This window comes from Mesobacillus sp. ABV4_180 (genome assembly GCF_056158485.1).
Genome location: NZ_JBSWTJ010000001.1, coordinates 174,005 through 231,675, shown reverse-complemented (window position 1 = coordinate 231,675; position 57,671 = coordinate 174,005). Strand labels below are relative to the sequence as shown.

Genomic DNA, 57,671 nt, shown 5'->3' with positions numbered 1-57,671 from the left:
GTATTCACAAATGCTCAAGGAAGCAATTGAAGAGCGGAAGCCTGAAAAAGATCAAGTCCGCAGGCCTTCAATTGAAATCGACCTCGAGCTTGATGCTTATATTCCTGACAGCTATATTTCCGATGGCCATCAGAAGATTGAAATGTATAAGCGATTCCGCGGCATTGATTCAATAAAAGATATCGAGGAATTGAAAGAGGAGATTACCGACAGATTCGGAGATTACCCTGCTGAGGTGGAAACACTTTTCAAAGTAGCGGAATTGAAGGTTTATGCAATTACGGCAGGTGTTGAATCAGTCAAACAGATGAAACAGGATGTCACGATTCTTTTATCTGAAGATGGAAGCAGCAGGATTGACGGGCAAAAGGTATTTAAACTAAGCAGTCAATACCGGAATGCAGTGGGCCTCGGAATGGATGGCAAAAAGCTGAAAATGGTCATTCATACAAGAGGCATGAAGAATGAGCGTTGGTTTGAAATCACATTTGAGATGATTAAGGGGCTTCACGACTCCCAAAAAGAACAGGAAAATACAGTATCGTAACCATTTGGAAATATATTGTAATCTAAATGTAAAGATGGTAAGTGTTTCAAAAAAGATAGACAAGGGTAATTTTTGTGTGTACGCAATTATTAGCTGGAAGGTTTATCCGTTTTTGGCACCTTTATCACTTCTAAGAAAATAATTTTAAGAAGTGTATAGAACTTTCCATATGAAAGATACTAAGTTCAAATCTTGGTAAGGATGATTAATTAAGGAATTATCGTTACCAAAAAAATAATCATCAGATGAAAGTGAGGCAACGTTGGATGAAAGCAACTGGTATTGTTCGTCGAATCGATGATTTGGGTCGTGTTGTCATTCCTAAAGAAATTAGAAGAACGCTGCGTATTCGTGAAGGGGATCCACTTGAAATATTCGTGGACCGCGACGGTGAAGTTATCTTGAAGAAGTACTCTCCTATCAGCGAATTGAGCGATTTTGCAAAGGAATATGCAGAAGCGCTTTATGACAGCCTGGGCAACCCGGTGTTAATCTGTGACAGAGATACCTTTATCGCAGTGGCCGGAGGGTCAAAGAAGGACTACTTGAACAAAAACATCAGTGAACTAGTGGAAAAGACAATGGAAGACCGTAACTCCACTCTAGTGAATCAGCAGAATAATATTTCGCTGGTTGATGGAAATGAGGAGCCTGCTTCATCCTATACAATCGGGCCGATCATTGCAAACGGTGACCCGATTGGGGCTGTAATCATTTTCTCTAAAGAAGGCTCTTTGGGAGATGTTGAACAAAAAGCTGTTGAGACAGCAGCTGGATTCCTTGCAAGGCAAATGGAGCAATAATCTAGATTCTAGTTTAAGCCGTAATTTTTTTCATACCTGAGAGGGCAGCTGTCGAAGCTGCCCCTTTTCATGTTCATACCTGCTAATTATTACGGTTATCTAACAAATTTATGATCGCCTGTCACCTTGCAGCTGCTGCTTCACCCTTGTGATATAATACGTGTGAAAACGAAATTGGAAGGAGATGGGCGATGAAGCCCGTTGCAGATTCGAAGGAATTGATGAAGGGAGCCATGATTCTGACTCTGGCAGCCCTCGTTACAAAAATTTTAAGCGCAGTTTATCGTGTCCCATTTCAAAATATTGTCGGGGACATCGGATTTTATATTTATCAGCAGGTCTATCCCTTTTTCGGGATTGTCATGGTTTTATCTACATATGGATTTCCAGTGGTGATTTCCAAGCTATATACAGAGCAGCAGGCAGCCGGGAATAGCGGGAAGGCGGACAGGCTCCTGGCCATCTCCCTTGTTTTTCTGGGAATTGTAGGTGTGCTGCTGTTTTCGTTTTTTTACTTTGCTTCCGAATGGATTGCAGAAAGAATCGGTGACCCGGAGCTCGGCCTCTTGTTCAAGGTCGTATCCGTTCCATTCCTGATCTTCCCGTTTGTCTCTGTATTCAGAGGTTACTTTCAAGGGAAAGGGAATATGGTGCCAACCGCAGTTTCGCAGGTTTCCGAACAAGCCATCCGTGTAGCGACGATCCTGGCCATGTCTGCGGCACTTGTGCAGCAGGGTTATTCCCTTTACTATGCAGGGGCGGGGGCAGTGTTTGGTTCCATTACCGGTGGGGTGGTCTCGGTTGCGGTCCTGGGTTATTTTTATCTGAAAAATAAAGATGTTCAGCCGTTCAAGCACTATCAGGCCAAGGCTTTGTTCGCGGATGCGGCCTGGGTGGTAAAAGCTCTGGTTATCCAGGGTTTTGCGATTAGCATTAGTGGCATGCTGTTAATATTGCTTCAGCTTGCAGATTCTTTGAATATGTATTCTTCGCTCCTGTCCATGGGGCTGTCAGCAGATGAAGCGAAGTCGGCAAAAGGGATCTTTGACCGGGGTCAGCCATTGATCCAGTTAGGAACTGTGGTTGCTACCTCAATGTCTTTAAGTCTTGTACCGGCCATTTCTAGTGATATATCACGGAATCGTACAGACGGAATCCTGCCAAAAATCCGGCTTGCGCTGCAGTCGAGCTTGATATTTGGAGCCGCAGCAGCGGTGGGGCTTTATAGCATCATCGTTCCGGTGAATATCATGCTGTTTGAAAATGCCGAGGGATCGAATGTACTTGGAGTGCTAAGTTTGATGATCTTGTTCGGCTCGGTGATTTTAACAATCACCAGCATCTTGCAAGGTCTTAATAAAACGCTTTTCCCTGCGGCTGTCATTTTGGCTGGTTTCGGGCTTAAATACATTTTGAACCTGATCTTAATTCCTGAAGCGGGGACAATGGGGGCTGCCAATGCCACTTTACTGGCCATGCTGGTCACAATGGTCATCCTGATTATTAAATTGAGACAAGTACTGGGCAAACCGGTACTGTCCTTCGCATTCATCGCAAAAATCCTTTTTTCTTCGGCAGTGATGGCAGTCTTTTTGCGTCTATTCTTATATGCAACAGATTTCACTTATAGTTATATTGAACCTGACAGGCTTGCTGCTGTTTTGCAGGCGCTTATTGCTGTTGGATTGGGAGCTATTGTTTATTTTTTCGTATTGATAAAATTAAAAGCCTTAACTGAAGCCGAATTAATGACACTGCCATTTGGCAGCAGGCTTGTACAGTTGTTTTTTAAATAAAGAGCTTAAATAAGACAGGAGGCAGCGGGAAATGACGAAGAAAATATTGATCATCGGCCTTGGTGCTGGAGACCTTGAACAGCTTCCGCTTGGCATTTATAGACGATTAAAGCAGGAGAAAAATCTATTTCTGCGGACAAAAGAGCATCCAGTAGTCAATGAACTTGAAAAGGAAGGCCTGCAGTTCCAATCATTCGATTCTGTATATGAAAAACATGACCAGTTTTCCGCTGTATATGAAGAGATTACAGAAACATTGCTTGCACATGCAGAACAAGGCCAGGTTACATATGCAGTACCAGGCCATCCGCTGATTGCTGAACAGGCAGTACAGCTGTTGCTGGAAAGAGGGCCGAAGCGGGATATTGAAATTGAAATCGGTGGCGGCCAAAGTTTCCTTGATGCCATGTTCCAGGCTTTAGCGATTGACCCGATCGACGGCTTTCAGCTGCTCGATGGCACGGCACTTTCCAAGGAAGACCTGCTGCTGAAAAGCCATACGATCATTGGGCAGGTGTATGATTCATTCGTCGCCTCTGACGTGAAGCTGACACTGATGGAAAAATTGCCGGATGATTATGAGGTATTCATCGTGACAGCGGCAGGCAGCAGCGAAGAGGTCATTAAGAAGGTTCCATTATTTGAACTCGACAGGGAGATGGAACTAAGCAATTTAACATCTGTTTATGTGCCGCCAGTTGAAAATGAACAAATTTTATACAAGGATTTTCTGAAGTTGCGTGGAATTATATCAGAACTGCGCGGCCCGAATGGCTGTCCCTGGGATAAGAAGCAGACCCATCAATCACTTAAGAAATATTTGATTGAAGAATCGTATGAATTGCTTGAAGCAATCGACCATGATGATATTGATCATATGATTGAAGAATTAGGCGATGTGCTTCTGCAGGTCATGCTCCATGCGCAGATTGGCGAGGATGAGGGTTATTTTACAATCGATGACGTGATTGAAGGGTTATCTTCGAAAATGATCCGCAGACATCCACATGTTTTCGGTGACAAAACTGCGGAAAACGAAGAGGAAGTCATGAAAAACTGGCAGGAAATCAAGGAGCAGGAAAAGGGCGGCACTGTAAAGTCATTGCTTGAGGGAGCTGGCAAAGGTCTGCCTAATCTGCTGAGGGCTTATGAACTGCAAAAGGAAGCAGCAAAAGTCGGCTTTGACTGGAAGACAGCAGGACCAATCCTCGATAAGATCAAGGAAGAAATCGAGGAACTTTCAGCTGAAATAAAAGAGAATGGACAGTTTGATGAAATCCAGCTCGAATATGGCGACTTGTTATTCGCACTAGTGAATTTTGCAAGGCATTACAACATTAATCCGGAAGAGGCTTTAAACAAAACAAACCAGAAATTCATGCGCCGCTTTGCTTTTATCGAACAAAAAGCCGCTGAAAAAGGGCGGAATGTCGAGGATTTCAGTCTTGAAGAATTAGATGCCTTCTGGGATGAAGCCAAGACACAGGGGTTATAAGGTAAATCGAACCAATAAAGAAAAAGGGGTTTAGATACAATGAGACTGGATAAATTTTTAAAGGTGTCAAGATTGATCAAAAGAAGAACATTGGCGAAGGAAGTATCCGATCAGGGACGAATTTCAATCAACGGTGTTCCTGCAAAAGCAAGTACGAATGTAAAAGCTGGCGATGAATTGGCGATCCGCTTCGGACAAAAGGTCGTATCAGTGAAGATTGACCGCATCCAGGAAACATCACGGAAGGATGAAGCAGCCGAGATGTATACAATTCTCGGGGAAGAAAGAATCCCAGGAGATGACGAAGAGTAAATTATGCTTCGAAGGAAGGCTTGTTCTATTCTCCCTCCCTCAATCATAAACATGTACAAAAGTGCATTATGCGATTGTGAGGGGTTATGATGAGCCAATATTATGAAACGAACCAGACAAAAAGCAATTTGCCAGACCATGATTTAGTGATGAGAGGCAGACGGACACTGGAGATTACGGGCGTAAAGCAGGTTGAAAGCTTCGATAATGAAGAGTTCTTATTAGAAACTGTCATGGGATTCCTTGCAATCAAGGGCCAGAATCTTCAGATGAAGAACCTGGATGTCGACAAAGGTATTGTATCAATTAAAGGGAAAATCTTTGATCTGGTCTATCTCGATGACCAGCATGGGGAGAAAGCTAAAGGGTTCTTTAGCAAGTTATTCCGATGACACTGTCGACCCAATTTTTGACGATGCTCGCCATGATTGGGATGGGCAGCTTATTCGGAGCTTCACTTGATACGCATAACCGTTTCTTAAAAAGGTCAAAGCGGAAATCATGGATCGTCTTCATCAATGATATCCTGTTCTGGGTGTTTCAGGGCCTGTCGATTTTCTATGTATTATTTTCAGTGAATATGGGAGAATTGCGTCTTTATATCTTCCTGGCTTTATTATGCGGTTTCGCGGCCTATCAGAGCCTGTTTAAGAAGATGTATATGAAGCTGCTGGAGCGGGTCATAGCCATCACCATCAGTATCTATATCTTCCTGGTGAAGGCTGTCAGAATGCTGGTGATCCGGCCAATGCAGTTTTTGGCCGCCACCGTTCTATCATTGCTGCTCATGACGGGGAGAGGCCTTTATGCACTTGTGAAATGGCTTCTTGCCGTTTTACTATGGTTATTGAAAAATCTATTATGGAAGCCAGTTAAGATAATTTTCCTGCTTTTTTGGAAACTTTTGCCGAAAAAGGTTAAAAAAAGCGTCGAGAAGTTATATAATAAATTGGCAGGATTTCTAATTATAGTAAAGAATTACTCTAGTAAGCCGATAAAATGGATAAAGAACTTAAAAAAATAAATGTAAGGAGGACTGCGGGGAATGAGTGTCATCAGGAAACGGAACATATCCAAGATTGAAAATCAATATGTACAGCAGCGTGAAAAAGCAGGAGTTGCGGAAACCAGGAAGCGAAAGCTGCTTTTCAGGCGCCTCGCAGTCTTTGCCCTTTTCGCATCGATCATTTCGTACTTTATGATCTCCACGTTCATTTCCCAGACTTCCGCTCTTGAAAAGAAGCAGGCGGAAAAGGAAAGGCTTGAGCAAAAAATGGCAAGTCTTGAGAAACAGCAGGAAATTCTCGATGAGGAAATCATTAAACTGAACGATGACGAATACATAGCCAAGCTTGCCCGCAAAGAATACTTCCTGTCCGAAAAGAATGAAATCATTTTCAACCTTCCTAAAGAGAAAAAGGACTCCCAAGATTCGCCTTATTGACACTCTTTTTTTATATTCTGTATAATATAATGTAAGTTTGATTTTTTATATCTTTAAGGAGGCAAAACTTTTTTATGTCAATCGAAGTAGGCAGCAAGCTACAGGGAAAGGTAACAGGCATCACAAATTTCGGGGCGTTCGTAGAACTGCCGGGCGGTTCAACTGGACTCGTTCATATCAGTGAGGTTGCAGACAACTATGTCAAGGATATCAACGACCACCTCAAAGTAGGCGACCAGGTTGAAGTAAAGGTTATCAATGTTGAGAAAGACGGCAAGATCGGTTTATCAATCAAGAAGGCTGTTGACAGGCCGGAAAGACCAGAAAGACCAGCTAGACCAGAAAGATCTGACTCAAGACCTTACTCTCAACGTCCACGCGGCGGCGGCAGAGGAAACGACAACCGCAACGCACGTCCAGAGAATTTCGAAACGAAAATGGCGAAATTCCTGAAGGACAGTGAAGACCGCCTGTCCTCTCTGAAACGCGCTACCGAATCCAAGCGCGGTGGAAGAGGAGCTAGAAGAGGCTAACTTGCTGCTAAGTGAATATATATAATAGCAGGTATCATGCTATATCAAGACAAGTCTCTCGGGGCTTGTCTTTTTTATATTCGAGTAAAAGTGTTGACTAAACTTAACGAAGAAAAGACGGACAATAATTGAATGAAACCTGGCAAAACTGTCCGTTATAGAGATGATGACGGACGAAAATGTGATGAAACCTGTTCAATATTGTTCCGTCCTAAGGGTGATGACGGACAAAAATAGGATGAAATATGGCAAAACTGTCCGTCATAGAGGTGATGACGGACGAAAATGAGATGAAACCCGGCAATATTGTCCGTCATAGGAGTGATGACGGACGAAAATGAGATGAAACCCGGCAAAACTGTCCGTCATAGAGGTGATGACGGACGAAAATGAGATGAAGCCTGGCAAAACTGTCCGTCATAGGCGTGATGACGGACGAAAATGAGATGAAACCCGGCAAAATTGTCCGTCATAGGGGTGATGACGGACGAAAATGGGAAGAACCTCGCCAAAACTGTCCGTCATAAATGTTGAAGTAAGCAATTAAATATAATAGAGTAGACACAAAAAAAACACCGTTCCATATAGGAACGGTGTTTTTTCATAGATGACCCCTACGGGATTCGAACCCGTGTTACCGCCGTGAAAGGGCGGTGTCTTAACCGCTTGACCAAGGGGCCGTATAAGTTTTTCAGATAAAATAATTTGGTAGCGGCGGAGGGGATCGAACCCCCGACCTTACGGGTATGAACCGTACGCTCTAGCCAGCTGAGCTACACCGCCATGATATTGTTTTGAGGCACAAGAAATATAATACATAGATATTGAAATAGTGTCAATGAAATTTTAAAAGAAAACTAAAATTATTGATAGGTAAATTTTAGCGCCATTTGTTCCGTTTTCGGGGATTATGGATAACTGACAGAAATTATCCGTGTTATTTCGAGTTATTGCATTATTTACAGGGAAATGCGTCGAACGAAACTTTGATGCTTGTCCTTGTTTTTGACAAACTTCTGGACAGCTCCCTTTTATAATAATCTGCAACGATAAAAAAACGGGGAGTGTATTGAATGCAAAAGGTAGAAAGGAACATGATGGAACCGATCGGTGAAGTTCATCTCGAGGAATCACGATTCAGGTTTGCAAAAGGCATGTCGAAGCTGCAATCCAAAATCGAAAACCTTTTCTTAAAAAAAGGCTATATTTTTCTGATCATTGGATTTTTGCTTGGCCGGGCCTTGATACTAGCAAAGTTGACGCCTTTTAGCCTTCCGTTTTTTGCGGCCGTATATCTCATCCGGAAAGATCGTGCGCCAATCGCGCTGTTTGGGCTGGTAGCCGGTGCTGCTACTCTATCGTTTGGCGATGCGGTTTTTACGTTCAGCTCGGTATTCTTGTTTTTGCTGCTGTACAGGTTCACAAAAAAATGGATCAAAAATGATCTGAAGGTTCTGCCATTTTATATATTTTCTACTATATTAATAGGCAAAATGTTAAAAGCTCTTATTTTGTCAGGAACTATCACTCTCTATGAAGGCATGATGGCTGGCGTGGAAGCAGGCCTAAGCCTGGTGCTGACCTTTATTTTTCTTCAGAGCATTCCGCTGCTGACGGTCAGCAAACGTAAGCAATCATTAAAGACAGAGGAAATTGTCTGTTTAATCATTATGCTTGCCTCGGTCATGACGGGAACGATTGGCTGGACAGTTTATGATTTGTCCGTGGAGCACGTAATGTCTCGTTATTTAGTGCTGCTCTTCTCCTTTGTGGCAGGAGCGACCGTGGGTTCGACAGTCGGTGTCGTGACTGGCCTGATTTTCTCACTCGCCAATGTTTCAAGTTTCTATCATATGAGCCTTCTCGCTTTTTCAGGATTGCTTGGCGGCCTGTTAAAAGAAGGGAGGAAGCCAGGTGTCGCACTTGGGCTGTTCATTGCTACACTCCTGATCGGCATGTATGGAGAGGGCGGCGGTGCGATAAGCAAGACTCTGACGGAATCAGCAGCGGCAGTATTGTTGTTCTTCCTTACACCTCAATCCCTTTCATCGAGAATCGCCAAGTATATTCCAGGGACACCTGAGTATTCTGCCGAGCAGCAGCAATATATGAGGAAAATGAGGGACGTGACTGCCCAGCGCGTCGTACAGTTTTCCAATGTGTTTGAAGCACTGTCGAAAAGCTTCTCGACACTGCAGGTTCAGGATGAAACGGTTGAAACGGATCGCGATATGGACTATTTCTTAAGCAATGTCACGGAAAAGACATGCCAGACATGCTTTAAGAAAGACCACTGCTGGACAAGGAACTTTAATACAACCTATGAATATATGAGTGAGATTATGCAGGAGATGGATCAAAATTCAGGTGCGGTCCCACAAAAACTTTCACGTGAATGGGACAAGCATTGCACGAGGTCGAAAAAAGTCCAGGAAGTTATGCAGCAGCAGCTCAGCTATTACCAGGCGAACCGGAAACTCAAAAAGCAGGTCCAGGAGAGCAGGAGGCTTGTGGCAGACCAATTGTTAGGAGTTTCGGAAGTTATGGGGGATTTTGCAAAGGAAATCCAGCGGGAGCGTGAAAATCACTCGAAGCAGGAAGAACAAATCCTTGAGTCGTTGCAGGATTTTGGCATCCAGATCGAGCATGTTGAAATCTATAGCCTGGAACAGGGGAATGTTGATATCGACATGACAATACCGTATTGCCAGGGACATGGAGAATGCGAAAAATTAATTGCGCCGATGCTATCTGATATTCTCAAGGAAAACATCGTCGTGAGTTCGGAAGAATGCTCCACATTCCCGAATGGTTTTTGCCATGTGACATTCCGTTCCGCTAAAGCCTTCACTGTATTAACTGGAGTGGCTCATGCTGCAAAGGATGGAGACCTTGTTTCAGGGGACAGCTATTCAACAATTGAGCTCAGCGGCGGAAAATACGCAATTGCGATCAGTGACGGGATGGGCAATGGTGAAAGGGCCCATTCGGAAAGCAGGGATACCCTGTTATTGCTTCAGCAGATTCTGCAATCAGGTATCGAAGAAAAGGTTGCCATCAAATCGGTGAACTCTATCTTATCATTAAGGACGACGGATGAGATTTTCTCCACTCTGGACCTGGTCATGATCGATTTGCAGAATGCCTCTTCGCGCTTCCTGAAGATTGGATCAACTCCGAGCTTCATAAAACGCGGGGGCAAGGTAATGAAGGTCCAGGCGAGCAATCTTCCGATGGGGATCATACAAGAATTCGAGGTTGATGTGGTAAGCGAGCAATTAAAAGCGGGAGACTTGCTGATCATGATGAGCGATGGCGTGTTCGAAGGGCCAAAGCATGTCGAGAATTATGATCTATGGATGAAACGAAAAATCAATGAGCTCCAAACCGACGAACCCCAGGCGATTGCCGATCTGATCATGGAGGAAGTAATCAGATCACGCGGAGGTTCGATCGAGGATGACATGACCGTTGTTGTCGCGAAAATCGATCACAATATTCCTAAGTGGGCATCAATTCCGATGTCCAATTATCAAAAAAGGGCATAACCGTTATTTTGAGTATTATGGTAATACTTTATGTATATTTCCTCTCTCCTTCGTCGAAAATGGTAACAAATTTATTTAGGCTTTTTTTCTACTATGATGTTTTCATAGGTTCTGTGAATCTGGCTTACAAATAGTGAAAAGCCTGGAAGTGAGGGGAAATTATGAAGACAGGTACAATCAGGCAAATTTTGCTCATCACAGATGGATGTTCAAACCAGGGTGAAGATCCGATTGCAATGGCAGCATTGGCAAAGGAACAGGGTATCACGGTTAATGTTATTGGAGTAATGGAGCAGGATGTTATAGATGACCAGGGTATGAAGGAAATAGAAGGGATTGCGCTATCGGGCGGCGGTGTCAGCCAAATTGTCTATGCCCAGCAGCTATCTCAAACTGTCCAGATGGTGACAAGGAAAGCGATGACCCAGACTCTCCAGGGTGTTGTGAATAAGGAGCTCCAGCAAATTCTCGGCGGGGGAAGGACTGTGGAAGACCTTCCGCCAGAACAGCGCGGGGAAGTCATGGAGGTTGTAGATGAACTTGGAGAGACAGTCGAACTGGAAGTGTTGATTCTTGTCGATACAAGTGCAAGCATGAAGCACAAGCTTCCTACTGTAAAAGAAGCACTGCTAGACTTGAGTTTGAGCCTGAATGCACGCTCAGGAGATAACCGTTTTTCGGTTTTTGTATTTCCCGGGAAAAGAAACGATGTCGAAAAATTGTTGGATTGGACACCAAAACTGGAGTCCCTTACAAGCATTTTTGCCAAGTTGACGACGGGTGGAATTACGCCAACAGGACCAGCCATTCGCGAAGCACTCTCTTACTTTAATAAAAAACGATCTTTAAGGAGCCTTCTGTCCCGTGATGATGAATCCTTCTTTGAAGAATCTGTGTAAAGTCATTCCTGGAACGATCATCGATGGGAAATGGCATAAAAACAGGTATACGATCATTAAAGAGCTTGGTTTTGGAGCGAATGGGATTGTCTATCTAGCAAGGTACAATAATATGCAAGTGGCCCTGAAAATGAGCGACAATGGAATGTCGATCACTTCGGAGGTCAATGTTTTAAAATCTTTTGCCAAGGTCCAGGGATCTGCCCTCGGGCCTTCTTTGCTGGATGTCGATGACTGGGAACGTCCCGGAAAAAAAGTCAGCTTTTATGTTATGGAATTTATCAAAGGGCCAGATTTCCTCACTTTCCTGAATCAAAAAGGCCCAGACTGGACGGGGGTCATGATTCTGCAGCTGCTTGCAGATCTGCAGCTGCTGCATGAGAATGGCTGGGTATTCGGCGATTTGAAACCCGATAATCTGATCGTGACCGGACCGCCGGCAAGGATCCGCTGTATTGATGTAGGTGGTACAACCTTGCAGGGGAGGTCTATCAAAGAATTCACTGAGTTTTTCGATAGAGGCTATTGGGGTCTGGGGAGCAGGAAAGCAGAACCAGGATATGATCTATTTGCGGTAGGGATGATCATGGTTAACACAGCATATCCGAAAAGGTTCAGTAAGACCACTGGCGGCATAAATGAAATAATGGGCAAAGTAAAGCAAAGCAATGAGTTGAAACAGTATGAAAAAGTAATATTAAACGCTCTTACCGGACATTATCAATCAGCAAGGGAAATGCGGGATGGAATCATGCAGATTCATCAGCCTGACGTTGCCACGAGAAATAGTCGAAACCCGCAAAAAACAACTTCAGGAAACCGCAGTCATCATCAGCCAAAAGCGAGTCCGCAGAGGACGAGGTCAAATGCAGCAGCAAACAGCAATGGACGGCAAACGAGAAAAGTCTATAGCAAGAAAAAGAACAGCTCATCCTTTCTTGAAACAGTATCCATCATCCTGATCATCTCCGTATTATATTTTATCTATATTTATAGTCAGGTTAACTAGATTTTTGAAACCTTTTGGTTTTCCATCCGTAAATAAGGAATGATTGGGTTAAGGTTTTGAAAATGACCTATCAAAAATGTTAAGCTGAAAAATAACAAACGGAATCATTTAGAAGATTAATGGGTTGCAGCCTTGGGTATAGTCTTAAACCGGCAACAACCGTAAGGATGTACAATGATGATCGATACAAAGGTTAATGCTTTTCTTAAAAAACATGATTTTCAGCTGAATAACAAATCGATTGCTGTTGGTGTTTCAGGCGGTCCTGATTCGCTCGCTTTGCTTCATTTTTTATGGGAGCAGCGAATCAATCATTCACTCCAGATCGTGGCTGCCCATGTTGACCATATGTTTCGTGGAGAAGAATCCTATCAAGATGCCCTTTATGTGAAGAGCTATTGCGAGGAACATGGGATTCCATTCGAGATGAAAAGAGCGGATGTGCCTGCATATATGCGGGCCACTGGTTTGAGTTCACAGCAGGCTGCCCGCGCATGCCGATATGCTTTTTTTGAGGAAGTCATGAAAAAGCATAACCTTCAGTTTCTTGCATTAGGTCATCATGGCGATGACCAAATTGAAACGGTTTTGATGAGGCTTACCCGGGGAAGTTCAGGAAAAGCCCGGGCAGGAATCCCGTTCTATCGGAAATTTGGTTCATATGCCATCTTCCGGCCATTCCTGTGTCTGACAAAGGATGATCTGGAAGAATATTGTGGCTTATATCAACTTGAACCGAGAATAGACCCAAGCAACGATAAAGAATATTACAGCAGGAATCGTTTCAGGAAAAGTGTTTTGCCTTTTTTAAAGGAAGAGAATCCGGCTGTACATGAGCACTTCCAGCGGTTCAGTGAAGAATTGCAGAATGATGAAGATTATCTTATTGAATTAACGAATGAAAAATTGAATAAAGTAATGAAGAAAGAGGACAGTAAAATAACGATTGATATTAGTTCCTTTCTGCAAATGCCAATGCCTTTACAAAGAAGAGGGATTAAACTAATATTAAATTATCTTTACAAAGATCGACCTGCTTCTCTTTCCGCTATACATATTGAAAAAATATTTTCAATAATTCGCAATCCCCATCCATCAGGAACTCTTGATTTCCCCAGCGGTTTAAGAATCATACGATCGTATGGAAAATGCCACTTTCAATTGAATCCGCCAGAAAGGCACAGCTACTCTATTGAATTATCTGGTCCAGGTCAGATACTTTTGCCGAATGGTGATATCATTGAAGCGCAATTGCTCAATGATGTTCAAGACAGAGGGATTTCCAAATATCGTTTTATCGTTGATCTGGAACAGGCAGGGATACCGCTGGTCATTCGTACAAGGCAGAATGGCGATCGGATGATATTGAAGGGAATGGCAGGTTCGAAGAAGGTAAAGGATATTTTTATCGACATGAAAATTCCTTTGGCACAAAGAGATGAATGGCCGGTTGTCACAGACAGGGAAGGCAGCATTCTATGGCTTCCCGGACTGAAAAAATCGAACCATGAAGCAAGCAAGGAAGGAAACAGGTTATTACTTTTAACTTATATAAAGCATTGATAACTTCCAGGGGGCACAATGATCATGAAAAATGATATTGAAAAGGTATTATTTACAGAAGAAGAAATTCAGGTAAAGACAAAGGAACTGGCGGCTCAGCTGACTGAGGAATACAAGGATCGCTTTCCGCTTGCGATTGGCGTTCTAAAAGGTGCAATGCCTTTCATGGGCGATCTTCTGAAGCGCATCGATACATATCTGGAAATGGATTTCATGGATGTATCCAGCTATGGAAATGCAATGGTATCTTCAGGAGAAGTAAAAATCCTTAAAGATCTTGATACATCAGTTGAAGGAAGGGATATCCTGATCATCGAGGACATCATCGACAGCGGTTTGACGCTCAGCTATTTAGTAGAGCTTTTCAAGTATCGCAAGGCAAAATCGATCAAGATTGTCACACTTCTGGATAAACCTACAGGAAGAAAGGCAGACATCGCTGCTGATTATGTTGGATTCATCGTCCCTGATGAGTTTGTCGTAGGCTATGGTCTTGATTATGCAGAGAAGTACCGCAACCTTCCATACATTGGGATCTTGAAGCCAGAAGTATATTCAAAATAAACGGTCAGATTTTTAAAATGAAATGAACATTTAGAATAACAACTAAATATTCTGAATGTTAATTTCTTGTATTAGCATAATTTGCTATGATACTATTTAGTATAGTTTGTCTACCGTGGGAGGAGGTAAGGGATGAATCGGATTTTCCGTAATACCATCTTTTATTTATTGATATTTTTAGTGATTATTGGAGTAGTGAGCTTCTTTAATGGCAATAACCAGCCAACTGAACAAATCTCTTACGATAAATTCATGCAGCAGCTCGAATCGGGCAATGTTGATGGCGATCTTTCGCTTCAGCCTGAACGAGGAGTGTATGAGGTAAGAGGCCAGCTTAAAGGCCAGAAGGAAGGGGAAGGGTTCATTACCTATGTTTGGAATAACCCGGAAACCCTTACTCGCATTGAACAGGCAGCTGCTGACGCAGATGTCGAAATCAAGCCTGCCAAGGAAACAAGTGGATGGGTAACGTTCTTTACGTCCATTATTCCATTCATCATCATTTTTATCCTGTTCTTCTTCTTATTGAATCAGGCACAGGGCGGCGGAAGCCGTGTCATGAACTTCGGGAAAAGTAAAGCAAAGCTGTACAACGAAGAAAAGAAGAAAGTCCGCTTCAAAGATGTTGCGGGTGCAGATGAAGAGAAGCAAGAGCTTGTCGAGGTTGTTGAATTCCTTAAAGACCCTCGCAAATTTGCTGAACTTGGTGCCCGTATTCCGAAAGGTGTCCTTTTGGTGGGACCTCCGGGTACAGGTAAAACATTGCTTGCACGTGCTGTTGCAGGGGAAGCAGGAGTACCGTTCTTCTCAATCAGTGGTTCCGACTTCGTTGAAATGTTTGTCGGTGTCGGTGCATCACGTGTTCGTGACTTGTTCGAAACAGCTAAAAAGAATGCTCCATGTATCATATTCATAGATGAAATCGATGCAGTAGGCCGCCAGCGTGGTGCTGGTCTTGGCGGAGGGCACGATGAGCGTGAACAGACACTCAACCAATTGCTTGTTGAAATGGATGGTTTCGGCGCGAACGAAGGAATTATTATCGTTGCTGCCACTAACCGCCCTGATATCCTTGACCCTGCATTGCTGCGTCCAGGACGTTTTGACCGCCAGATCACAGTTGACCGCCCGGATGTAACAGGCCGTGAAGCTGTACTGAAGGTACATGCAAGAAACAAACCGCTTGATGAGACGGTTAACTTAAAGAATATCGCAGCACGTACTCCAGGTTTCTCTGGTGCGGACCTTGAAAACTTGTTGAACGAAGCTGCGCTTGTAGCGGCACGAAGAGACAAGAAGAAAATTGATATGGATGATCTCGATGAAGCGACTGACCGCGTCATTGCAGGCCCTGCCAAGAAGAGCCGGGTCATCTCGCAAAAAGAACGAAATATTGTTGCTTTCCATGAAGCGGGCCATACGGTCATCGGGGTTGTGCTTGATGAAGCGGAAATGGTGCATAAGGTAACGATTGTCCCTCGCGGACAGGCAGGCGGCTATGCTGTCATGCTTCCTAAGGAAGACCGTTACTTCATGACGAAGCCGGAACTTCTTGATAAAATTACCGGCCTTCTTGGCGGACGCGTAGCAGAAGAAGTCGTCTTTGGTGAAGTGAGCACAGGTGCTCATAATGACTTCCAGCGCGCGACAGGAATTGCAAGAAGAATGGTGACTGAGTTCGGAATGAGCGACAAGCTTGGACCGTTGCAGTTTGGTCAGGCTCAGGGACAGGTGTTCCTTGGCCGTGACTTGAACAATGAACAAAACTACTCAGACAAGATTGCCTATGAAATCGATCTTGAAATCCAAAGCATCATTAAGCAGTGCTACGAAAGAGCGAAGAATCTTCTTACAGAACACCGCGATAAGCTTGATCTGATCGCGAATACATTGTTAGAAGTAGAAACTCTTGATGCAGAACAAATCAAGAGTTTGGTCGACCATGGACGCCTTCCTGACAGAAGCAGTGTCAGCATCGCGAAGGATGACATGAAAGTAACCATCAATAAGAAAAAGGATGAGATGCCTGCGATTGAAGAGTCCGACAAAAAAGTAGACTCTATCATTGAGGATCCGAAGGCTATCGACGAAAATCCAAAAGAATAGAATGACATGAACAGGTGCCCTTAACAGGGCACCTGTTTTGTTTTATAAGATAAGAAAGTATAAAAATTTCACTTCGAGAATTGTCCAGCTCCAGCGCCTAGCCCATCGAGACGCTTGTCGCAGTTTGGCAGTCGCCTCCGCTTTTCTTATAAGGTTTACTTTATTTAGTGAATGTTTAGTGATTATGGTATGATATTTGCAGTGTTGATTTCAGAAAACTATTAATAAGTTGGTGAATAGCTTGATTTTTGTTTTTGATGTCGGAAATACAAATATCGTGTTAGGTGTTTATGACCAGGAAGAGTTGAAACACCATTGGAGAATAGAGACGAATCGCCACAGAACTGAAGATGAATTTGGCATGATCGTCAAAAATCTTTTTGACCATGTCCAGCTGTCTTTTTCAGATATAGATGGAATCATTATTTCGTCAGTTGTTCCGCCGATCATGTTCTCGCTGGAGAGAATGTGCCAGAAGTACTTCCATATTAAGCCTTTAGTCGTTGGCCCTGGCATTAAGACAGGACTGGACATAAAATATGAAAATCCAAGAGAAGTCGGTGCTGACCGAATTGTCAATGCAGTAGCCGCGATCCATGAGTATGGAAGCCCGTTGATCATTGTTGATTTTGGTACAGCGACAACCTATTGCTATATCAATGCCCAAAATCAATACATGGGAGGCGCGATTGCACCTGGAATCGGAATCTCTACCGAGGCTCTTTATTCAAGGGCAGCCAAGCTTCCGCGCATTGAGATCAGCAGGCCTGATGATGTGATCGGGAAAAACACGGTGTCAGCTATGCAAGCTGGAATCCTCTATGGATATGTTGGACAGGTAGAGGGAATAGTTAAACGGATGAAGGATAAGAGCACAGTTCCACCAAAAGTGATTGCGACTGGCGGCCTGGCAAATCTGATTGCCCAGGAATCGAACGTCATTGACGTCGTCGATCCGTTTTTAACATTAAAAGGACTGCAGCTTATCTATAAGCGCAATATGGATAAAAACATTTAATGTTCGTGTAAACGCGAATTTAGCAGCACGAAGGGAGTAGTAGATAAAATGAGCGATTATTTAGTTAAGGCCCTTGCTTACGATGGAGAGGTCAGGGCTTATGCAACGAAAACAACTGAAACGGTTGGAGAGGCCCAGCGCAGGCATTATACATGGCCAGTGGCATCAGCCGCACTTGGCCGTACCATGACGGCAGGCGTTATGATGGGCGCTATGCTAAAAGGTGATGAAAAACTGACAATCAAGGTCCATGGTGGTGGCCCGCTTGGATTGATCCTTGTTGACAGCAATGCAAAAGGGGAAGTCAGAGGATATGTCTCAAATCCACATGTTCATTTCGACCTTAATGAGCATGGCAAACTGGATGTTAGACGCGGCGTCGGTACCGACGGAACTCTAACCGTTGTAAAGGACATTGGTTTACGGGATTATTTTACAGGGCAGGTTCCAATCGTATCAGGGGAACTTGGTGAAGACTTCACTTACTATTTTGCAACCTCCGAACAGGTCAATTCATCTGTTGGCGTTGGTGTACTGGTCAATCCCGATAATTCAATCAAAGCGGCAGGCGGATTCATCATCCAGTTGATGCCGGGGACAACTGAGGAAACAATCTCTGCAATTGAAAAACGTCTGCAAACAATCCCGCCGGTTTCTAAGCTGATTGAAAAAGGATTAACTCCTGAAGAATTGCTGGAAGAGCTGTTGGGCAAAGAAAATGTAAAAGTGCTTGAAACGATGCCGGTTTCATTTGAATGCAACTGCTCCAAGGATCGTTTTAGCAATGCATTGATCAGTCTGGGTGCAGCGGAAATCCGTGACATGATTGATACGGACGGGCAGGCGGAAGCTCACTGCCATTTCTGTAACGAAAAGTATATGTTTACAAAAGAAGAGCTTGAAGAGATAGAAAAAGAAGCAAAATAAACAGTTTCTGGGGGAAGAGAAGTGGAAAATAAGCAGCTTTGGTATATCATTGCCGGGTTAGCCGTTTTGAACGTCATTACTCTGGTGCTGCTTCTTGCCAGGCCAGCCTTCCTTGAAGGGAATAAAGAAACTGTTGCGGAAATCGGAAAAGAGTCGATCTCCCGTCAGGAATGGCTGACAGAGCTTGAAGAAAGATATGGGGAAGAAACGCTCAGGGATCTGATTGATCAGAAGGTAGTCATGCAAATGGCTGATGAATATGATATCAAAGTCTCTGACGAGGCGGTCGAGCGTGAACTGACAATCTATAAAGCGATGTATTCTTCGGCAGGGAACGAGCCTAAAACCGAAGAAAAATGGAAGCAGCAAATTAAGCTGAGCCTTCTGCTTGAAGAGCTTTTAACAAAGGATGTTAAGGTTTCGGAAGAGGATATGAAGTCCTTTTATGAACAGAACAAGAGCCTTTTCGACATTCCGGCATCCTATCATCTTTCACAAATCATTGTTGAAACCGAGAAAGAAGCCAAATCAGCGGTAAAGGAACTGGATGAAGGCTCGAGCTTTGCAGCGCTGGCGATGGAGCGGTCCATCGATGAATTTTCCGCCAACCAGGGAGGCGACATCGGCTTCATCAATGAAGAAGATGAGCGTGTCTCTCCGCAAGTAGTAGAAGCAGCGAAATCGCTGAAACCCGAGGAGTGGACGGGTCCGGTAAAAATAGAGAATGGCTATGCGGTCATTTATCTTCATGAAAAGCTTGAAGGAAAGAAATATGACTTCAATGAAGTGAAGAATCAAATCCGCAGACAAATTGCCCTTGAACAAATGGACATCCCAGTATCTGCTCGTGCATTTTGGAATGACGCAGAGGTCAGCTGGTTTTATGGCGAGAGTGAAAAGAAATAAATCCTAACACAGCACTGGTCGATGGACCGGTGCTTTCTTGTAGTTCTTTTATGGATTTTATAATAGGAAACGCAGTAAATTTGGGCGTAAGACTGATTTTTCTTCATGTCGAAGCATACTAATTGACATGGACCAAAAGTGCTGGTAAATTTTAATAAAACCAATTAAAATACTCGGAATAAGGATTAAGGGGTGGGTAATATGGTACGCATTGCAAATTCCATTACTGAGCTTGTAGGTCAGACACCAATTGTGAAATTGAACAGACTTGTTGATGATCAGAGTGCCGAGGTATACTTGAAGCTTGAATATATGAACCCTGGCAGCAGCGTAAAAGACCGAATCGCGCTTGCAATGATTGAGGCCGCTGAAACAAATGGTGTCCTGAAGCAGGGAGATACAATCATCGAGCCGACGAGCGGAAATACTGGAATCGGCCTGGCAATGGTAGCCGCTGCGAAAGGCTACAAAGCCATCCTTGTCATGCCTGAAACCATGAGCATGGAGCGCAGAAACTTGCTTCGCGCCTATGGAGCAGAACTAGTCCTGACGCCGGGACCAGAGGGAATGGGCGGTGCGATCCGTAAAGCCTCTGAACTGGCAAAGGAAAATGGGTACTTCATGCCCCAGCAATTCGAGAATGAAGCGAACCCTGCTGTGCACGAAAAAACAACTGGTCCGGAAATCGTTGAACAGATGGGTGACCAGCTCGATGCGTTCATCTCCGGAATCGGTACTGGAGGAACGATCACAGGAGCCGGAAAAGTACTCCGTGAAAAATACAAGAACATCAAAATCATTGCTGTAGAACCTTCAGACTCTCCTGTTCTGTCAGGCGGAAAACCAGGCCCTCATAAAATCCAGGGGATTGGTGCTGGCTTCATACCTGGCGTACTTGATACCGGAGTATATGATGAAGTCATCAAGGTAGAAAATGAACAGGCATTCGATTATGCCCGCCGCGCGGCAAAAGAAGAAGGAATCCTTGGTGGAATCTCTTCAGGCGCAGCCATCTACGCAGCACTAGAAACTGCGAAAAAACTGGGCAAGGGCAAGAAAGTCCTCGCTGTCATCCCAAGCAACGGCGAGCGCTACCTAAGCACACCACTTTATCAATTCGAAGATTAATCATGCAAGAGGCAGGCCTGAGGCTTGTCTCTTTTCTTTTATATAATTGAGGATATAGATTTGATATTTAGTAAACAAAATCGTAATTGAATAGCCATTTGCTATTGAAAACCAATAATTTCTATAAAAAACAAACAAAATATAATCATTTTAAAAATGAAAGCGTGCTCTGCATCATGTATGATGGATAAAGAGAAAAAAATAGGAGTGAATAGCTTGCCGCAATATAGCATTCAATCATTGACGATTCCGTATACAGCTTCACGTTTTTTTCATCAATACGATTCCATTGCACAACACTATAAAGAGCATGTCATCCTGGAAAGCGGGAGGGGTGGACGATACAGCATCGCTGCCTTCAACCCGGAGATTGTGTTTTCAGGCAAAGATCATAAATTGACGATTACCCAAAATGGGTCGACAACAACCCTTGAGGGAAATCCCCTTGAATTAATAAGAAATCAAATGGAATCATTTCAGGTTCCAGAAATCGAAGGGCTGCCTGATTTCCAGGGTGGGGCGATCGGCTATCTAAGCTATGATTATGCCCGTTATATTGAGAGGCTTCCGGCACTGGCCAAAGATGATTCCGGAATACCGGAAGTGTATTTTCAGGTCTTCCTTGAGTGGTTCGTGTTTGACCATCAGACAGAAATTTTATGGATAATGGCTCTGACTGAATCTGGCCAGGAAGGACAGGCAGAAGAGAAGCTGTCAGCGTGGAAAGAGCGCTGGGAAGCTGATTTGACAGAGTCCTCAATAGAAAAAGTGTACAAGCCAGGAGCGGATGAACTGCATGTTTCCATGGACGAAACGGAGTTTATCGAAGCGGTCGAGAAGGTACAGCGATACATTTCCCAGGGTGATGTCTTCCAGGTCAATTTGTCAGTCAGGCAGTCAAAGCCGATTGAGACAGAAGCTATCGAAGTTTACCGAAAGCTTCGCCAATTGAATCCTTCACCGTATATGGGCTACCTTCACACGCAGGATTTCCAGCTTGTCAGCGGATCGCCTGAACTTTTAGCAAAAGTTAAAGGTTCTGAGGTCAGCACACGGCCGATTGCCGGCACAAGATCGAGAGGCAGAACTGATGAAGAAGATTTAGAGCTGGCCAATGAGCTGATTAACAATGAAAAAGAGCGCGCTGAGCATGTCATGCTGGTCGACCTAGAACGGAATGATCTTGGCAGGGTCTGCAAGTACGGTTCTGTAGAAGTGAATGAGTTCATGGTCATTGAAAAATACTCGCATGTCATGCACATCGTATCGAATGTCAGAGGCGAGCTGGCCGAGGGTGAAACATGGTTTGATGTTGTCAATGCGACATTTCCTGGCGGGACGATTACAGGTGCTCCAAAGGTACGCACAATGGAAATTATTGAGGAACTTGAGCCAGTGAGACGCGGGACTTATACCGGATCGCTTGGCTGGTTCGGTTTTAACGGGAATATGGAATTGAACATCATCATCCGGACAATGCTTGTCAAAGACGGTCTGTCCCATGTCCAGGCGGGAGCCGGTGTCGTAATTGACTCCATCCCTGCGAATGAATACAAAGAATCCTTAAAGAAAGCCATCGCTCTATGGAAGGCGAAGGAGCTTGCGGAGGGTAAAGCATGATTTTAATGATCGATAATTATGATTCGTTCACATACAATCTGGTTCAGTATTTGGGTGAAATGGGTGAGGAACTCAAAGTCATCCGCAATGACCAGACATCCATCCAGGGAATCGCGGAACTTGACCCGCAGTTTTTAATGATCTCGCCAGGGCCGTGCAGCCCGAATGAAGCAGGCATCAGCCTGGAGGCAATCAAGAATTTTGCAGGTAAGACTCCGGTTTTCGGTGTCTGCCTTGGCCATCAATCGATCGCACAGGTATTTGGCGGTGATGTGGTCCGTGCGGAGCGGCTTATGCACGGCAAAACGTCTATGGTTTATCATGACGGCAAAACGATATTCGAAGGGCTGGAGAACCCATTCCCTGCTGCACGATACCATTCGTTAATCGTGAAAAAAGAAACACTTCCTGATTGCCTGGAAGTCTCAGCTTGGACGGAGGAAGGGGAAATCATGGCCATCCGCCATAAAACGATGCCAATCGAAGGCGTTCAGTTCCATCCGGAATCAATTTTAACGACACCGGGTAAACAGCTGCTGCGGAATTTTATTTCTCAGTACAAAACAGCAAAGCAAAAGGAAGTCAGCCTGTAATGTATGTTTATATAAACGGACGATTTGCGAAAAAAGACGAAGTCTCCATCTCTCCATTTGACCATGGATTTTTATACGGGCTTGGGGTGTTCGAAACCTTCCGAATCTACAATGGCCACCCATTTTTGCTGGATGATCATCTGGAGCGGCTGAATGCCAGTCTTCAAATAATGAATATCGATGCCGTTTTTACAAGGGAGGAAACCGCATGGGTTCTGAACGAGCTTTTAGCTAAGAATGAATGCCTGGATGCCTATATTCGTTTCAATGTTTCCGCAGGGAATGGTGAAATCGGCTTGCAGACAGAAAGTTATTCAGAGCCTAATGTCATTGTATTTTCTAAACCGCTGCCGTCAGCAGGAGAAATGAGCGAGAAGAAAACAGTCCTTCTGAATCTGAGGCGCAACACTCCTGAGGGGGAAGAACGGCTGAAATCCCACCACTATCTCAATAATGTTCTCGCCAAGCGTGAGGCAGGCCCCGCTATGGACACGGAAGGTATCTTCCTTACAGATGATGGTTTTTTGGCGGAGGGAATCGTCTCGAATATTTTCTGGTACAGGGAAGGTGTGCTGTTCACACCGGCAGTCGGGACAGGTATTCTCAATGGCGTGACCCGCAGGTTCGTCATCGCGCAGGCCCGCAACGCAGGCATTGAGGTACGTGAAGGTTTTTACAAAAAAGAAGAAGCCGAAGCAGCTGACGAAATCTTCCTGACGAATTCAATCCAGGAAATTGTCCCGGTCACTACTTTTTCTGGTAAAAGCTTTCCGGGAGCAGCCGGATCAATTGCAAAAACTCTTTTTGAAAAATATAAAGCTCGCCGCGAAACACTATGGAGCAGAACAGAACTGGATGGAGGACTGCTATATGAAAAGCGTGATTAAAGCGGGTCCATATACACTGGATTACGGAACGAAAACATTGATCATGGGGATTTTGAACGTCACACCTGATTCGTTTTCGGACGGCGGCAAGTACAACCATCTTGACCATGCTGTAGCCCATGCACAGCAAATGATCGAAGATGGAGCGGATATCCTGGATATCGGAGGCGAATCGACAAGGCCAGGACACGAACGGATTACCGATGAAGAAGAAATTGCCAGGGTAGTGCCGGCAATAGAGGCGATCACGAAAGAGCTTCAGGTCCCGATTTCAATAGATACGTATAAATCGAAGGTGGCAAAAAGTGCAGTAGAGGCTGGAGCGGCCATCATCAATGATATTTGGGGAGCGAAGGAAGATCCGGAAATAGCCGATGTAGCGGCTGAAACAGGTGTTCCGATCATCTTGATGCACAACCGGAATGACCGGAATTACACGCACTTCATCAGGGATGTCCTGAACGATTTATATGAAAGCATCACAATCGCCAAAAAAGCCGGTGTAAGCGATGAGCAAATCATCCTCGATCCGGGAATAGGCTTTGCTAAAGACCTTAAGGAGAACCTGGAAATGATGCGCCATCTTGATACTCTTGTATCGCTTGGATATCCGGTGCTTTTGGGGACATCGAAGAAGTCTATGATTGGCGGCGTCCTCGACCTGCCTGTGACGGAAAGAACGGAAGGTACAGGAGCGACAGTATGTTACGGAATTCAGAAGGGCTGCCAGATTGTCAGGATCCATGATGTCAAAGAAATGTCGCGTATGGGAAAGATGATGGACGCGCTGATCGGAAAGGGTGAATATCGTGGATAAGATACATGTAAACCAGATGGAGTTTTATGGATACCACGGGGTTTTTCCTGAGGAGACGAAGCTTGGACAGCGTTTTGGCGTCGATTTGGCTGTAGAGCTTGACCTTTCGAAGGCTGGGAACAGTGATAACCTCGAGGATTCAATTAACTATGCCGAACTATACCAAACCTGCAAAGAAATCGTAGAAGGCAGCCCTTTTAAGTTGGTAGAAGCGGTAGCCGAAAAAATAGCCAGTACGATCCTTGGTCGTTTTTCATTAGTAGAAACCTGCCATGTAAAAGTAATCAAGCCGGATCCTCCGATACCAGGCCATTACAAATCGGTTGCAATCGAGATCACAAGGAGCAGATAATCGTGGATAATAAAGCATATATTGCCCTGGGTTCTAATATGGGTGACCGGTTTGGGCTTCTGACTCAAGCAATAATCCTTCTTGAAAGCCATGATAAAATAACAGTGGTAAATACTTCATCCATTTATGAAACCGACCCGGTCGGCTACACGGATCAGGATCAGTTTTTAAACATGGCAATCCAAGTAGAGACAAGCCTGGCACCAGTAGAACTGTTGGGTGTCTGCCTTGACATTGAGTTGAAACTTGGGAGAAAAAGGGAAGTAAGATGGGGACCCAGAACTTTAGACCTTGACATATTAGTGTATAATCACGAAAATATTGAAACAGAGAAGCTTACAATTCCGCACCCTCGGATGAGCGAACGCGCGTTTGTAATCCTTCCATTACTTGAAATGGACCCAAATCTCAAGCTCCCGAACATGAAGGAGCCGCTGAAAAACTGTTTGCTTAGTATACCGGATAGAGAAGGAGTACGAATATGGAAGCAGAAAAATGGGGAAGACGTATTCGCGCTTATCGAAAACTGAAGGGTTTCACACAGGAAAGCTTCGCAAAAGAGCTTGGCGTATCGGTTTCGATAGTAGGCGAAATTGAACGTGGCAACAGGATGCCTGATGACCGCCTGATTGTCAAAATAGCAGAATTCCTGGATATCGGATTAGAAGAACTAACCCCGCAGTAAGGTTTTAATATATTTTTAGATAATAAAAGAAGGGGGGAATATCATGCTTAAGATTGGCGATATTGAAATGAAAAACCAGGTCGTGCTTGCGCCTATGGCTGGCATCTGCAACTCAGCGTTCCGCCTGACGGTAAAAGAATTCGGAGCCGGACTTGTTTGTGCCGAAATGGTCAGCGATAAAGGCATTGTTCTTCAAAACAATAGAACTCTCGACATGTTATATATAGATGAACGTGAAAAGCCGCTGAGCCTCCAAATTTTCGGCGGCGAAAAGGATACGCTTGTGAAGGCCGCGCAGTATGTGGACAAGAACACGAATGCCGATATCATTGATATCAACATGGGCTGCCCAGTGCCGAAGATCACGAAATGTGATGCGGGTGCGAAATGGCTGCTTGATCCTAATAAGATTTATGAGATGGTTTCTGCTGTAGTAGATGCAGTTGATAAGCCGGTTACAGTTAAAATGCGCATGGGCTGGGATGAGGATCACATTTTTGCCATCCAGAATGCACAGGCTGTAGAACGTGCAGGCGGCAAGGCAGTCGCACTTCATGGCCGTACACGTGTACAGATGTATGAAGGAAAAGCGAACTGGGATATCATCCGTGACGTGAAGCAGGCTGTCAACATTCCGGTAATCGGCAACGGAGACGTCGAGACACCACAGGATGCAAAAAGAATGCTTGAAGAGACAGGTGTAGACGGAGTCATGATTGGCCGCGCCGCACTCGGAAATCCATGGATGATCTACCGTACGGTGAAATACCTGGAGACAGGTGAATTGATGGGAGAACCGACTGCTCGTGAGAAAATCGACGTAAGCATCCTTCACCTTGACCGCCTGATCGCATTGAAAAACGAAAATGTTGCTGTCCGCGAAATGCGCAAGCACGCTGCATGGTACCTTAAAGGCATCCGCGGCAACGCAATAGTCCGAAATGGAATCATTGAATGCAGCACAAGAGACCAGCTTGTCGATTTGTTGACAAACTTCGCTGATGAAGTTGAGGCGAACGAGGAAAAGGCGCATCAGGCTGGATAAAAATTGACATTGAATGCGACATTTCCTATAATACTTTTATTAATGTAACTGCCAGTCGTAAAACTGGCAGTTTTTATTCTATTTGGCGGTTTTTTTGCGCTAAAAAGCGTAATTCAGAGATTTTTAATGTCTGAACACGATAGTTTGTGTAAAATAATAAAAGTATCCACCAAACATACTTAGGATTACATAATAAATTTATTTATATATTGGAGTGAAAACGACATGAGTCATGAAGAATTGAATGACCAGCTCAGAGTCAGACGGGAAAAGATGAATTCATTGCGTGAAAAAGGCATGGATCCATTCGGTAAGCGTTTCGAACGGACTCACCTGACTGGAGAACTGACCAGCGAATATGGTGAATTGGAAAAAGAAGAAATCGAAACAAAGAATGTTTCTGTTAAAATAGCAGGACGGATCATGACGAAGCGCGGCAAAGGAAAAGCGGGATTCGCGCACATCCAGGATCTTGAAGGACAAATCCAGATTTATGTTCGCCAGGATGCAGTAGGAGAAGAACAATATGAGGTTTTCGATACAGCTGACCTTGGAGATCTCATCGGTGTAGAAGGAACTCTGTTCAAAACGAAAGTGGGCGAGCTATCGATCAAAGCCCAAAACTTCGTGTTCTTGTCAAAGGCACTTCGTCCGCTTCCTGAAAAGTTCCATGGACTTAAAGATGTCGAGCAGCGATACCGCCAGCGTTATCTTGATTTGATCACAAGCAGCGAGAGCAAGAATACTTTCATTAACCGCAGCCGGATCATCCAGTCAATGCGCCGTTATCTCGATGGACAGGGCTACCTGGAAGTAGAAACGCCATTAATGCATTCAATTGCCGGTGGAGCATCTGCTCGTCCGTTCATCACTCATCATAATGCTCTTGATATGCAGTTATACATGCGAATCGCGATCGAGCTTCACCTAAAGCGCCTGATCGTCGGCGGTTTGGAAAAAGTATATGAAATCGGCCGTGTATTCCGTAATGAAGGGATTTCCACAAGACATAATCCTGAATTTACAATGCTTGAGCTTTATGAAGCATACGCGGATTGGCGTGATATCATGTCTCTTACTGAAAACATGGTCGCCCACATCGCTCAGGATGTTTTGGGCAGAACTACGATCCAGTACGGTGAGTATGAAATCGACCTGAAGCCTGAATGGAAGAGAGTTCACATGGTAGATGCAATCAAGGAATATACTGGTGTCGACTTCTGGCCGCAAATGAGCACTGAAGAAGCTCGCGCCCTGGCTAAGGAGCATGGAGTAGGAATCACTGAGCACATGCAGTATGGCCACATCGTCAATGAATTCTTCGAGCAAAAAGTAGAAGAGCACTTGATCCAGCCGACATTCATCTTCGGCCATCCGGTTGATATTTCTCCTCTTGCTAAAAAGAATGACGAAGACCCTCGCTTTACTGACAGGTTCGAATTATTTATCGTTGCAAGGGAACATGCGAATGCATTCACCGAGCTGAACGATCCGATCGACCAAAGAGAGCGTTTTGAAGCTCAATTAAAAGAAAAAGAACAAGGAAACGATGAAGCACACGAAATGGATGATGATTTCATCGAAGCACTCGAATACGGAATGCCTCCAACAGGGGGTCTGGGTATCGGGATCGACCGATTGGTCATGCTTCTGACAAATTCACCATCCATCAGGGATGTTCTGTTATTCCCATTGATGCGCCACCGTTAATATAAGTGTAGAGAGAAGGGCAAAGCGGCTAAACCGTTTTGCCCTTCTTTAATATTATTCACCGAATAGGATAGGATTGGGTGAAAAATTGATAGGAAGCATTCATTCTTATAGAAAGCAGATCAAAAACAATAGTTATTCTCCGCCGGATTTGGACACAGAAATATGAATTATCTTTCTTTTGTTTTCGTAAATAAAATTCATAAAAACCTGTTGCTATTGGAATATAAAGATGCTATATTTATATCTGTTGCTACGAGCTACTTAGTCAGCAACAAAGAAATAAAAAAACTTATTGACATCGGGTTTTGAACCTGATAATATATAAGAGTTGCTTCTAACGGAGCAGCAAAACAAATTGCTCTTTGAAAACTAAACAAACAAGCGTCAACAAACAATAATATTCTTGCTTCTATTATAGAAGACAAGAGCCAACGTTTTATTTTATGAGCTAACTCATAACTCTTTCTTGGAGAGTTTGATCCTGGCTCAGGACGAACGCTGGCGGCGTGCCTAATACATGCAAGTCGAGCGGATCTTCATTAGCTTGCTTTTGAAGATCAGCGGCGGACGGGTGAGTAACACGTGGGCAACCTGCCTGTAAGACTGGGATAACTTCGGGAAACCGGAGCTAATACCGGATAATCCTTTCCCTTACATGAGGGAAAGCTGAAAGACGGTTTCGGCTGTCACTTACAGATGGGCCCGCGGCGCATTAGCTAGTTGGTGAGGTAACGGCTCACCAAGGCGACGATGCGTAGCCGACCTGAGAGGGTGATCGGCCACACTGGGACTGAGACACGGCCCAGACTCCTACGGGAGGCAGCAGTAGGGAATCTTCCGCAATGGACGAAAGTCTGACGGAGCAACGCCGCGTGAGCGATGAAGGCCTTCGGGTCGTAAAGCTCTGTTGTCAGGGAAGAACAAGTATCGGAGTAACTGCCGGTACCTTGACGGTACCTGACCAGAAAGCCACGGCTAACTACGTGCCAGCAGCCGCGGTAATACGTAGGTGGCAAGCGTTGTCCGGAATTATTGGGCGTAAAGCGCGCGCAGGCGGTCCTTTAAGTCTGATGTGAAAGCCCACGGCTCAACCGTGGAGGGTCATTGGAAACTGGGGGACTTGAGTGCAGAAGAGGAGAGCGGAATTCCACGTGTAGCGGTGAAATGCGTAGAGATGTGGAGGAACACCAGTGGCGAAGGCGGCTCTCTGGTCTGTAACTGACGCTGAGGCGCGAAAGCGTGGGGAGCGAACAGGATTAGATACCCTGGTAGTCCACGCCGTAAACGATGAGTGCTAAGTGTTAGAGGGTTTCCGCCCTTTAGTGCTGCAGCAAACGCATTAAGCACTCCGCCTGGGGAGTACGGCCGCAAGGCTGAAACTCAAAGGAATTGACGGGGGCCCGCACAAGCGGTGGAGCATGTGGTTTAATTCGAAGCAACGCGAAGAACCTTACCAGGTCTTGACATCCTCTGACAACCCTAGAGATAGGGCGTTCCCCTTCGGGGGACAGAGTGACAGGTGGTGCATGGTTGTCGTCAGCTCGTGTCGTGAGATGTTGGGTTAAGTCCCGCAACGAGCGCAACCCTTGATCTTAGTTGCCAGCATTCAGTTGGGCACTCTAAGGTGACTGCCGGTGACAAACCGGAGGAAGGTGGGGATGACGTCAAATCATCATGCCCCTTATGACCTGGGCTACACACGTGCTACAATGGATGGAACAAAGGGTCGCGAAGCCGCGAGGTCGAGCCAATCCCATAAAACCATTCTCAGTTCGGATTGCAGGCTGCAACTCGCCTGCATGAAGCCGGAATCGCTAGTAATCGCGGATCAGCATGCCGCGGTGAATACGTTCCCGGGCCTTGTACACACCGCCCGTCACACCACGAGAGTTTGTAACACCCGAAGTCGGTGGGGTAACCTTTTGGAGCCAGCCGCCTAAGGTGGGACAGATGATTGGGGTGAAGTCGTAACAAGGTAGCCGTATCGGAAGGTGCGGCTGGATCACCTCCTTTCTAAGGATATTGCCTAAGGGCAATCGGAATGCGAACCTACGGTTCGTACTGTTGACCAGCTTGTTTGTTTAGTTTTGAGGGAGCAAGTGCCTCAAGACTTTTTTGTTCCTTGAAAACTAGATAATCGTAAGTAAGAAGAACCAAGAAAAACCGAGTGATCGCCATTTTAGTTTTCTCTCTATTCAATTAGAGAAATGACCTTTTAGGTTAAGTTAGAAAGGGCGCACGGTGGATGCCTTGGCACTAGGAGCCGATGAAGGACGGGACTAACACCGATATGCTTCGGGGAGCTGTAAGTAAGCTTTGATCCGGAGATTTCCGAATGGGGAAACCCACTGTTCGTAATGGAACAGTATCTTTACCTGAATACATAGGGTATTGAAGGCAGACCCGGGGAACTGAAACATCTAAGTACCCGGAGGAAGAGAAAGCAAACGCGATTCCCTGAGTAGCGGCGAGCGAAACGGGACATAGCCCAAACCAAGAGGCTTGCCTCTTGGGGTTGTAGGACACTCTACATGGAGTTACAAAGGAACGGGGTAGATGAAGTGGTCTGGAAAGGCCCGTCAGAGAAGGTAAAAACCCTGTAGTTGAAACTTCGTTCCCTCCTGAGTGGATCCTGAGTACGGCGGGACACGAGAAATCCCGTCGGAAGCTGGGAGGACCATCTCCCAAGGCTAAATACTCCCTAGTGACCGATAGTGAACCAGTACCGTGAGGGAAAGGTGAAAAGCACCCCGGAAGGGGAGTGAAAGAGATCCTGAAACCGTGTGCCTACAAGTAGTCAGAGCCCGTTCATGGGTGATGGCGTGCCTTTTGTAGAATGAACCGGCGAGTTACGATTACATGCAAGGTTAAGTTGAAGAGACGGAGCCGCAGCGAAAGCGAGTCTGAATAGGGCGAATGAGTATGTGGTCGTAGACCCGAAACCAGGTGATCTACCCATGTCCAGGGTGAAGGTTGGGTAACACCAACTGGAGGCCCGAACCCACGCACGTTGAAAAGTGCGGGGATGAGGTGTGGGTAGCGGAGAAATTCCAATCGAACTTGGAGATAGCTGGTTCTCTCCGAAATAGCTTTAGGGCTAGCCTCACGTTGTAAGAGTCTTGGAGGTAGAGCACTGTTTGGACTAGGGGCCCTCATCGGGTTACCGAATTCAGACAAACTCCGAATGCCAAAGACTTATCCGTGGGAGTCAGACTGCGAGTGATAAGATCCGTAGTCAAAAGGGAAACAGCCCAGACCACCAGCTAAGGTCCCAAAGTATACGTTAAGTGGAAAAGGATGTGGAGTTGCTTAGACAACCAGGATGTTGGCTTAGAAGCAGCCACCATTTAAAGAGTGCGTAATAGCTCACTGGTCGAGTGACTCTGCGCCGAAAATGTATCGGGGCTAAACGTATCACCGAAGCTGTGGATTGACATCTTAGATGTCAGTGGTAGGAGAGCGTTCTAAGGGCGTTGAAGCTAGACCGTAAGGACTGGTGGAGCGCTTAGAAGTGAGAATGCCGGTATGAGTAGCGAAAGATGGGTGAGAATCCCATCCACCGAATGCCTAAGGTTTCCTGAGGAAGGCTCGTCCTCTCAGGGTTAGTCGGGACCTAAGCCGAGGCCGAAAGGCGTAGGCGATGGACAACAGGTTGATATTCCTGTACCACCTCTTTATCGTTTGAGCGACGGGGGGACGCAGGAGGATAGGGTAAGCGCGCTGTTGGATATGCGCGTCTAAGCAGTTAGGCTGCAAGTGAGGTAAATCCCGCTTGCGTGAAGGCTGAGCTGTGACAGCGAGGGAAATTTAGTACCGAAGTTCCTGATTCCACACTGCCAAGAAAAGCCTCTAGCGAGATAAATGGTGCCCGTACCGCAAACCGACACAGGTAGGCGAGGAGAGAATCCTAAGGTGAGCGAGAGAACTCTCGTTAAGGAACTCGGCAAAATGACCCCGTAACTTCGGGAGAAGGGGTGCTCATTTGGGTGAATAGCCCGGATGAGCCGCAGTGAATAGGCCCAGGCGACTGTTTAGCAAAAACACAGGTCTCTGCGAAGCCGCAAGGCGAAGTATAGGGGCTGACGCCTGCCCGGTGCTGGAAGGTTAAGAGGAGGGGTTAGCTCACGCGAAGCTCTGAATCGAAGCCCCAGTAAACGGCGGCCGTAACTATAACGGTCCTAAGGTAGCGAAATTCCTTGTCGGGTAAGTTCCGACCCGCACGAAAGGCGTAACGATCTGGGCACTGTCTCAACGAGAGACTCGGTGAAATTATAGTACCTGTGAAGATGCAGGTTACCCGCGACAGGACGGAAAGACCCCGTGGAGCTTTACTGTAGCCTGATATTGAATTTTGGTACAGCTTGTACAGGATAGGTAGGAGCCTGAGAAACCGGAGCGCCAGCTTCGGTGGAGGCGTCGGTGGGATACTACCCTGGCTGTATTGAAATTCTAACCCGCGCCCCTGATCGGGGCGGGAGACAGTGTCAGGTGGGCAGTTTGACTGGGGCGGTCGCCTCCTAAAGAGTAACGGAGGCGCCCAAAGGTTCCCTCAGAATGGTTGGAAATCATTCGCAGAGTGTAAAGGCACAAGGGAGCTTGACTGCGAGACCTACAAGTCGAGCAGGGACGAAAGTCGGGCTTAGTGATCCGGTGGTTCCGCATGGAAGGGCCATCGCTCAACGGATAAAAGCTACCCCGGGGATAACAGGCTTATCTCCCCCAAGAGTCCACATCGACGGGGAGGTTTGGCACCTCGATGTCGGCTCATCGCATCCTGGGGCTGTAGTCGGTCCCAAGGGTTGGGCTGTTCGCCCATTAAAGCGGTACGCGAGCTGGGTTCAGAACGTCGTGAGACAGTTCGGTCCCTATCCGTCGTGGGCGCAGGAAATTTGAGAGGAGCTGTCCTTAGTACGAGAGGACCGGGATGGACGCACCGCTGGTGTACCAGTTGTCTTGCCAAAGGCATCGCTGGGTAGCTATGTGCGGACGGGATAAGTGCTGAAAGCATCTAAGCATGAAGCCCCCCTCAAGATGAGATTTCCCATAGCGCAAGCTAGTAAGAACCCTGAAAGATGATCAGGTTGATAGGTCAGAGGTGGAAGCGCGGTGACGTGTGGAGCTGACTGATACTAATCGTTCGAGGACTTAACCAAATAGATCATTCGTTCTTCTTGAATTCTTCTTACAACATTATCTAGTTTTGAGGGAATAAAACCTCAAACCAAATAGTCTGGTGGCGATGGCGAGAAGGTCACACCCGTTCCCATACCGAACACGGAAGTTAAGCTTCTCAGCGCCGATGGTAGTTGGGGGTTTCCCCCTGTGAGAGTAGGACGCCGCCGGGCATATATATGGAGGATTAGCTCAGCTGGGAGAGCATCTGCCTTACAAGCAGAGGGTCGGCGGTTCGATCCCGTCATCCTCCACCATAATAATTTCAGATAGTGAAATATTCTACATTATATGCCGGTGTAGCTCAATTGGTAGAGCAACTGACTTGTAATCAGTAGGTTGGGGGTTCAAGTCCTCTCGCCGGCACCATGCTTCTTGCTTCTCTGATCAGCATCAGCGGAAGCATGCGAGAAATCCCGGAGGGATTTTGAGCAGAGAAACTTTTTATCGAAGCTAATCTTTGTACGAGCCATTAGCTCAGTCGGTAGAGCATCTGACTTTTAATCAGAGGGTCGAAGGTTCGAGTCCTTCATGGCTCACCATAGTTTTTTCGCGCTGGCGAAAATGACTTAATATTAATATGCGGGTGTGGCGGAATTGGCAGACGCACCAGACTTAGGATCTGGCGCCGCAAGGCGTGGGGGTTCGACTCCCTTCACCCGCACCATTTTTTCAAACAAATCAATAAAATATGCGGAAGTAGTTCAGTGGTAGAATACAACCTTGCCAAGGTTGGGGTCGCGGGTTCGAATCCCGTCTTCCGCTCCATTTTTAGCCGGGGTGGCGGAACTGGCAGACGCACAGGACTTAAAATCCTGCGGTAGGTGACTACCGTACCGGTTCGATTCCGGTCCTCGGCACCAAGTTAGCTAAAAAAAACAAATATGCGCCCGTAGCTCAATTGGATAGAGCGTCTGACTACGGATCAGAAGGTTATGGGTTCGACTCCTTTCGGGCGCGCCATTATTTTTCTCAATATATCGGGGAGTAGCTCAGCTTGGTAGAGCACTTGGTTTGGGACCAAGGGGTCGCAGGTTCGAATCCTGTCTTCCCGACCATTCACTTACTTTAATATGGGGCCTTAGCTCAGCTGGGAGAGCGCCTGCCTTGCACGCAGGAGGTCAGCGGTTCGATCCCGCTAGGCTCCACCAAAAAAAACATTTGACCTTTTTGATTCATCATGTTAGTATGTTAAAGCTGACCTGTTGATACGGTCAAAGAATTGCTCTTTGAAAACTAAACAAACAAGCGTCAACAAACAATAATATTCTTGCTTCTATTATAGAAGACAAGAGCCAACGTTTTATTTTATGAGCTAACTCATAACTCTTTCTTGGAGAGTTTGATCCTGGCTCAGGACGAACGCTGGCGGCGTGCCTAATACATGCAAGTCGAGCGGATCTTCATTAGCTTGCTTTTGAAGATCAGCGGCGGACGGGTGAGTAACACGTGGGCAACCTGCCTGTAAGACTGGGATAACTTCGGGAAACCGGAGCTAATACCGGATAATCCTTTCCCTTACATGAGGGAAAGCTGAAAGACGGTTTCGGCTGTCACTTACAGATGGGCCCGCGGCGCATTAGCTAGTTGGTGAGGTAACGGCTCACCAAGGCGACGATGCGTAGCCGACCTGAGAGGGTGATCGGCCACACTGGGACTGAGACACGGCCCAGACTCCTACGGGAGGCAGCAGTAGGGAATCTTCCGCAATGGACGAAAGTCTGACGGAGCAACGCCGCGTGAGCGATGAAGGCCTTCGGGTCGTAAAGCTCTGTTGTCAGGGAAGAACAAGTATCGGAGTAACTGCCGGTACCTTGACGGTACCTGACCAGAAAGCCACGGCTAACTACGTGCCAGCAGCCGCGGTAATACGTAGGTGGCAAGCGTTGTCCGGAATTATTGGGCGTAAAGCGCGCGCAGGCGGTCCTTTAAGTCTGATGTGAAAGCCCACGGCTCAACCGTGGAGGGTCATTGGAAACTGGGGGACTTGAGTGCAGAAGAGGAGAGCGGAATTCCACGTGTAGCGGTGAAATGCGTAGAGATGTGGAGGAACACCAGTGGCGAAGGCGGCTCTCTGGTCTGTAACTGACGCTGAGGCGCGAAAGCGTGGGGAGCGAACAGGATTAGATACCCTGGTAGTCCACGCCGTAAACGATGAGTGCTAAGTGTTAGAGGGTTTCCGCCCTTTAGTGCTGCAGCAAACGCATTAAGCACTCCGCCTGGGGAGTACGGCCGCAAGGCTGAAACTCAAAGGAATTGACGGGGGCCCGCACAAGCGGTGGAGCATGTGGTTTAATTCGAAGCAACGCGAAGAACCTTACCAGGTCTTGACATCCTCTGACAACCCTAGAGATAGGGCGTTCCCCTTCGGGGGACAGAGTGACAGGTGGTGCATGGTTGTCGTCAGCTCGTGTCGTGAGATGTTGGGTTAAGTCCCGCAACGAGCGCAACCCTTGATCTTAGTTGCCAGCATTCAGTTGGGCACTCTAAGGTGACTGCCGGTGACAAACCGGAGGAAGGTGGGGATGACGTCAAATCATCATGCCCCTTATGACCTGGGCTACACACGTGCTACAATGGATGGAACAAAGGGTCGCGAAGCCGCGAGGTCGAGCCAATCCCATAAAACCATTCTCAGTTCGGATTGCAGGCTGCAACTCGCCTGCATGAAGCCGGAATCGCTAGTAATCGCGGATCAGCATGCCGCGGTGAATACGTTCCCGGGCCTTGTACACACCGCCCGTCACACCACGAGAGTTTGTAACACCCGAAGTCGGTGGGGTAACCTTTTGGAGCCAGCCGCCTAAGGTGGGACAGATGATTGGGGTGAAGTCGTAACAAGGTAGCCGTATCGGAAGGTGCGGCTGGATCACCTCCTTTCTAAGGATATTGCCTAAGGGCAATCGGAATGCGAACCTACGGTTCGTACTGTTGACCAGCTTGTTTGTTTAGTTTTGAGGGAGCAAGTGCCTCAAGACTTTTTTGTTCCTTGAAAACTAGATAATCGTAAGTAAGAAGAACCAAGAAAAACCGAGTGATCGCCATTTTAGTTTTCTCTCTATTCAATTAGAGAAATGACCTTTTAGGTTAAGTTAGAAAGGGCGCACGGTGGATGCCTTGGCACTAGGAGCCGATGAAGGACGGGACTAACACCGATATGCTTCGGGGAGCTGTAAGTAAGCTTTGATCCGGAGATTTCCGAATGGGGAAACCCACTGTTCGTAATGGAACAGTATCTTTACCTGAATACATAGGGTATTGAAGGCAGACCCGGGGAACTGAAACATCTAAGTACCCGGAGGAAGAGAAAGCAAACGCGATTCCCTGAGTAGCGGCGAGCGAAACGGGACATAGCCCAAACCAAGAGGCTTGCCTCTTGGGGTTGTAGGACACTCTACATGGAGTTACAAAGGAACGGGGTAGATGAAGTGGTCTGGAAAGGCCCGTCAGAGAAGGTAAAAACCCTGTAGTTGAAACTTCGTTCCCTCCTGAGTGGATCCTGAGTACGGCGGGACACGAGAAATCCCGTCGGAAGCTGGGAGGACCATCTCCCAAGGCTAAATACTCCCTAGTGACCGATAGTGAACCAGTACCGTGAGGGAAAGGTGAAAAGCACCCCGGAAGGGGAGTGAAAGAGATCCTGAAACCGTGTGCCTACAAGTAGTCAGAGCCCGTTCATGGGTGATGGCGTGCCTTTTGTAGAATGAACCGGCGAGTTACGATTACATGCAAGGTTAAGTTGAAGAGACGGAGCCGCAGCGAAAGCGAGTCTGAATAGGGCGAATGAGTATGTGGTCGTAGACCCGAAACCAGGTGATCTACCCATGTCCAGGGTGAAGGTTGGGTAACACCAACTGGAGGCCCGAACCCACGCACGTTGAAAAGTGCGGGGATGAGGTGTGGGTAGCGGAGAAATTCCAATCGAACTTGGAGATAGCTGGTTCTCTCCGAAATAGCTTTAGGGCTAGCCTCACGTTGTAAGAGTCTTGGAGGTAGAGCACTGTTTGGACTAGGGGCCCTCATCGGGTTACCGAATTCAGACAAACTCCGAATGCCAAAGACTTATCCGTGGGAGTCAGACTGCGAGTGATAAGATCCGTAGTCAAAAGGGAAACAGCCCAGACCACCAGCTAAGGTCCCAAAGTATACGTTAAGTGGAAAAGGATGTGGAGTTGCTTAGACAACCAGGATGTTGGCTTAGAAGCAGCCACCATTTAAAGAGTGCGTAATAGCTCACTGGTCGAGTGACTCTGCGCCGAAAATGTACCGGGGCTAAACGTATCACCGAAGCTGTGGATTGACATCTTAGATGTCAGTGGTAGGAGAGCGTTCTAAGGGCGTTGAAGCTAGACCGTAAGGACTGGTGGAGCGCTTAGAAGTGAGAATGCCGGTATGAGTAGCGAAAGATGGGTGAGAATCCCATCCACCGAATGCCTAAGGTTTCCTGAGGAAGGCTCGTCCTCTCAGGGTTAGTCGGGACCTAAGCCGAGGCCGAAAGGCGTAGGCGATGGACAACAGGTTGATATTCCTGTACCACCTCTTTATCGTTTGAGCGACGGGGGGACGCAGGAGGATAGGGTAAGCGCGCTGTTGGATATGCGCGTCTAAGCAGTTAGGCTGCAAGTGAGGCAAATCCCGCTTGCGTGAAGGCTGAGCTGTGACAGCGAGGGAAATTTAGTACCGAAGTTCCTGATTCCACACTGCCAAGAAAAGCCTCTAGCGAGATAAATGGTGCCCGTACCGCAAACCGACACAGGTAGGCGAGGAGAGAATCCTAAGGTGAGCGAGAGAACTCTCGTTAAGGAACTCGGCAAAATGACCCCGTAACTTCGGGAGAAGGGGTGCTCATTTGGGTGAATAGCCCGGATGAGCCGCAGTGAATAGGCCCAGGCGACTGTTTAGCAAAAACACAGGTCTCTGCGAAGCCGCAAGGCGAAGTATAGGGGCTGACGCCTGCCCGGTGCTGGAAGGTTAAGAGGAGGGGTTAGCTCACGCGAAGCTCTGAATCGAAGCCCCAGTAAACGGCGGCCGTAACTATAACGGTCCTAAGGTAGCGAAATTCCTTGTCGGGTAAGTTCCGACCCGCACGAAAGGCGTAACGATCTGGGCACTGTCTCAACGAGAGACTCGGTGAAATTATAGTACCTGTGAAGATGCAGGTTACCCGCGACAGGACGGAAAGACCCCGTGGAGCTTTACTGTAGCCTGATATTGAATTTTGGTACAGCTTGTACAGGATAGGTAGGAGCCTGAGAAACCGGAGCGCCAGCTTCGGTGGAGGCGTCGGTGGGATACTACCCTGGCTGTATTGAAATTCTAACCCGCGCCCCTGATCGGGGCGGGAGACAGTGTCAGGTGGGCAGTTTGACTGGGGCGGTCGCCTCCTAAAGAGTAACGGAGGCGCCCAAAGGTTCCCTCAGAATGGTTGGAAATCATTCGCAGAGTGTAAAGGCACAAGGGAGCTTGACTGCGAGACCTACAAGTCGAGCAGGGACGAAAGTCGGGCTTAGTGATCCGGTGGTTCCGCATGGAAGGGCCATCGCTCAACGGATAAAAGCTACCCCGGGGATAACAGGCTTATCTCCCCCAAGAGTCCACATCGACGGGGAGGTTTGGCACCTCGATGTCGGCTCATCGCATCCTGGGGCTGTAGTCGGTCCCAAGGGTTGGGCTGTTCGCCCATTAAAGCGGTACGCGAGCTGGGTTCAGAACGTCGTGAGACAGTTCGGTCCCTATCCGTCGTGGGCGCAGGAAATTTGAGAGGAGCTGTCCTTAGTACGAGAGGACCGGGATGGACGCACCGCTGGTGTACCAGTTGTCTTGCCAAAGGCATCGCTGGGTAGCTATGTGCGGACGGGATAAGTGCTGAAAGCATCTAAGCATGAAGCCCCCCTCAAGATGAGATTTCCCATAGCGCAAGCTAGTAAGAACCCTGAAAGATGATCAGGTTGATAGGTCAGAGGTGGAAGCGCGGTGACGTGTGGAGCTGACTGATACTAATCGTTCGAGGACTTAACCAAATAGATCATTCGTTCTTCTTGAATTCTTCTTACACATTATCTAGTTTTGAGGGAATAAAGCTTTTTGCGAAGCAAAATAGCAAAACCTCAAACCAAATAGTCTGGTGGCGATGGCGAGAAGGTCACACCCGTTCCCATACCGAACACGGAAGTTAAGCTTCTCAGCGCCGATGGTAGTTGGGGGTTTCCCCCTGTGAGAGTAGGACGCCGCCGGGCACACGAAAGAACAGCTGTAATGGCTGTTCTTTTTTGTGTCTTTTTTTGCATTAGAAAAACGAAACCTCTTAAAAAGTACAGGAATATATTATTCTTTGCGCTATCTCAATTGAATCTCACTTTTTCTAACTAATCTCCCAACCAATAATCAAGAAAATGAAAATCACCATAAAAACGTCTCCATGCAAACAATCTTTTGGTTTCGTACTTTGCTTATATTGGCGATAAATGAAATATATCGACCAGATTTTGCATTATATCAGCGAAATTATAATTTTATCGACCACATTTTAAGATATATCGATCATAATTCCAGATATATCGACCACTTGCATCCAGGCACTAATCACCACATTCGCCCATATAATAAGTCATCCAGCCCAAATGAAAAAAATACCTAACATCAATTCATTAGAAGTTTCCACCTAAATTAAAATGGGTATAATAACCAACAACACCCCTAATTGTTATGTTTTGGCATACATAATTTTGGCGAAAATAATTCTGGATGCATTAATTGCATCGAAAAAAATTTTTTTGTATAATTAATGTCAAATATAGTCAAAGTCAGATAGGGGGAGGTTTAGTGAGGAATATATCGGACATCATTGAAAATTACCTCAAGCATGTTTTGGAAATGAGCGATAAGGAGATCGTTGAAATCAAGCGAAGTGAAATCGCCGATAAATTTCAATGCGTACCATCCCAGATCAACTATGTCATTAATACGAGGTTCACGATTGAACGAGGATATCTTGTTGAGAGCAAGCGGGGTGGCGGCGGTTATATCCGTATCATCAAAGTCCAGACTTATGACCATGCGCACCTGATTGATGATCTACTGTCTTTGATTCAAACACGGATTTCGCAAAGCAGCGCTGAAGATGTCATTTACCGCATTGTCGAGGAGGACGTTGTCACGGACAGGGAAGCGAAGATCATGCTTAGTGTACTTGACAGGTCAATCCTGTACATTGAACTTCCGCAGCGCGATGAGTTGCGTGCGAGGATGTTGAAGGCGATGCTGATGGCGTTGAAATTTAAATAAGCAAAGTAGATAAAGAGGTGAGGGCATGATCTGCCAAGAATGTAATCAAAGGCCGGCAACGCTGCACTTCACGAATTTTTCAAACGGCGAAAAAATGGAAATGCATTTGTGTGAAAAATGCGCACAAGAAAAAGGCGACATGTTTATGATGAACAACGGACCTGGTTTTTCGATCAATAGCTTGCTTGCCGGATTGTTGAATATGGAATCTGCTTTTCCGGAGCAGAAAAAGGAAGCTTTACAAACTGAACAGGTCCTTCAATGCCCGCAGTGTTCCATGACGTTTCCACAGTTTGTGAAAGTAGGAAGGTTTGGCTGTGCAACTTGCTATGATGCATTCCGCGGCCAGTTGAATCCCATTGTAAGGAGGCTCCATAGCGGTAATTTCACGCATATTGGAAAGATTCCTAAGAGAATTGGCGGAGATCTTCAATTAAGGAAGACGATTGATGATTTAAAGCAAACTCTGAGAAGTTTAATTTCCCAGGAGGAGTTTGAGAAGGCTGCAGAGACCAGGGACCAGATCAGGGGACTGGAAAAGAAATTATCAGAGAAGCAAGAGGGAGGGGAGTAGCCTTGTCATTGGAGAAGTTCATCAGTCAGGCTGTAAGCTCCTGGATGAGTGATGATGGTCCTGATTCTGATATCGTCCTCAGCTCTCGCATCCGGTTCGCACGGAATCTGGATGAATATAATTTTCCGACTCTGTTCACAAATGGAGAGGCTGAGGCTGTCATTGGCACGATTATGGAGCGTGCCGAAAACACATCCATACCTAAATTTGGGCAGCTGGAACTGATAAAGATGGATGAAATCCCGCCACTGCAAAAACGGGTACTTGTTGAGAAACATTTAATAAGTCCCAATCTAGCTGAAAACTCGATCCATGGCGCAGTCCTTTTAACTGATAATGAAGAGATCAGCATCATGATCAATGAGGAGGACCATGTCAGGATACAATGCTTGTTCCCGGGATTCCAGCTCAGTGAAGCTTTGAAGGCTGCCAATGAAATTGATGACTGGCTTGAGGAATATGTCAATTATGCGTTTGATGAGAAGTTCGGCTATTTGACCAGCTGTCCCACGAATGCAGGAACGGGGTTACGGGCATCGGTGATGATGCACCTCCCCGGACTCGTACTGACACAGCAGATGAACCGGATTGTGCCAGCGATTAACCAGCTTGGTTTAGTGGTAAGAGGGATATACGGCGAAGGCAGTGAGGCACTCGGTAATATTTTTCAAATATCCAACCAGATAACGCTTGGCAAATCAGAAGAGGATATTGTTGAAGATTTGAAGAGTGTAGTAAACCAGATAATATCTCAGGAAAGGTCAGCTCGTGAAGCATTAGCGAAGACTTCGAACATACAATTAGAAGACAGAGTGTTTCGTTCATACGGAATACTTGCCAACAGCAGGATCATCGAGACGAAAGAAGCTGCGCGTTGTTTGTCCGATCTAAGACTTGGGATAGATATGGGTTTTATAAAAGATATTTCAAAATCAATATTGAATGAACTGATGATTTTAACTCAACCAGGTTTTTTGCAGCAGTATGCGGGCGGACCGCTAAGGCCGAATGAGAGGGATATCCGCAGAGCTGCTTTTATAAGAGAACGATTGAACATGGAATCAAAAGAAGAGTCAGGAGGATGATCTTATGATGTTTGGACGATTTACAGAGAGAGCACAAAAAGTATTGGCACTCGCACAGGAAGAGGCGATCCGCCTCGGACATAACAATATCGGTACAGAACACATCTTACTTGGCCTTGTACGTGAAGGAGAAGGCATTGCAGCGAAGGCACTATACGGTTTGGGACTGGGAGCAGAGAAAATCCAGAAGGAAGTGGAGAACCTGATTGGCCGCGGCCAGGAAACGTCCCAGACAATCCATTATACGCCAAGGGCAAAAAAGGTCATCGAGCTTTCCATGGATGAAGCGAGGAAATTGGGCCACTCTTATGTGGGCACAGAACATATCCTTCTTGGCTTGATCCGTGAGGGTGAGGGCGTAGCTGCAAGAGTCCTTAACAACCTTGGAGTCAGCCTGAACAAAGCACGCCAGCAGGTTCTGCAGCTTTTAGGAAGCAATGAAACTTCAGGACATCAAGGAGGCGGTGCGGCCAATGCTAATACTCCGACACTTGATAGCCTTGCAAGGGACCTGACGGCAATTGCAAGGGAAGGAAGCCTTGATCCGGTCATCGGCCGCAGCAAGGAAATCCAGCGTGTGATTGAAGTACTTAGCCGCCGCACAAAGAACAACCCAGTATTGATCGGGGAGCCTGGTGTTGGTAAAACGGCGATTGCTGAAGGATTGGCACAGCAGATCGTGAATAATGAAGTACCGGAAATCCTTCGGGATAAACGTGTCATGACGCTTGATATGGGAACAGTTGTTGCGGGTACCAAATACCGCGGTGAATTTGAGGACCGGCTGAAAAAGGTAATGGATGAAATTCGCCAGGCAGGAAATATCATTCTTTTCATCGATGAGCTTCATACATTGATTGGTGCAGGTGGAGCTGAGGGTGCGATTGACGCTTCCAATATCCTGAAGCCGTCACTTGCCCGCGGAGAGCTTCAATGTATCGGGGCAACAACATTGGATGAGTATCGCAAATACATTGAGAAAGATGCTGCATTAGAAAGGCGCTTCCAGCCGATTACAGTGGATGAGCCGACTGCAGAGGAATCCGTTCAAATTTTAAAGGGGCTTCGTGACCGCTATGAAGCTCACCACAGAGTGTCGATTACGGATGCAGCGATTGAAGCTGCGGTAAAATTATCAGACCGCTATATCTCAGACCGTTTCCTTCCCGATAAAGCGATTGACTTGATTGATGAAGCTGGTTCGAAGGTGCGTCTGCGTTCCTATACAACTCCGCCGAACCTTAAAGAGCTTGAGGTGAAGCTTGAGGAAGTGCGCAAGGAAAAGGATGCTTCCGTACAAAGCCAGGAATTTGAAAAGGCTGCATCTTTGAGAGACACTGAACAGCGCCTGCGTGAGCAGCTTGAAAATACGAAGAAAACGTGGAAAGAAAAACAGGGCCAGGAAAACAGCGAAGTTACTGTGGAAGACATTGCAAATGTTGTCTCCAGCTGGACGAATATCCCTGTTTCGAAACTGGCACAGACTGAAACGGATAAGCTGTTGAACCTTGAACAGCTCCTTCATTCACGTGTCATTGGCCAGGAAGAAGCTGTCAAGGCGGTTGCCAAGGCAGTAAGGCGTGCGCGTGCCGGACTGAAGGATCCTAAGCGCCCGATCGGTTCATTCATTTTCCTTGGACCGACAGGAGTTGGTAAAACCGAATTGGCCAGAGCGCTTGCCGAGTCCATGTTTGGAGATGAAGATGCGATGATCCGCGTCGATATGTCTGAATACATGGAGAAGCATTCGACTTCCCGACTTGTTGGATCTCCTCCAGGATATGTAGGTTATGATGAGGGTGGCCAATTGACTGAAAAAGTCCGCAGAAAGCCATATTCGGTTATCCTGCTTGATGAAATTGAAAAGGCACATCCAGATGTGTTCAATATTTTACTTCAAGTCCTAGAGGATGGCCGTTTGACTGACTCAAAAGGACGTACTGTCGATTTCCGCAATACCATCATGATCCTGACATCAAACGTTGGGGCAGAAGCGTTGAAGCGCAACAAATATGTTGGCTTCAATATCCAGGATGGAGCCCAGGATTACAAAGATATGAAGGGCAAAGTAATGGAGGAGCTTAAGAAGGCGTTCCGTCCAGAGTTCCTTAACCGTATCGATGAAATCATTGTCTTCCATGCTCTTGAAAAGCCGCACCTGAAGGAAATCGTGACATTGATGTCCGATCAGCTGGTGAAACGTTTAAGGGAACAGGAGATCACGCTCGATTTGACAGACGCGGCGAAAGACAAAATTTCCGAGGAAGGCTACGATCCAGAATACGGAGCGCGTCCGTTGCGCAGAGCAATCCAAAAGCATATCGAAGACCAGCTGTCTGAAGAATTGCTTAAAGGAACCGTCCTCACTGGGCAAAACGTCGTCATTGATGTTGAGAATGGCGAGTTTGTCGTCAAGACACCAGAAGGAACAGCAAAGTCCTAATATTGCCAAACACCTAAAATCAAGGGGTATACGTAGTAGATACGTGTACCTCTTTTTTTCTAAAAAAATTTACATAAATTCTTCAGTTGTAAACATTTCTTTTATTGATAGTTTGGCTTTATTATAAAGATAATTACTTTTTTTAAGAGATGCGAGGCTAGAAAAATGGCAAAAAGAAAAACGAAGTTCATGTGCCAGGAATGCGGCTATGAATCACCGAAATGGATGGGGAAATGTCCCGGCTGCGGGCAATGGAACAAGATGGTGGAGGAAGTGGAAAGCACCGGTTCGACAAGAAGGGGAGCTTTTGCAAATACGGGGAATACAGGCGTTGCTGCTAAAGCAACTCCGATCACAACGATTGAAACGATGAGCGAACCGCGCATTACAACGGATTTGAATGAGTTGAACCGCGTGCTTGGAGGCGGTGTTGTAAGGGGGTCGCTAGTACTGATAGGCGGGGACCCTGGTATCGGAAAATCGACACTTTTGCTCCAGGTGTCTTACCAGCTGGCGAAGAAGGCTCATTCTGTCCTTTATATTTCAGGTGAGGAATCAATGAGGCAAACAAAGCTGCGGGCAGACCGACTTGGCGTGACATCAGAAAACCTGCTTGTTTATTCGGAAACAAACTTGCATGAAATCAGCCTGACAATTGAAAATACCAATCCGGATTTTGTCATCGTCGACTCAATCCAGACGATATTCCATCCGGAGGTGACCTCCGCACCGGGAAGTGTATCTCAGGTAAGGGAATGTACAGCGGAGCTTATGAGAATCGCGAAAACAAATGGGATCGCTATTTTTATCGTCGGACATGTCACAAAAGAAGGGTCGATTGCCGGTCCAAGGCTGCTTGAACATATGGTGGACACTGTTCTCTATTTCGAGGGCGAGAGGCACCATACATATCGAATCCTCAGGGCTGTTAAAAACCGTTTCGGATCGACGAATGAAATGGGGATTTTCGAGATGAAGGAAGCCGGACTTGAGGAAGTGGCAAATCCTTCTGAAATCTTTTTGGAAGAACGATCTCAGGGAGCATCAGGTTCGACTGTCGTGGCATCAATGGAAGGCACACGGCCTGTACTGGTCGAAATCCAGGCATTGATTTCGCCGACGAGCTTCGGGAACCCAAGGCGGATGGCTACAGGAATTGACCATAACCGGGTGTCTCTGCTGATGGCAGTGCTTGAAAAACGTGTCGGCCTGCTGCTGGCGAACCAGGATGCTTACTTGAAGGTAGCCGGCGGTGTTAAGTTAGATGAGCCTGCCATCGATTTGGCGGTGGCAGTCAGCATTGCGTCCAGCTTCAGGGATAAACCGACCCGAGCATCTGATTGTATCATTGGCGAGGTTGGCCTGACAGGAGAAGTCAGGCGGGTCTCGAGGATTGAACAACGTGTCCAGGAAGCGGCGAAGCTTGGCTTTGAAAGAATTATTTTACCGGAAAATAACCTGGGCGGATGGACTCCTCCAAGCGGAGTAGAACTGATTGGCGTCTCATCTGTCAGCCATGCACTTAAAGTCACCTTAGGGGGTTGATGGATTGGATCATAAAGAGCTTGAAGAAAAAGGGTTGGGCGAGATCCTTCAGTTTATCGCTCCGGGTACGCCTCTAAGAGATGGAATCGATAATGTCCTCCGGGCCAATACAGGAGGACTGATCGTTTTTGGTTACAATGATAAGGTTAAAAGCCTTGTTGATGGCGGCTTTGAAATCAATTGCAGGTTCAGCCCGAGCTTTTTATATGAACTGGCAAAAATGGATGGTGCGATTATCCTGAATGACACAGGCAGTAAGATATTATTTGCAAATGCCCAGCTTGCACCGGATACTGGCGTTCCATCTACTGAAACAGGGATGAGGCACAGAACGGCGGAGCGGGTGGCGAGGCAGACGAAGGCGCTGGTCATCGCGATTTCCCAGCGCAGGAATGTCATTACCTTGTACCAGGGAAACCTTCGATATGCCTTGAAGGATATCGGTGTCATCTTGACGAAAGCCAATCAGGCGATCCAGACACTTGAAAAATATAAGGTCGTCCTCGGGCAGAGCATTACCAATCTTGGAATTTTGGAATTCGAGGAGCTGGTTACCTATAATGATATTCTCCAGGTCATCCACCGCTTTGAAATGGTGCTTCGAATCAAAACGGAACTGCTCACGTATTTGAGTGAGCTGGGAATGGAAGGGCGGCTCATCCGCCTGCAAATGCAAGAGCTTTTAGCTGAAATGGAAAAGGAAGCACTGCTTGTCATCAAGGATTATTCTGCAGAACCTGATGTGAAGGCAGACCAGGTGATGGCCCGTTTCCAGGAGCTTTCCAAGTCTGGAGTCATCGAGGATTCAACGATTCTAAAATTGCTGGGGCATCATGGTTACGTCCATATGGATGAATTCATCTGTCCTCGAGGGTACAGGATGCTGAATAAGATTCCGCGCCTGCCGATGATCATCATCGAAAATATGATCAAGCGGTACGATAAACTGACCAATATGGTTTCGGCTACGGTGGAAGAGCTTGATGACGTGGAGGGCATTGGAGAAGTAAGGGCCCGGAAAATAAAAGAAGGATTCAAGCTCATAAAGGATCAGCTGATGGCAGACCGCCAGATGTAGACTACCATCACGGCGGGCTGCTTATAAATTGACACCTCCATGCCCCGATGCTACGTTTAAGATGTGATTTACTCCTATAAGGATTATGGCAATCTTGTGTATCATAATTAAAATTGGACAAAAAGCGTAACCTTTGCCATGGTTTAAACGTATATTCCTTTGGGTGCAAAAAAAATGATGAGTTTTAAGTGAAAATTGTTACCTTGTGCAGGGTTTCAAAATTTGGAAGTTGTTTATAATGAGTAAAAGGAGGTGAAAGGATGTTAAGACGTATCATTCAAGCCTGCTTCCTGATCATTGGGGGAACGCTTGGTATATTCTTAATTCCTGATTTATTATCTTTAATGAACATGGGAGATATGACTCTCATCAATAATCCTTATGTAACGGCTGTATTAGGCGCACTTATTTTTTATCTTCTTACTTTTTGGGCTGTAGATTATGTGACCAATTTCGTGAAGTGGGCTGAAGAATCGTTGATCAAAGCGCCAATTACCGATGTTATTTTCGGCAGTGTCGGCCTTTTCTTCGGTTTGCTGGTGGCCTTCCTGGTTGGCTTTGCTCTGAATGCGATCCAGGTGCCGGTTGTGAATACAGTTGCTCCGACGCTTCTTACCCTGTTATTTGGTTATCTTGGGTTCCAGGTCGGCTTCAAAAAGCGAGATGAGCTGCTTGGGCTGTTTTCACGTCCAAAGAAAAAGGGTGCAGAAGAAGAGTCTGAAAAAGAAGAGCGTGCAAGAGAGTGGAAAATCCTTGATACAAGTGTGATTATTGATGGCAGGGTCGCAGATATCTGCCAGACAGGATTCCTTGAAGGGATCATCGTCATCCCGCAATTTGTACTTGAAGAACTTCAGCATATCGCGGATTCATCTGATGTTCTCAAGCGAAACCGCGGTCGACGCGGATTGGACATCCTTAATCGTATCCAGAAGGAGCTTAAGATTAAGGTTGAGATTTACGAAGGTGATTTTGACGACATCCAGGAAGTGGACAGCAAGCTTGTGAAGCTGGCAAAGCTGACAAATGGAGTCGTAGTGACGAATGATTTTAACCTGAACAAGGTCTGTGAATTGCAAAAGGTTGCCGTATTGAATATCAATGATCTCGCGAATGCGGTTAAACCTGTCGTCCTTCCAGGGGAAGAGCTGAACATCCAGGTTATTAAGGATGGCAAGGAACATAACCAGGGTGTCGCTTATCTTGATGACGGAACGATGATCGTTGTAGAAGAAGGTCGCGATTACATTGGCAAGCGCATCGATGTGCTCGTGACAAGTGTGCTGCAGACTTCTGCAGGCCGGATGATTTTTGCGAAACCAAAGTTATTGGAGAAAGCATTATAAGTTGATTCATCCTTGATGGATCAAGCCTTTATGGGCAGTTGATTCCCCTTTTCCTTCTTGGGATCCTTGAAGGCGTGAAACCGGGGGATCGACTGCCCGTTCATCTGTAAAAAAATAGATTGGAGTTTTCATCATGCCTTACCAGGTCATTATCCCGGCAGCGGGACAGGGGAAGCGGATGAGGGCAGGGAAGAATAAGCTATTGCTCACATTGGAGGGTATTCCTGTCCTCATCCATACGTTAAAGGTGTTCGAAAGCGATGCGGAATGCTCCGGGATGATACTCGCCATCCATCCGGATGATGAGGCAGAATTTAAAACTTTATTGAAAAAGTACGGAATCAATAAGGTATCTTCGCTTGTCACCGGTGGCAAAGAGCGCCAGGACAGTGTTTATAATGGATTGATGGCAGCGGGATCTGCCGATGGCGTCGTGCTCGTTCATGACGCAGCCAGGCCTTTCATCAAAGTCGAAACGATCCATAGGCTCGTGGAAGCGGCCAATAAGGAAGGCGGCGCAATTGTTGCTGTTCCCGTCAAAGACACAATCAAAAAAGCGGTAAACGGACAGGTAAGCGAAACAGTAGAGCGTGCAAGCCTCTGGTCCGTCCAGACACCGCAGGCTTTTCGCGTATCCGTTTTGCTTGAAGCACATAACAAGGCAGCCGGAGAACAATTCCTGGGCACCGACGAATCAAGTCTTGTGGAAAGGCTTCCCCATCCCGTCAGCATCATTGAAGGAGACTATGATAATATAAAACTGACAACACCAGAAGATCTATATTTTGCCGAAGCGATCCTGCGCAAGCAGAAGGAATCGAGAGATTAATACAGTTTTTTTATAGCCTTTGTTGTAGCCTAATGTTGATTTTTTAAATCTGTTGATTGTAGTGGAAGGCGCGAAGACTCCTGCGGGATCAGCAAGTCATGGGAGACCCCGCAGGCGCCTAAAGCGCCGAGGAGGCTCCCAGACTGCCCGCGGAAAGCGAAGCGCCTGGAACGAAAATCAACAGTCTTTATCAAAAAACAGCTTAACCATAAAAGGAGTTATTCATTATGTTTCGTATTGGACAAGGATTCGATGTACATCAACTGACTGAAGGACGACCGCTGATCATCGGCGGAATCACGATTCCTTATGAAAAAGGATTGCTGGGCCACTCAGATGCGGATGTGCTTTTACATACCGTCGCAGACGCATGCCTTGGTGCGATTGGTGAAGGGGACATCGGCAGACATTTCCCTGATACCGATCCCGAGTTCAAAGATGCCGATTCTGCTAAATTACTTGAACATGTATGGAAGATTGTAAAGGAAAAAGGCTATGAGCTGGTCAACATCGACTGCACGATCATCGCACAACAGCCGAAGATGGCGCCGCATATCGGAGCGATGAGGGAAAGGATTGCCGTGTTATTGGAAGGTACGTCTGACCAGGTCAATGTTAAAGCAACCACGACAGAGAAGCTCGGGTTCCCGGGCAGAGGAGAAGGCATTGCCGCACAGGCGACAGTTCTGCTGAAGCAGGCGGACAAATAGACCTTTTTTAACCTGCAGTGGTTCAACAAGGCTCTTCCGCTTTTCCTATCGAAAATGATACAATAATGGACAGCTATATTAGAGGAGGATTCACTATGTCATCAGATATCCGTGTGCGTTACGCACCGAGTCCGACGGGGCATTTACATATCGGGAACGCCCGTACAGCATTATTCAATTATTTATTCGCGCGGAACAGGGGCGGAAAGTTCATCATCCGTATTGAAGATACAGACAAGAAGCGAAACATCGAAGGCGGAGAGCAAAGCCAGCTGAAATACCTTCAATGGCTTGGTATTGACTGGGATGAGAGCGTCGACGTCGACGGCGAGTATGGACCGTACCGACAGTCAGAACGCAATCATATTTATGAGAAATATAACCAGGAGCTTTTTGAAAAAGGTCTTGCCTACAAGTGCTATTGTACAGAGGAAGAACTTGAGGCTGAACGCGAGGAGCAGGCTGCACGCAATGAGACTCCTCACTATTCTGGACGATGCCGCAACTTGACTGCCGAGCAGCAGGAGCAGTTTGAAAAGGAAGGACGCCAGCCGAGCCTCCGTTTCAAGGTGCCTGCAGGCAAGATCATCAAGTTTGATGATATGGTAAAAGGCGAAGTAAGCTTTGAGTCCGACGGAATGGGCGACTTTGTCATCGTTAAGAAGGATGGCACGCCGACTTATAACTATGCAGTTGTACTTGACGACCATTTGATGAAGATTTCCCATGTCCTTCGCGGAGATGACCACATTTCCAATACACCGAAGCAGCTGGTGATTTATGAAGCATTCGGCTGGGAGCCGCCTGTATTTGGCCATATGACATTGATCGTTAACGAAAGCCGCAAGAAATTGAGCAAACGTGACGAATCCATCATCCAGTTCATTGAGCAGTATGAAGAGCTTGGCTATCTGCCTGAAGCTTTGTTCAATTTCATTACGCTTCTTGGCTGGTCTCCATCAGGAGAGGAAGAAATTTTCTCAAAGGATGAATTCGTCGAGATTTTCGATCCGGCAAGACTGTCAAAATCTCCTGCCCTTTTTAATCAGCAGAAGCTTGCCTGGATGAACAATCAATATATGAAAAAAGTTGAACTTGACCGAGTTGTCGAGCTTGCGCTGCCACACCTTATCAAGGCGGGCAAGGTCAGTGAAAACCGTTCGGAAGAGGAGAATGCATGGGTTCGCAGCCTTATCTCCTTGTACCATGATAAAATGAGCTTCGGTGCAGAAATCGTCGAGATGTCTGATTTATTTTTCCGCGATGAGGTAAACTACGATGAAGAAGCAAATGAGGTTCTTGCAGGCGAGCAGGTACCTGAAGTGCTGAAATCGTTCCTTGGTGAAATCGAACAGCTTGAAGAATTCAAGGCTGACGGCATCAAGGCTGCGGTCAAGGCAGTTCAAAAAGGAACAGGGCAAAAAGGCCAAAAACTGTTCATGCCGATTCGTGCGGCTGCGACTGGACAGACCCATGGACCGGACCTGATGCTTGCGATGGAACTGATCGGCAAAGAAAAGGTCATCGAAAGAGTTCAAAAACTGTTGGGCTAATAACTTTTTTAAGCAGACTAGTTAACAGATGAACAAAAATGTAATATAGTAAGAGTAATTCCATACCAACCAAAGTGTTGAAGAGGAAAAGTAGAAGGATGACGCTTATTAGAGAGAACCATCACCGGCTGAAAGTGGTTCAGGCCTCTCATTTTTTTGAAATGCGCCTCGGAGTCCCTTTGCGAAAAGGCAACGTGCCTGAGTAGTATCGGGCGGGACCTCCCGTTAATAGGTTAAAGTTGAGGCCGAACCATGATTTCAAGGTGGCCTAAACAGAGTGGAACCGCGCATATAAAGCGTCTCTGTCGTTTACGACAGGGGCGTTTTTTTATTTTGTGAGATAAGAAAGTATAAAATCACTACGAGAATTGTCTAGCTCCAGCGCCTAGCCCCTCGAGACGCTTGTCGGGGCTGACCAAGGCGCTTACACTTTTCAAAAAAAAGGGGGATTTCTCCGTGTTCAAAATGTTAAAGGAAGATATCGAGGTTGTCTTTGACCAGGACCCTTCCGCCAGAAGTGCACTGGAAGTGGTTTTAACCTACGCAGGACTGCATGCGATTTGGGCCCATCGTTTGGCGCATGCTTTCTATAAACGGAAATTTTATTTTATCGCAAGGGCGATTTCGCAAATCAGCCGCTTCTTCACGGGAGTTGAAATCCATCCTGGAGCGAAGATCGGCAGACGTTTCTTCATCGACCACGGAATGGGTGTCGTTATTGGGGAAACTTGTGAAATTGGCGACAATGTAACGGTATTCCAGGGAGTGACTCTGGGTGGAACCGGCAAGGAAAAAGGCAAGCGGCACCCGACCGTCAAGGACAATGCCCTGATTGCAACGGGTGCGAAGGTTTTAGGTTCCATCACGATTGGGGAGAATTCTAAAGTAGGTGCGGGATCGGTTGTCCTTAAGGATGTGCCGCCGAATTCCACCGTTGTAGGCATCCCGGGTAAAATTGTCATCCAGGATGGCGTCAGGATCAAAAAAGATTTGAATCATCGCGATTTGCCGGATCCGGTAGCAGATAGATGCAAAGGGATTGAAATGGAATTGGAAAGAATGAAAAACGAACTTGATTCAGTCAGATTGCAAAAAGAATTCGAGGAAGCAAAGCAAGGAAGGGGCATGGAAGATGGGAATTAAAATTTATAATACACTTACACGAAATAAAGAAGAGTTTATCCCGCTAGAAGAGGGGAAAGTGAAAATGTATGTTTGCGGACCTACCGTCTATAACTACATTCATATCGGAAATGCCCGGCCGGCCATTGTTTTCGATACGGTCCGCCGCTATCTCGAATTCCGTGGCTATGATGTCCGTTTTGTTTCGAACTTCACGGATGTCGATGATAAGCTGATTAAGGCTGCGAATGAACTGGGTGAAGATGTTCCAGCGATCGCGGAGCGCTTTATCAATGCTTATTTTGAGGATGTCCACGCTCTAGGCTGCAAAAAAGCGGATGTCCATCCAAGGGTAACCGAAACAATGGACCTGATCATTGAATTCATCAGCGCGTTGATTGATAAAGGGTATGCGTACGAGTCTGGCGGGGATGTATATTTCCGCACGAGGGAGTTCAATGGTTACGGAAAGCTTTCGCACCAATCCATTGAAGAGCTTAAAGTTGGTGCAAGAATCCAGGTGGGCGAAAAGAAGCAGGACGCACTTGACTTCGTACTTTGGAAGACAGCGAAAGAGGGCGAGATTTCCTGGGATAGCCCGTGGGGCAAAGGACGCCCGGGCTGGCACATCGAGTGCTCGGCAATGGTTCGCGAATACCTCGGCGATACAATCGATATCCATGCCGGCGGCCAGGACCTGGCATTCCCGCATCACGAAAATGAAATCGCCCAGTCAGAGGCAATGACAGGCAAGACGTTTGCCCGCTACTGGATGCATAACGGATATATCAATATCGATAATGAAAAGATGTCGAAGTCTCTGGGGAACTTCATCACTGTCCACGACATCATCAAAAAGCATGACCCGCAGGTTTTAAGATTTTTCATGCTGTCCGTGCATTACCGAAATCCAATCAATTACAGCGAGGAACTGCTTGAAAATACAAAGGCTGCCTTCGAGCGCCTGAAAACTTCATACCAGAACCTGAAGCACCGCATGGAAGCCAGCGCTGAGCTGACGGACAACAATCAGGAATGGCTTGATAAAATTACAGCATTGCATGAGCAATTCATCAAGGATATGGATGACGACTTCAATACAGCAAATGGTGTGTCCGTTTTATTTGACCTATCTAAACTATCCAACCTGTATTTGATGGAAAAAAATACATCTGTGGAAGTCATCAAGGCATTCATGAATGAATTCGAAGCATTGTTCGATGTCCTGGGACTATCATTGAAGAACGAAGACTTGCTTGATGAGGAAATCGAAGCATTGATCGAAAAAAGGACTCAGGCGCGCAAGGAGCGAAACTTCAAGCTGGCTGATGAAATCCGCGACCAGCTGAAGGATATGAACATCATCATTGAAGATACTCCACAAGGCATCAGATGGAAAAGAGGCTAAATGATGCTGCATTACGAACAAAAAATAGATGAAAAACAATTGAACAGCCTTGCACTTGCCTACATGGGCGATGCCGTATATGAACTATATGTACGGCATCACCTGCTGCAAAGCGGCAAGGTGCGGCCAAACCAGCTTCATAAAGAAGCGACAGCATACGTATCAGCAAAGTCGCAGGCCAAGTTCCTGCATAAACTTCTGGAGATGGAGGCTTTGTCAGAATCGGAAATTACGATTGCAAAAAGAGGCCGAAATGCGAAGTCAGGATCTGTCCCGAAAAACACTGATGTCCAAACATACCGTTACAGTACAGCCTTTGAGGCCTTGATCGGTTATTTGTATCTGGCGGGTAATGAGAAACGGATAGAAGAACTGATTACCACAGTATTTGCACTTGCTGAAGAATAGATGGGAGGAACAATTCCACATGAGCCAGAACCAGAAACAAAAACAGAACCGGAACAATAGGCAAAAACAAGATGAAGACAAAAAGCGGAGACCTGCCCGTAACCAGGCACAGAGACAGGATGAGAAGCCGAAAAGAAAGCCAGCCAAGGGCCAGTTTCAAAAACATGAACAGAAAAGAGACCACGCTCCTGCTCAAAGATCTGTCGAGCATCAAAAAGAGAACGAAAACCAGGATTACATCATCGGCAAAAATCCTGTTATCGAAGCATTGAAATCTGAACGTGACATCAACAAAATCCTGATTGCCGAAGGCTCACAAGGCGGCCAGATGCAGCAGGTCATTGGAATGGCAAAAGAAGCGAATGTCATGGTTCAATTTGTTCCGAAGAAGAAAATTGACCAGCTTACTGACGGAAACCACCAGGGTGTAATCGCCCAGGTTGCAGCCTATGAATATGCTGAACTTGATGATCTGTTTACTGCTGCTGAGAAAAAGAATGAAGCACCATTCTTCCTTCTCCTTGATGAAATTGAAGACCCGCATAATCTGGGGTCAATCATGAGAACGGCAGATGCATCCGGGGCACACGGAGTCATTATTCCAAAGAGGCGTGCGGTTGGCCTGACTGCAACAGTAGCAAAGGCATCAACTGGAGCAATTGAATATATCCCGGTTGTCAGGGTGACAAATATGGCACAAACAATCGATGAGCTGAAAGAACGCGGTGTCTGGATTGCAGGGACCGATGCTTCTGCAAAGCAGGATTATCGCCAAATTGACGGCGCATTGCCTTTAGGCCTCGTAATCGGAAGCGAAGGCAAAGGAATGGGCAGGCTGATTCGCGATAAATGTGACTTCCTGTTAAGTCTTCCGATGGTTGGACATGTAACATCCTTGAATGCCTCTGTTGCGGCGGCATTGCTGATGTATGAAGTTCACCGTAAACGTCATCCGCTAGGGGAATAGAAATGGACATCCTGCTTGTCGATGGCTACAACATTATCGGTGCATGGCCGGAGCTGAACAGCCTTAAGAAGAAAGAGCTTTCTGCCGCCAGGGACAGGCTGGTGGAAATCATGGCTGAATATCAGGCTTATACAGGCTATCGTGTCATCATTGTGTTTGACGCCCACTTTGTATCAGGTACACAAAAAAAATACAAAAATTACAAGGTGGACGTTATTTTTACAAAAGAAAGTGAAACGGCAGACGAACGGATCGAAAAGCTGGCAATTGAACTCAGCAGCCGCCAGACACAAATCCATGTAGCTACCTCCGATTTCACTGAGCAATGGGCGATTTTTGGACAGGGAGCCCTTAGGAAATCAGCACGGGAGCTGCTTAATGAAACAAATTTAATCGGAAAAAAAATTGAAAAAAGAGTGAAGGTAATCCAGGAAGAAAAGCCTAGTGCCAAGATACCGCTTACAAAAGAAGTGGCAGAAATTTTTGAAAAATGGCGCAGAGGGGAACATTGACCGGTTGACGCCCTAAAAAAGCCTGCTGTATAATATTTCTAACTGTACGTGCGGGCGGGGGGATCGAAATGAGTGCTGACATCGGAAATCGTTTACATGAAGCCTACTTATTGCTGGAAGATGAAGAAATTGTAGAAGCGGTGCACAGAGGAGAAAGTGATGCGCTAGATTTTCTGATTCACAAATACAGGAACTTTGTTCGCGCAAAAGCACGATCCTATTTTTTAATCGGAGCCGATAAAGAAGATATCGTGCAGGAAGGAATGATTGGCCTCTATAAGGCAATTCGTGATTTCCGCGAGGACAAGCTTACCTCATTCAAGGCATTTGCCGAGCTATGCATTACCCGTCAGATCATTACGGCCATCAAGACGGCCACAAGGCAAAAACACATCCCGCTGAATTCCTATGTTTCCCTGGACAAGCCGATTTATGATGAGGAATCGGACAGGACGCTTATGGATGTCTTATCAGGTGCAAAAGTAATGGACCCTGAGGAGTTATTCATCAATCAGGAGGAATTCGACCAGATTGAAGTGAAGATGTCTGAGCTGTTGAGTGACCTCGAAAGAAAAGTGCTCGCGTTATATTTGGACGGACAATCCTACCAGGAAATCTCTGAAGAGCTGAACCGCCACGTCAAATCGATTGATAATGCACTTCAGAGGGTTAAGCGGAAGCTTGAGAGGTATCTTGAGCTGAGAGAGCTGTCAGTCTAAGCTGAATTGACGAAAAATAGCAACAAAACTGACTTTTAATCTAGCAACGGGAATTATAAATTTTTCATTTTGAGAACTGTCCAGCTCCAGCGCCTAGCCCCTCGAGACGCTTGTCTAGTTTCGCCTCCTAGAAACTCCGAAACTTCAACTCCGCCGGCAGAAGCAAAAAGCGCTTCTTTGTCGGAGTCTCCAGTTTCTGTGTTTCTGGGCAGTCGGCTACACTTTTCTATTTCGGTCCGCCCGGTAAAGTCAAAAAGCGACTTCACCGGTCGGCCCTCCAGCGCTTGTCGGGGCTGACCAAGGCACTTGCGCTTTTCTATTGAACCACTTATTGACACAATCTATCAGCCATGGTACATTTTTAAAGATATAATAGATGGCGTTTTCATAGGAAAAAGGATGGAATCAGCCTGTCAAAGCGGGTGTCAGTGTCAATATGAACAAAAAAGTGACCCTTGCTTGTGTGGATTGCGGCTCTCGCAATTATTCCACCACGAGCAACAAGCAAACGCAATCAGAACGGCTCGAGCTGAAGAAGTACTGCAGCAATTGCGGTGCCCATACAGTTCATAAGGAAACGAAATAAGGTTTACAGATAGATCATCA

At 46.3% G+C, this 57,671-nt stretch carries 45 protein-coding genes, 11 tRNA genes, 6 rRNA genes and 1 other annotated feature (1 of these 63 cut by a window edge); of the genes, 60 read left to right on the top strand and 2 right to left on the bottom strand.

Annotation, left to right across the window (positions count from 1 at the left end):
• From mfd to ACXAEA_RS01250, 9 genes are all read left to right on the top strand, one after another.
• A protein-coding gene (gene mfd / locus ACXAEA_RS01290; protein ID WP_475094157.1) for a transcription-repair coupling factor crosses the window boundary here: on the top strand, nt 1-547 show its final stretch. The gene continues 2,990 nt to the left of window position 1, outside the view; 547 of the gene's 3,537 nt are visible here — the last part of the coding sequence; its start codon lies beyond the left edge, outside the window; its stop codon occupies nt 545-547.
• A gap of 266 nt (nt 548-813) precedes the next feature.
• Nucleotides 814-1,350 (top strand): stage V sporulation protein T, encoded by a 537-nt coding sequence (gene spoVT / locus ACXAEA_RS01285; protein ID WP_475094156.1) that lies wholly within the window; start codon nt 814-816, stop codon nt 1,348-1,350.
• 191 nt (nt 1,351-1,541) lie between these two features.
• A complete protein-coding gene (locus tag ACXAEA_RS01280) occupies nt 1,542-3,146 on the top strand; it encodes a putative polysaccharide biosynthesis protein (RefSeq protein WP_475094155.1) in 1,605 nt (534 codons plus the stop codon).
• 31 nt (nt 3,147-3,177) lie between these two features.
• Nucleotides 3,178-4,641 (top strand): bifunctional methyltransferase/pyrophosphohydrolase YabN, encoded by a 1,464-nt coding sequence (gene yabN, locus ACXAEA_RS01275; RefSeq protein WP_475094154.1) that lies wholly within the window; start codon nt 3,178-3,180, stop codon nt 4,639-4,641.
• A 39-nt stretch (nt 4,642-4,680) separates the two neighbouring features.
• Complete coding sequence (locus ACXAEA_RS01270) at nt 4,681-4,953, top strand: RNA-binding S4 domain-containing protein (RefSeq protein WP_475094153.1); 273 nt, start codon at nt 4,681-4,683, stop codon at nt 4,951-4,953.
• A gap of 89 nt (nt 4,954-5,042) precedes the next feature.
• A complete protein-coding gene (gene yabP / locus ACXAEA_RS01265) occupies nt 5,043-5,345 on the top strand; it encodes a sporulation protein YabP (RefSeq protein ID WP_214710346.1) in 303 nt (100 codons plus the stop codon).
• Entirely contained in the window at nt 5,342-5,977 is a 636-nt protein-coding gene (gene yabQ / locus ACXAEA_RS01260; protein WP_475094152.1) for a spore cortex biosynthesis protein YabQ, read from the top strand. Before yabP ends, yabQ begins: the two co-directional genes overlap by 4 nt.
• Nucleotides 5,978-5,998: 21 nt before the next feature.
• Nucleotides 5,999-6,397: an FtsB family cell division protein gene (locus tag ACXAEA_RS01255; protein ID WP_475094151.1), complete on the top strand. Its 399-nt coding sequence runs from the start codon at nt 5,999-6,001 to the stop codon at nt 6,395-6,397.
• A gap of 74 nt (nt 6,398-6,471) precedes the next feature.
• Nucleotides 6,472-6,930 (top strand): S1 domain-containing RNA-binding protein, encoded by a 459-nt coding sequence (locus tag ACXAEA_RS01250; RefSeq protein ID WP_475094150.1) that lies wholly within the window; start codon nt 6,472-6,474, stop codon nt 6,928-6,930.
• Between the two features lie 608 nt (nt 6,931-7,538).
• Here the strand turns inward: ACXAEA_RS01250 and ACXAEA_RS01245 are convergent.
• Both ACXAEA_RS01245 and ACXAEA_RS01240 read right to left on the bottom strand, forming a co-directional pair.
• Nucleotides 7,539-7,610: transfer RNA gene (locus ACXAEA_RS01245), tRNA-Glu, on the bottom strand.
• Nucleotides 7,611-7,636: 26 nt separating this feature from the next.
• Nucleotides 7,637-7,713: transfer RNA gene (locus ACXAEA_RS01240), tRNA-Met, on the bottom strand.
• A 290-nt stretch (nt 7,714-8,003) separates the two neighbouring features.
• Between ACXAEA_RS01240 and spoIIE the strand changes: the two genes are divergently transcribed.
• The 51 genes from spoIIE (at nt 8,004) to rpmG (ending at nt 57,651) form a co-directional block, all read left to right on the top strand.
• Nucleotides 8,004-10,478: a stage II sporulation protein E gene (gene spoIIE, locus ACXAEA_RS01235; RefSeq protein ID WP_475094149.1), complete on the top strand. Its 2,475-nt coding sequence runs from the start codon at nt 8,004-8,006 to the stop codon at nt 10,476-10,478.
• A 161-nt stretch (nt 10,479-10,639) separates the two neighbouring features.
• Nucleotides 10,640-11,377: a vWA domain-containing protein gene (locus tag ACXAEA_RS01230; protein WP_475094148.1), complete on the top strand. Its 738-nt coding sequence runs from the start codon at nt 10,640-10,642 to the stop codon at nt 11,375-11,377.
• Nucleotides 11,346-12,386, top strand: a complete 1,041-nt coding sequence (locus ACXAEA_RS01225) for a protein kinase domain-containing protein (protein WP_475094147.1) — start codon at nt 11,346-11,348, stop codon at nt 12,384-12,386. The genes ACXAEA_RS01230 and ACXAEA_RS01225 overlap by 32 nt, the downstream gene beginning before the upstream one ends.
• A gap of 177 nt (nt 12,387-12,563) precedes the next feature.
• Nucleotides 12,564-13,949, top strand: a complete 1,386-nt coding sequence (tilS, locus tag ACXAEA_RS01220) for a tRNA lysidine(34) synthetase TilS (protein ID WP_475098031.1) — start codon at nt 12,564-12,566, stop codon at nt 13,947-13,949.
• 24 nt (nt 13,950-13,973) lie between these two features.
• Nucleotides 13,974-14,513: a hypoxanthine phosphoribosyltransferase gene (gene hpt, locus ACXAEA_RS01215; protein ID WP_475094146.1), complete on the top strand. Its 540-nt coding sequence runs from the start codon at nt 13,974-13,976 to the stop codon at nt 14,511-14,513.
• Between the two features lie 132 nt (nt 14,514-14,645).
• Nucleotides 14,646-16,619: an ATP-dependent zinc metalloprotease FtsH gene (ftsH, locus tag ACXAEA_RS01210; RefSeq protein ID WP_475094145.1), complete on the top strand. Its 1,974-nt coding sequence runs from the start codon at nt 14,646-14,648 to the stop codon at nt 16,617-16,619.
• A 241-nt stretch (nt 16,620-16,860) separates the two neighbouring features.
• On the top strand, nt 16,861-17,637 hold the full coding sequence (locus ACXAEA_RS01205) for a type III pantothenate kinase (protein WP_475094144.1): 777 nt from the start codon (nt 16,861-16,863) through the stop codon (nt 17,635-17,637).
• 48 nt (nt 17,638-17,685) lie between these two features.
• Entirely contained in the window at nt 17,686-18,564 is an 879-nt protein-coding gene (gene hslO / locus ACXAEA_RS01200; RefSeq protein WP_475094143.1) for an Hsp33 family molecular chaperone HslO, read from the top strand.
• A 21-nt stretch (nt 18,565-18,585) separates the two neighbouring features.
• Complete coding sequence (locus tag ACXAEA_RS01195) at nt 18,586-19,470, top strand: peptidyl-prolyl cis-trans isomerase (protein ID WP_475094142.1); 885 nt, start codon at nt 18,586-18,588, stop codon at nt 19,468-19,470.
• A gap of 201 nt (nt 19,471-19,671) precedes the next feature.
• A complete protein-coding gene (gene cysK, locus ACXAEA_RS01190; RefSeq protein ID WP_475094141.1) occupies nt 19,672-20,598 on the top strand; it encodes a cysteine synthase A in 927 nt (308 codons plus the stop codon).
• A 216-nt stretch (nt 20,599-20,814) separates the two neighbouring features.
• Nucleotides 20,815-22,218 (top strand): anthranilate synthase component I family protein, encoded by a 1,404-nt coding sequence (locus tag ACXAEA_RS01185; protein ID WP_475094140.1) that lies wholly within the window; start codon nt 20,815-20,817, stop codon nt 22,216-22,218.
• Nucleotides 22,215-22,811 carry an aminodeoxychorismate/anthranilate synthase component II gene (pabA, locus tag ACXAEA_RS01180; RefSeq protein WP_475094139.1) on the top strand — a complete coding sequence of 199 codons (597 nt, stop codon included), beginning with the start codon at nt 22,215-22,217 and terminating at the stop codon, nt 22,809-22,811. The genes ACXAEA_RS01185 and pabA overlap by 4 nt, the downstream gene beginning before the upstream one ends.
• Nucleotides 22,811-23,698: an aminodeoxychorismate lyase gene (gene pabC, locus ACXAEA_RS01175; RefSeq protein ID WP_475094138.1), complete on the top strand. Its 888-nt coding sequence runs from the start codon at nt 22,811-22,813 to the stop codon at nt 23,696-23,698. Before pabA ends, pabC begins: the two co-directional genes overlap by 1 nt.
• Nucleotides 23,682-24,515, top strand: coding sequence for a dihydropteroate synthase (folP, locus tag ACXAEA_RS01170; protein ID WP_475094137.1), 834 nt, complete (start codon nt 23,682-23,684; stop codon nt 24,513-24,515). The genes pabC and folP overlap by 17 nt, the downstream gene beginning before the upstream one ends.
• Nucleotides 24,508-24,867 (top strand): dihydroneopterin aldolase, encoded by a 360-nt coding sequence (folB, locus tag ACXAEA_RS01165; RefSeq protein WP_475094136.1) that lies wholly within the window; start codon nt 24,508-24,510, stop codon nt 24,865-24,867. The genes folP and folB overlap by 8 nt, the downstream gene beginning before the upstream one ends.
• 2 nt (nt 24,868-24,869) lie before the next feature.
• A complete protein-coding gene (gene folK, locus ACXAEA_RS01160) occupies nt 24,870-25,397 on the top strand; it encodes a 2-amino-4-hydroxy-6-hydroxymethyldihydropteridine diphosphokinase (RefSeq protein WP_475094135.1) in 528 nt (175 codons plus the stop codon).
• On the top strand, nt 25,349-25,552 hold the full coding sequence (locus tag ACXAEA_RS01155; protein ID WP_475094134.1) for a helix-turn-helix domain-containing protein: 204 nt from the start codon (nt 25,349-25,351) through the stop codon (nt 25,550-25,552). The genes folK and ACXAEA_RS01155 overlap by 49 nt, the downstream gene beginning before the upstream one ends.
• A 43-nt stretch (nt 25,553-25,595) precedes the next feature.
• The gene (dusB, locus tag ACXAEA_RS01150) at nt 25,596-26,597 is read left to right on the top strand and encodes a tRNA dihydrouridine synthase DusB (protein ID WP_475094133.1); all 1,002 of its coding nucleotides are present in this window, start codon (nt 25,596-25,598) and stop codon (nt 26,595-26,597) included.
• 225 nt (nt 26,598-26,822) lie between these two features.
• Nucleotides 26,823-28,307, top strand: coding sequence for a lysine--tRNA ligase (lysS, locus tag ACXAEA_RS01145; RefSeq protein WP_475094132.1), 1,485 nt, complete (start codon nt 26,823-26,825; stop codon nt 28,305-28,307).
• 466 nt (nt 28,308-28,773) lie between these two features.
• Nucleotides 28,774-30,323, top strand: a 16S ribosomal RNA gene (locus ACXAEA_RS01140).
• 205 nt (nt 30,324-30,528) lie between these two features.
• Nucleotides 30,529-33,463 (top strand): 23S ribosomal RNA (locus ACXAEA_RS01135).
• Nucleotides 33,464-33,539: 76 nt separating this feature from the next.
• Nucleotides 33,540-33,655 (top strand): 5S ribosomal RNA (rrf, locus tag ACXAEA_RS01130).
• 8 nt (nt 33,656-33,663) lie between these two features.
• Nucleotides 33,664-33,739: transfer RNA gene (locus ACXAEA_RS01125), tRNA-Val, on the top strand.
• Between the two features lie 36 nt (nt 33,740-33,775).
• Nucleotides 33,776-33,851 (top strand) — tRNA-Thr (locus ACXAEA_RS01120).
• Nucleotides 33,852-33,948: 97 nt separating this feature from the next.
• A tRNA-Lys gene (locus ACXAEA_RS01115) sits at nt 33,949-34,024 on the top strand.
• Between the two features lie 40 nt (nt 34,025-34,064).
• Nucleotides 34,065-34,149: transfer RNA gene (locus ACXAEA_RS01110), tRNA-Leu, on the top strand.
• A 26-nt stretch (nt 34,150-34,175) separates the two neighbouring features.
• Nucleotides 34,176-34,250 (top strand) — tRNA-Gly (locus ACXAEA_RS01105).
• Nucleotides 34,251-34,256: 6 nt separating this feature from the next.
• A tRNA-Leu gene (locus tag ACXAEA_RS01100) sits at nt 34,257-34,345 on the top strand.
• A gap of 23 nt (nt 34,346-34,368) precedes the next feature.
• Nucleotides 34,369-34,445, top strand: a tRNA-Arg gene (locus tag ACXAEA_RS01095).
• An 18-nt stretch (nt 34,446-34,463) separates the two neighbouring features.
• Nucleotides 34,464-34,540, top strand: a tRNA-Pro gene (locus ACXAEA_RS01090).
• Between the two features lie 17 nt (nt 34,541-34,557).
• Nucleotides 34,558-34,633 (top strand) — tRNA-Ala (locus tag ACXAEA_RS01085).
• Between the two features lie 179 nt (nt 34,634-34,812).
• Nucleotides 34,813-36,362: ribosomal RNA gene (locus tag ACXAEA_RS01080) — 16S ribosomal RNA — on the top strand.
• Nucleotides 36,363-36,567: 205 nt separating this feature from the next.
• Nucleotides 36,568-39,502 (top strand): 23S ribosomal RNA (locus ACXAEA_RS01075).
• Nucleotides 39,503-39,602: 100 nt separating this feature from the next.
• A 5S ribosomal RNA gene (gene rrf / locus ACXAEA_RS01070) occupies nt 39,603-39,718 on the top strand.
• The 16S, 23S and 5S rRNA genes sit together here with 9 tRNA genes alongside, the layout of an rRNA operon.
• Nucleotides 39,719-40,304: 586 nt before the next feature.
• The gene (locus ACXAEA_RS01065; protein ID WP_475094131.1) at nt 40,305-40,766 is read left to right on the top strand and encodes a CtsR family transcriptional regulator; all 462 of its coding nucleotides are present in this window, start codon (nt 40,305-40,307) and stop codon (nt 40,764-40,766) included.
• 25 nt (nt 40,767-40,791) lie between these two features.
• Nucleotides 40,792-41,340, top strand: coding sequence for a UvrB/UvrC motif-containing protein (locus ACXAEA_RS01060; protein ID WP_475094130.1), 549 nt, complete (start codon nt 40,792-40,794; stop codon nt 41,338-41,340).
• Nucleotides 41,341-41,342: 2 nt separating this feature from the next.
• Nucleotides 41,343-42,425, top strand: coding sequence for a protein arginine kinase (locus ACXAEA_RS01055; protein WP_475094129.1), 1,083 nt, complete (start codon nt 41,343-41,345; stop codon nt 42,423-42,425).
• A gap of 4 nt (nt 42,426-42,429) precedes the next feature.
• Nucleotides 42,430-44,868: an ATP-dependent protease ATP-binding subunit ClpC gene (gene clpC / locus ACXAEA_RS01050; RefSeq protein ID WP_475094128.1), complete on the top strand. Its 2,439-nt coding sequence runs from the start codon at nt 42,430-42,432 to the stop codon at nt 44,866-44,868.
• Nucleotides 44,869-45,033: 165 nt separating this feature from the next.
• Nucleotides 45,034-46,413 carry a DNA repair protein RadA gene (gene radA / locus ACXAEA_RS01045; RefSeq protein WP_475094127.1) on the top strand — a complete coding sequence of 460 codons (1,380 nt, stop codon included), beginning with the start codon at nt 45,034-45,036 and terminating at the stop codon, nt 46,411-46,413.
• A gap of 4 nt (nt 46,414-46,417) precedes the next feature.
• The gene (gene disA, locus ACXAEA_RS01040; protein WP_475094126.1) at nt 46,418-47,491 is read left to right on the top strand and encodes a DNA integrity scanning diadenylate cyclase DisA; all 1,074 of its coding nucleotides are present in this window, start codon (nt 46,418-46,420) and stop codon (nt 47,489-47,491) included.
• A 260-nt stretch (nt 47,492-47,751) separates the two neighbouring features.
• A complete protein-coding gene (locus ACXAEA_RS01035) occupies nt 47,752-48,837 on the top strand; it encodes a PIN/TRAM domain-containing protein (protein WP_475094125.1) in 1,086 nt (361 codons plus the stop codon).
• Nucleotides 48,838-48,970: 133 nt separating this feature from the next.
• Nucleotides 48,971-49,666, top strand: a complete 696-nt coding sequence (gene ispD, locus ACXAEA_RS01030; RefSeq protein ID WP_475094124.1) for a 2-C-methyl-D-erythritol 4-phosphate cytidylyltransferase — start codon at nt 48,971-48,973, stop codon at nt 49,664-49,666.
• Nucleotides 49,667-49,893: 227 nt separating this feature from the next.
• Complete coding sequence (ispF, locus tag ACXAEA_RS01025; protein WP_475094123.1) at nt 49,894-50,376, top strand: 2-C-methyl-D-erythritol 2,4-cyclodiphosphate synthase; 483 nt, start codon at nt 49,894-49,896, stop codon at nt 50,374-50,376.
• A gap of 95 nt (nt 50,377-50,471) precedes the next feature.
• Nucleotides 50,472-51,929 carry a glutamate--tRNA ligase gene (gltX, locus tag ACXAEA_RS01020; RefSeq protein WP_475094122.1) on the top strand — a complete coding sequence of 486 codons (1,458 nt, stop codon included), beginning with the start codon at nt 50,472-50,474 and terminating at the stop codon, nt 51,927-51,929.
• A gap of 68 nt (nt 51,930-51,997) precedes the next feature.
• Nucleotides 51,998-52,236: a binding site (T-box leader), on the top strand.
• 149 nt (nt 52,237-52,385) lie between these two features.
• A complete protein-coding gene (gene cysE, locus ACXAEA_RS01015; RefSeq protein ID WP_475094121.1) occupies nt 52,386-53,072 on the top strand; it encodes a serine O-acetyltransferase in 687 nt (228 codons plus the stop codon).
• Nucleotides 53,062-54,459, top strand: a complete 1,398-nt coding sequence (gene cysS, locus ACXAEA_RS01010; RefSeq protein ID WP_475094120.1) for a cysteine--tRNA ligase — start codon at nt 53,062-53,064, stop codon at nt 54,457-54,459. Before cysE ends, cysS begins: the two co-directional genes overlap by 11 nt.
• A 3-nt stretch (nt 54,460-54,462) precedes the next feature.
• Complete coding sequence (locus ACXAEA_RS01005) at nt 54,463-54,867, top strand: Mini-ribonuclease 3 (protein WP_475094119.1); 405 nt, start codon at nt 54,463-54,465, stop codon at nt 54,865-54,867.
• A gap of 238 nt (nt 54,868-55,105) precedes the next feature.
• Nucleotides 55,106-55,834, top strand: coding sequence for a 23S rRNA (guanosine(2251)-2'-O)-methyltransferase RlmB (gene rlmB / locus ACXAEA_RS01000; RefSeq protein ID WP_475098030.1), 729 nt, complete (start codon nt 55,106-55,108; stop codon nt 55,832-55,834).
• Nucleotides 55,835-55,836: 2 nt separating this feature from the next.
• On the top strand, nt 55,837-56,346 hold the full coding sequence (locus tag ACXAEA_RS00995; protein ID WP_475094118.1) for an NYN domain-containing protein: 510 nt from the start codon (nt 55,837-55,839) through the stop codon (nt 56,344-56,346).
• A gap of 68 nt (nt 56,347-56,414) precedes the next feature.
• On the top strand, nt 56,415-57,065 hold the full coding sequence (gene sigH / locus ACXAEA_RS00990) for an RNA polymerase sporulation sigma factor SigH (RefSeq protein WP_475094117.1): 651 nt from the start codon (nt 56,415-56,417) through the stop codon (nt 57,063-57,065).
• A gap of 436 nt (nt 57,066-57,501) precedes the next feature.
• A complete protein-coding gene (rpmG, locus tag ACXAEA_RS00985; RefSeq protein ID WP_475094116.1) occupies nt 57,502-57,651 on the top strand; it encodes a 50S ribosomal protein L33 in 150 nt (49 codons plus the stop codon).
• Nucleotides 57,652-57,671: the final 20 nt, after the last annotated feature.

Coding starts and splice junctions, on each gene's coding strand:
- spoVT (WP_475094156.1), top strand. CDS start 814: ATGAAAGCAACTGGTATTGTTCGTCGAATCGATGATTTGGGTCGTGTT.
- ACXAEA_RS01280 (WP_475094155.1), top strand. CDS start 1,542: ATGAAGCCCGTTGCAGATTCGAAGGAATTGATGAAGGGAGCCATGATT.
- yabN (WP_475094154.1), top strand. CDS start 3,178: ATGACGAAGAAAATATTGATCATCGGCCTTGGTGCTGGAGACCTTGAA.
- ACXAEA_RS01270 (WP_475094153.1), top strand. CDS start 4,681: ATGAGACTGGATAAATTTTTAAAGGTGTCAAGATTGATCAAAAGAAGA.
- yabP (WP_214710346.1), top strand. CDS start 5,043: ATGAGCCAATATTATGAAACGAACCAGACAAAAAGCAATTTGCCAGAC.
- yabQ (WP_475094152.1), top strand. CDS start 5,342: ATGACACTGTCGACCCAATTTTTGACGATGCTCGCCATGATTGGGATG.
- ACXAEA_RS01255 (WP_475094151.1), top strand. CDS start 5,999: ATGAGTGTCATCAGGAAACGGAACATATCCAAGATTGAAAATCAATAT.
- ACXAEA_RS01250 (WP_475094150.1), top strand. CDS start 6,472: ATGTCAATCGAAGTAGGCAGCAAGCTACAGGGAAAGGTAACAGGCATC.
- spoIIE (WP_475094149.1), top strand. CDS start 8,004: ATGCAAAAGGTAGAAAGGAACATGATGGAACCGATCGGTGAAGTTCAT.
- ACXAEA_RS01230 (WP_475094148.1), top strand. CDS start 10,640: ATGAAGACAGGTACAATCAGGCAAATTTTGCTCATCACAGATGGATGT.
- ACXAEA_RS01225 (WP_475094147.1), top strand. CDS start 11,346: ATGATGAATCCTTCTTTGAAGAATCTGTGTAAAGTCATTCCTGGAACG.
- tilS (WP_475098031.1), top strand. CDS start 12,564: ATGATCGATACAAAGGTTAATGCTTTTCTTAAAAAACATGATTTTCAG.
- hpt (WP_475094146.1), top strand. CDS start 13,974: ATGAAAAATGATATTGAAAAGGTATTATTTACAGAAGAAGAAATTCAG.
- ftsH (WP_475094145.1), top strand. CDS start 14,646: ATGAATCGGATTTTCCGTAATACCATCTTTTATTTATTGATATTTTTA.
- hslO (WP_475094143.1), top strand. CDS start 17,686: ATGAGCGATTATTTAGTTAAGGCCCTTGCTTACGATGGAGAGGTCAGG.
- cysK (WP_475094141.1), top strand. CDS start 19,672: ATGGTACGCATTGCAAATTCCATTACTGAGCTTGTAGGTCAGACACCA.
- pabA (WP_475094139.1), top strand. CDS start 22,215: ATGATTTTAATGATCGATAATTATGATTCGTTCACATACAATCTGGTT.
- pabC (WP_475094138.1), top strand. CDS start 22,811: ATGTATGTTTATATAAACGGACGATTTGCGAAAAAAGACGAAGTCTCC.
- folP (WP_475094137.1), top strand. CDS start 23,682: ATGAAAAGCGTGATTAAAGCGGGTCCATATACACTGGATTACGGAACG.
- ACXAEA_RS01155 (WP_475094134.1), top strand. CDS start 25,349: ATGGAAGCAGAAAAATGGGGAAGACGTATTCGCGCTTATCGAAAACTG.
- dusB (WP_475094133.1), top strand. CDS start 25,596: ATGCTTAAGATTGGCGATATTGAAATGAAAAACCAGGTCGTGCTTGCG.
- lysS (WP_475094132.1), top strand. CDS start 26,823: ATGAGTCATGAAGAATTGAATGACCAGCTCAGAGTCAGACGGGAAAAG.
- ACXAEA_RS01060 (WP_475094130.1), top strand. CDS start 40,792: ATGATCTGCCAAGAATGTAATCAAAGGCCGGCAACGCTGCACTTCACG.
- clpC (WP_475094128.1), top strand. CDS start 42,430: ATGATGTTTGGACGATTTACAGAGAGAGCACAAAAAGTATTGGCACTC.
- radA (WP_475094127.1), top strand. CDS start 45,034: ATGGCAAAAAGAAAAACGAAGTTCATGTGCCAGGAATGCGGCTATGAA.
- ACXAEA_RS01035 (WP_475094125.1), top strand. CDS start 47,752: ATGTTAAGACGTATCATTCAAGCCTGCTTCCTGATCATTGGGGGAACG.
- ispD (WP_475094124.1), top strand. CDS start 48,971: ATGCCTTACCAGGTCATTATCCCGGCAGCGGGACAGGGGAAGCGGATG.
- ispF (WP_475094123.1), top strand. CDS start 49,894: ATGTTTCGTATTGGACAAGGATTCGATGTACATCAACTGACTGAAGGA.
- gltX (WP_475094122.1), top strand. CDS start 50,472: ATGTCATCAGATATCCGTGTGCGTTACGCACCGAGTCCGACGGGGCAT.
- cysS (WP_475094120.1), top strand. CDS start 53,062: ATGGGAATTAAAATTTATAATACACTTACACGAAATAAAGAAGAGTTT.
- ACXAEA_RS01005 (WP_475094119.1), top strand. CDS start 54,463: ATGCTGCATTACGAACAAAAAATAGATGAAAAACAATTGAACAGCCTT.
- ACXAEA_RS00995 (WP_475094118.1), top strand. CDS start 55,837: ATGGACATCCTGCTTGTCGATGGCTACAACATTATCGGTGCATGGCCG.
- sigH (WP_475094117.1), top strand. CDS start 56,415: ATGAGTGCTGACATCGGAAATCGTTTACATGAAGCCTACTTATTGCTG.
- rpmG (WP_475094116.1), top strand. CDS start 57,502: ATGAACAAAAAAGTGACCCTTGCTTGTGTGGATTGCGGCTCTCGCAAT.